Source organism: Enterococcus sp. HMSC078F03 (assembly GCF_001811595.1).
Taxonomy (GTDB): Bacteria; Bacillota; Bacilli; order Lactobacillales; family Enterococcaceae; genus Enterococcus; species Enterococcus faecalis.
This window is the reverse complement of record NZ_KV805536.1, coordinates 1-43,485: the sequence shown is the minus strand read 5'-3', so window position 1 is coordinate 43,485 and position 43,485 is coordinate 1. Positions and strand designations below refer to the sequence as shown.

Below are 43,485 nucleotides of genomic sequence, written 5' to 3'. Positions count from 1 at the left end.
GCATTTTATTCTAACTTAATTTGACAAATCATATTACGTGTATATATATTTGATTTATTATCATAGAATCCTCATGGCCAACTCAATCCATGATCGCTTTCAAAGGATAACCCTTTTCAGCAAGCCAAGAAATATGAGTGTGATGAAAAATATGAGAAGAAATATGAGAAGACAAACTTTGAAATTGTTTTCGTGTCATTAAAAAAGCAAATAACCACGGACAAAAAATTTGTCGAGTAATCGTATGTTCCATAACAAATGGAAAAATTCGAAAAATCCCCCCAAAAAAGCTAATCCCAAACCATATCGCAAATGTTTGTGTTACGGGACGAGGTAACGCGACCCTATCCCACAATTTATAAAACACTCGCTCTATATACCAAATCTTTGTCCAATTGCGTATATCGCTCATTTTATCGCCCCCATGACCGCATGCGATCCAAAATCCAATTGAATACGTCAGACGTATCTCCAACTAACCAAACAGCTACTGCCAGCACAAGAATCAATGGAATGGCTTTGCTTGCTTTCCGTTCAAAGGCAATATAGGCCGCACCATCAAGCATCGCCAACATAATCAAATACTTAAAATCCCCAACAAAATCGGTAAACACATTTTGAAAAAAATTCATTTGCTTTTTCCTCCCTGTTAATACACATTGAACTAATGACAATACACAACACCACAGAGCACAACTGATAAAAATTTCACTTGATATTCCTCATTATGCATTTGTTCTGTTCCTTGATTGCTGTTTTTTACGTAAGAATTATAAATAATTTCTCACACGGCGATACATTACTTTTACAGGAACATGCGTACAATAAATCCGGTGCTGCTTACTTTTCTTTGTTTTAGGATCAAGTTTCATAGAATAGAAATCATAAAAATATTTACCACTTTTTTTATCGTATGTTCCTTCAATCACCAGTGAAAAGCTAGGGTGGTAAATCCAACAAATACAATTGATACTTCCCTCTACTGGATAAAGGGACAAAACCAAGTACCTTTAAATGGTCCGATACAGTCATAAACACGATCTATCTCCTCCCAAATAAAACAAAAAAAGGCTGTAATCGCATTTTGATTACAGTCTTTTTTGTTCTCTTTTTGTAAATGTATTAATTAAAGGTTTACTTCCGGTCTTTTTATTTAATAAATCAATTTTCCCAAATTATTTTCTTTAGCTTTCTTAACGATTTCTGTCGCAACTACCACATCTAATACAGCCGAACCAACTGTTTTGAAGATCGTGATTTGTTCTCCACTTGTCCGACCGACCAATTCTTCATTGATCAGTTGGCCTAGTTCCCCATGATAGCTGTCTCTTTGAATATACCCATCTTGCAGCGGTGAAATGAAGTCCCCAGCTTCTTTTAGAACACCGTCCATGGTATCAAAAATAACAATATCTGCGGCTTTGATTATTTCTCGTGGAATTTCACACATTTCCGGTGTGTAAGCACCGACTCCATTGATGTGCGCACCTTTTTTGACCCACTCAGCAGAGAATGTCGCACGTTTTGAAGTGGTCACACTTGTGATGATGTCTGCTCCTTCAACGCATTCTTGATTGGTTTTTGTTGGGCGCATCGTTACAGAAAATTGTTGCATCATTTCTTCAGCAAATTGGCTGGCACGCTCAAAATCAATATCAAAAATCCGAACTTCTTCTAATTTACGAACGGTCAACATTGCTTCTAATTGTGACTGTGCTTGTCCGCCGGTTCCAATCAGCGCGCCGATTTTAGCATCTTCTTTTGCAAGAAGTTCTGTTGCTGCTCCTTGAACAGCGCCTGTTCTTAATTGTGTCAAATAAGTACCATCTAAACAAGCGGATACCATACCCGTTTCTGGATCCAATACGATCATCGTTGCTGGTACACTTGGTAAGTTTTTCTTGATGTTTTCAGGATACACGGAAACGATTTTGACACCTAGCGCGCCTTCGCCACCTTCTACATAAGCTGGCATATATAAGCTTTGTCCGTTGCTTTTTGGCACATCGATATTGGTGCGAAGAGGCACACTTGCCTTTCCTGCTGAATACAATGACAATGCTTTTTTGTCCGCATCGATGGCTTCTCTCATTGAAAAACTTTTGATAATATCTTCTTTTTTAAGAAATAACATTTGAATCGCTCCTTAATTAGTTGCTGTAGCTTTTTTTAATTGACTGCTCAACATCGTATATGCACTGTATAGTAAGACCAAAATCACGATCCATTTCAGAATATAGGTATCTAAAGATTTGACTAGGAATACAGCGACCAATACCCCTAATACACCGAAGGTTGAAGTGAAAAGTGTGATTTTTCTGCTGTATTCATCAAATTTAATGAATTGAACACTGCCGATCGGTACTGAGAATGTACAAGCCCCCATCATAATAGGAAAGGCTGCAACTGGATTCAAGCCTAGCAAGTAGACAGTTACCATTGTTAACGCATAAGAACCAATGCCGATATTGTTCAATGCGCCATAGACAAAGAGTAAAAATCCTGCCAAGATTAATTTTCCGCCATACAATTCACTGGCTGTTCCGTTTGAGGGAATCCAATTCATTTGTCCCATAAAAATTAAGAATGCAGCAATGACCAATCCTATGCCGACAAACAGTTTGATCGTTTTCTCTGGTAACTTCACGACAAATCTTGGTCCTAAATATGCACCGATAATTTGGCAGATAATACAAACAGCTAATGTCTTGATCCCTACGTTGATAGCAGTGATATAAGACAATGCCATGACGGCTACCGGTACTACACATTGGGTATTCAACGTTCCGGGTAGTTTTTTCATGCTGACCCATTTCAACTTTGGATAAAGGACGGTTCCGATAGCAAAGTCGGAAACGCCAAATGTTGAAAGAAAGAAGGTGATAAATGACGTGAAGGGCAACAGACGCATATCCCCTGGTTCTTCTTTGAAATTTTGTTTGTTTTTGAAAAGGTCTCTTAGAAAGTAAATAATAAAATATAGATTGATTGCGACAATTAGTGCCAGCAAAATATTCCGAATCATAAAAATTTCCTCCTACTAGTAAATCTTTCTGATTCCCTCAAAGTCCTCACCATATTTTGCTTTAAGTTCTTCAGAAGATTCTGCAATCACTTTTAGTGTATATGCATCATGTTTGACATATTCTTTTGCTAGATTGACCATGGCGTGGTTTTTTGTCCAAGTGACATCGGTTGATTGCAGTTCTTCATTAATGGTGCCAAACACGACTTCTTGCTCATCAGCGACGATGTTGATCCATCTTGCCCCAAAGTCAGCGAGTTTGTCTGTTTCAAAACCATGAATGTAATACTTTTCTAAGGGAAGATCATATTCATGGGTAGAACTGAATAAAATCAGTACAAATTTATCGACTCTTTTTTCGGCCTGCTGCAACGCCTTTAGCAGTGAATCCGTGAGATTCTCATGCCAAACTTGGATGAGCAAACTTTCTTTTGCGTTTTTCACCAAATGCTCTGCTTTATCCAGAACATACTCGATGCCATCAACTTTCCACAGCATGTCTTCTTCATCTTTTTCTTTTATCATCCCTAAATTCTTGGTAAGAAAAGAAAGATCATTTTTAACACTTTTTTCTAATTTCTCTAAAAACTCATTTGCCGAGATGGCATGATAAAGTTTAGGTTCTGATTTATTGACGACAATCAAATTCTTTTTTAATAGTTTTTCCAAAATGTTATATACTTTCGAGCGTGGCACACCTGAGATTTTACTTACTTCATATCCTGTAAGATTACCTTTTTCTAATAGGGTGGTATACACTCTTGTTTCCATCTCTGAAAAATCATATTTTTTCATGATTTGAATAATCGTTTCCATTGATTAATCCTCACTTTTATTTTTAGTAGCTACTACGGTAACAACTATAAATTCTTTTTGATTATCTGTCAAGAGTTAGTTCAATAAAACACATATAAGAATTAGCTTAAAAACAATCTTTTTATTAAAAAGAAATATTATAATATAAATATTTGTGAAAAAAATACTAAAACTTAGTTATTCTTTACAACGATTTATAGAAAAACAACCTCTTTAAATATAAAAGATACGGGATACAGATTACTTGAAAATCTTTACGTTCCAGTTTTATTCTTTCTAAAAAACGTACTCACTTTTTTCTTAGACTTCTTTTTTTGATTCTCCTCTTTTAGGTCTTGTCCTTTTTTGCCTTCAAAATATTTAAATAAACCCCTTTCAAAAGTATTTCTAGGTTTTGGACAATAAGGAATCCCTTTTTTCTTCATATAAACACCTCATTAAACTATTTTATATCATCACATTATCAAATTAACAAATGTATTAAAAGAAAGTTTTTTATTAAAACCATCTTGTCCTTTTGGGAGATTTCAGTGTGATTTCTTTTTATTCCAATACTTTTTTGTTGGTCACTTTCGTATACCCAATCTAAGCGATCATCGGCGACAATGTTTTTACAACGAATGGTAGGACAAAACAATGGGCGAAAAAACTTTTTTGCCCATTTCATAAAAAACTTTTTCTACAGCAATCCCTTGTTTTCACCTACCACACGTTGTGAACCCAAAGCACGCCGACGAACGCTTAGTTATACGAAAATGACCTACCAAAAACAAAAAAAGTGAGGTGAATAGAAACAAAAAGAAATTGAAATCTCCCAAAAGGTCGTCCACCTCGGAGACAACTTGCTGCCGAAAATAGTAGTTGGGGCTATGAACAAACCAACGTTACTTTTTGGCAAATTATTAAATTAACCGAAAAAACAGCATGGTTTCGCCCCATCAAAAAGCAAACTGTAAAAACATATACTTCTATGAGTGGAGAAACTATGCCAATACCAAATCAATTTATCGATTATCCACTTGCACGAATCAAAGACAGCATTGTTAGAAAACAAATTAATCCAGCCTTATATCCCAATAAATTATACGGTAATCGCAGTTGGGATACATTTTACCGCTATGATAATCAACTGGTTTATGAAAGCAGTTATTACTAAGAGGGAATTTCCCTCTTAGTTAGCGTTAAAAATAACAAAAATAAAAGGAACAAGAACAATGAAAACAATAACTCTATATGAAATCTTAGGTGAAGAAGGGTCTGACAAATACATTTCTGTATTCAAATCTTTAATTGTTTCCAATTTTACAGAGAATGAAGACATTTTATCAAGGTGTCAGCTATTTATACACAATAATGCCAGCGCTGAAGAAAATTTATAAAGATGAACCAGAAAAACTGAAAGAGACGGCAAGCGCAAACTTAGAATTTTATAACACGAATCCACAAATGTTGCCATTTATTACCAGCATGCAGTTGGCGATGTATGATAATGATCAAAGTGTCTCAGATACACGCAGCATTAAGATGGCACTTATGGGACCCCTATCAGGAATCGGAGACTCGATTGCTTAATTTGGGATTGCCCCCTTATTTTCAACAATATTTGCAGGATTAGCGATGGACGGTCTGGGATTTGCTCCGATGGGTTTTTGGTTATCGATGTTAATCTCAATGCTAGTCATCAAATTATTAATGGGATATTTAGGATTTAAACTTGGAACGAGTGTGATCGAAACCTTAAGTGATAAAATTGGTAAAATTTCTTCAGCAGCAAATATTGTCGGAGTGACTGTTATTGCGGCATTAGCTACTTCTTTTGTTAAGGCAAATATCGCCATTAAGTATTCACATAATGTAGAATCTGGTGAAAAACAAGTAATTGCTATTCAAGATATTTTAGATAAGATTACGCCCAAAATGCTTCCAGTCATTTTAACTATTTTAGTTTTTTATTTGATCAAGAAAAGAAAATGGAACACGTATCAATTATTAATTTTTTTTATTTGTGATTGGGATTCTAGCCTCTGTCTTAGGGATTTTAGCATAGTAAGTGAGCGTAGTAAGGGGCAGGGTTTTCGATTTCGAGTAAACCTTGTTTCCTTATTTATAAGTTTTCTGAGTGATGGGCATAATATTTTTTCAGTTAACGGAAATAAAATTTGAAAGCGAGAACACGATGAATCTTCAAAAAATCGAAAACTATCAACTAAAGTTTTATCAGCAAGATTGGCTTTCAGGATATTTGGAAAAACATTCAAAACTTTTGGAACCACTTTTTGAACGTACTTATTTTCTATTAAAAGATCAGATTATTTACAATGATGCGATGGATATGGAAGCCTGTTCTATTCCGTATTCTCTAAAAGAATATACATGGAATCGATATCCTGGAGATGACCCAGAATGGCTCTTTATGTTGAGTCGACAAAGTTTTCTTCTAGATTTATCACAGGCATACGCGTTAACAAAAGAAAAATGCTATTTACAAAAATGGCGCAGTCTGCTTCTTGATTTTATTCAAGAGGAAGGCGAACCAAATTCTACTAATAGGAATGTTTGGCGACCCCTTGATGTTGGAATTCGAGTGATGAACTGGCTGAAGAGTTTGACTTATATTTCTATTGCTGATTATAAACAATTGGGAATTGATAAAGTGTTGCGAAACGCTTTGCTGGTTCATCTCGAGTATTTGGAGAGGAGCTATATCGATAAGTACAGACTTAGTAATTGGGGAGTATTGGTAACTGGTGGAATGGCTGCTATGGATCTATTTCTTCCAGAACTAGTGAACAGAGTAAACTAATATGGGACCGGTTAACTGAGCAACTGACTTACAATTTTATTCAGATGGCATTCATTAGGAACAGAGCGCATTGTATCAATATGAAGTTTTGATGACGTATGTATATCTATTACAGATTTCTGAATATCTTGAAATATCATTGCCATTGGATCTTCGAACGAAATTGAAGATACCTATCTTATCTACCTACTATATAGCGGATAATCAAGATGTTCTGAATCCTATCAACGATAGCGATCATGTCAATTTTCGATATGTATATGATAGCTATCGTAATATGAAGAAAGAACTTGGAAAACACTGCAGCCAGAGAAACTTTTTTCGTGGTGAATCAAGTGGTTTAATGTTTTATAAAACAGAGGATATTTATTTTACGCTTTTTAATGGATTGTATGGAAGCTCACATGGTCATGTTTCTACAGGGAGTTTTACGCTACAATTACAGGGTGATGATTTGATATCTGATAGTGGTTGTTACAGTTATGTCAACAAAGCAGAGTGGCTTCAACCGAAGGAGTGTGATTCGCATAATACAATGTTTATTAAGGATTGATGATGCGGAATTCTGGTATTGAGCCGTTTGAACTTGCCAAATCAGTGGTAAAAGTTGGAAAAAGTAATATTGTGCTTTTTGAAAAAAATAATGAAGCTGAAGAACTATCAGAAGAGGGAATATAAAATAATAGTTGTATAGCGATTATCTAAAGTGACTGGTCAAACGTTTCTAATCGTATATCAGTCATTCAGTGAGTATAATTTAAACCATAACCTACCAATTGCCAAGGAAATATAGCGTATTTTACTCTTGTCAATTGACAGTTTATAGTTTAGAGATGGCTATGCCAAACAACTAATATATGAAAAAGGGAACTAAACATCATTCCTCTATTGGAGCAATTTCTTCTTTGATGGCTTATAAAATGTACTAATACTTCATTTGAGGCAGTAGAAAGTTGAGAAATAGTTGTTTCTTGTGCTGTTTTTGTCGTTATTAAGTTTGCCAAAAAGCAACTTTCAACCAACATTTTTGTTTCTTATCATATCAAGAACCTGTTTTTTATTTTTCTATAAAAAATGTCGACATTATTAAGTTATCGACATGATTTTGTTATATTTAAGATAAATTAGTCAAAATTTTTGCCAATATTTTTTCCAAATTTTTCTTTATTTTTTTCTTTCCTTACCTTTTTCAATTAATATCATTTGGTGTTAATATATCTCTGATAATACAAAAAAACATTGACCTATCATAAGATAAAGAGTGATAGTTTAATACTAAAAGAGGTATATTAATTTTATTTAAAAATTGACATTAATGACTCTTAATCAGAGGGTCTAGGGTTCGAATCCCTATGCCCCCATTGGGTGCCAAACCCACGAGAACGGTATTCTGTCGGCGTCTTAGGACGTTTCGAAGACGGAGTACGCGTTCTCTTTTTTTGCATAAAATGTCGTGTGTCGTGAGGGATACACTAGTTAAATCATTTAAAGAATGCTACGCTTAGAAGAGAGAAAAAGTATGTTATATAAAAAAAGTTAAAAATTTTTTAGGCTAAAAAAGCGAATTTAACAAAAAGCGCACTTTTTGGTTCCTATGAAACGAAAAAGTACGTACTATACAGCATGTACGGCACGGTATATGATGATATCAGAAAACGTTAAAGGAGCGAATCAAATGATTACATCACTAGCAGATACAGTAACATTAAACAACGGCACTAAAATTCCAGGAATGGGTCTCGGGGTATTCCAAATACCAGATGAAGAGACAGCAAAAGTGGTCGAAGAAGGGATTATCAATGATTATCGTTTAATCGATACAGCGCAAATCTATGGCAATGAATCTGGCACAGGAGCGGGAATTAAAGCAGGCTTAGCGGCAACTGGTTTGAACCGTGAGGACTTATTTGTTACTTCGAAAGTTTGGAACGCACATATTTCCTATGATGAAACAATTCAAGCTTTCAATGATAGTTTGGAACGTTTAGGTTTAGATTATTTAGATTTGTATTTAATTCATTGGCCAGGAAATAATTCTTACAAAGAATCATGGCAAGCTTTAGAAACTTTATACGCCGAAGGAAAAGTGAAAGCAATTGGTGTCAGCAACTTCCAAGTTCATCATTTAGAAGATTTACTTTCTTATGCAAAAGTTGTTCCGGTAATTAACCAAGTGGAACTACATCCAAAATTGGATCAAAAAGAAGTGCGTGATTTCTGTGAAAAACATGATATCAAAGTCCAAGCTTGGTCACCATTGATGCAAGGCCAATTATTATCTAATGAAACCATTTTGGCGATTGCTGAGAACCATAATAAATCAGCAGCCCAAGTGATTTTACGTTGGGATATTCAACAAGATATCTTATTAGCCGTGAAATCTGTCCACAAAGAACGGATGATTAGCAATGCAGCGGTCTTTGATTTTGAACTAAGTGCAGAAGAAATGGCACAAATCAACCAATTGAATGAATCGTTACGTGTGGGACCAGATCCAGACACGTTTGATTTCTAAAAATTAACTAGGAGGAGATACAATGAGTGAAGCAGTTAAAGGTTTTTCAGTAGTCAACCACGTGGGGATTACAGTCAGTAATTTGGATGAATCAGTGAAGTTTTATGAAGCATTAACAGGAACAAAAATCGCAAATCGTGATGAAATTGGTGGAAAACGGATGGCCCAAACACAAGGGTTAGATGATACATTAATCAAGTATGCCAATGTGCATCTAGAAAACATCAATATTGATTTATTAGAATATGTTAAACCAAAATCAGAAAAAGCTTCTTATTCCAACGAACAAATTAGTGCAATGCATATGTGTTTCGAAGTGGAAGATATTGATGCAGCTGTTGCACGTTTAAGAGCGATTGGCGTAGAACCTGATGGAGAGCCGATTACATTCCAAGAAGAAGATGGCTTGAAGAGCGGTTTTGGTACAGGGGTTGCTTACTTTACCGATCCAGATGGTACAAATTTAGAATTGATTGCTCCTAAAGGTCCATTTACACGAAATTAAGTTAAAAGACTTTCAAACAAACATCAAAAAGAACCCCTCATTCTAGTATCACTAACTAGGATGGGGGCTCTTTTTATTTTTTGAGACAGAAGCAGCTAAAGAAAAGATATTCCAAATCCGTAATTGATGGTATACTAAAACGTAACAAATAAAGGAGGAAGACAATTGATTCTTAGTGTCTTAACAGTTATTTATTTTATTAATGCAATTATTGCGGGAATTACCATTTTGTTAAAACCTCGAGATGTAGCAGCAATTTGGGCATGGCTACTCGTACTGATTGCTCTACCCGTTTTTGGTTTTTTCTTATATTTATTCTTTGGGCGCGGTTTAACCGACAAAAAGAAATTTTATTTGCAACAAAGTGATTTGCGGGAATTAGAGAATTTTCAGAATTTCCAAGAAGAAAGTTTTGAACTTTATAGTCAAAAGATGCCGACGGAGGAGCAACAACAGTTTACAGACTTTTTTTCCTCATTAAATAGGATGCCTCTGACTAAGAAAAATGATGTTGAAATTTTTACGGATGGTACGGAAAAATTCAATGCGTTGATGGCGGACATAAAAAAAGCTCAGCACTCCATTCATATTGAATATTATGCCTTTGTAACGGATCATATCGGCACCAAAATTTTGAACTTATTAGAAGAAAAGGCGGCTGAAGGGGTTGAAGTGCGGTTGCTTTACGATGCCTTTGGCTCAAAGGGCACCAAGGTTCATCATTTGAATGAATTGAAAAAAAACGGCGGTTTTGTCCAAACATTTATTACTTCTCAAAAAGCACTTTTGAAGTTTCGTTTGAATTATCATGATCACCGGAAAATTGTTGTTATTGACGGAAAAGTAGGCTACATTGGCGGCTTTAATGTTGCCGATCAATATGCCGGAACGACTAAAAAGTTTGGCTATTGGCGGGATACGCATTTACGGATTCAAGGGCCAGCAGCCTCATTACTGCAAATGCGTTTTTTAATGGATTGGAACGTCTCTTCCCCCGAGAAAAATCGTGTGGCGTATCAATTGGATTATTTCTTTAAACTTGAAGCATTGGTGCCAGAGGCAAATACATCCATTCAGATGATTGCCAGTGGTCCTAACAGTGACCGTGAACAAATTAAATTGGCCTTTATTAAATTGATTACTTCTGCCAAGAAAAGAGTCTGGATTCAAACGCCGTATTTAGTTCCTGATGATAGTGTCTTGGCTGCTTTAAAGGTTGCTGCGGCTTCAGGAGTAGATGTTAAAATTATGATTCCAGATAAGCCCGACCATCCGTTTATTTATCGAGCAACACAGTATTACGGCCGCTTATTGATGAAAGAAAATATTGAAATTTTAATTTATAACGGTGGTTTCTTACATGCGAAAACAATGATTATGGATGATGAAGTCTGCACAGTTGGTTCAGCCAATCAAGATATCCGAAGTTACAAATTAAACTTTGAAGCAAATGCTGTGTTATATGATAAAAAAATCATTGATCAATTAGAAGCAATTTTCTTAGAAGATCGAAAAAAATGTACAACAATGACTCCAGAAGTTGTTCGCGACATGTCAAAATGGTTGATTTTTAAACAACAAATTTCACGATTATTTTCACCAATTCTTTAAAACTGTTTTTCACAAAATGACGAACTTCTGATCCGAAGTTCGTCATTTTTCTTCGGGAATTTTATAAAAGTATAGAAAATCACAAAAAAAGTCAAAAAATTTTTAAAGAATATTTTTTAAATTTTTTCGTTATTTTTTTATCTGTAGTTGCTGTTAAAATAAATAAATCTTATTGTGAATTCGTTATTTTATTTTTGTGAAAAAGGGACATCTTTTATAAAAGTAAAAAAATTAAGCAAAGAGTGTTGACAAAAAAAACGAAAAGGAATATGCTACATGTACAAGTTAAATACAAAGCAATGACAGAAAAGCAGTAGAGAAATAACCACTGTTACAGAAAGCTAGTGGCGCTGGAAACTAGTACACGTTATTTATCGAATTACATTCTTGAGCTTCTGCCTACAGGGCACGGGTAACAGCGTTATTTGTTAAGAGGTATATAGTATTTTAAATAAACTAAACTATGTATAAATTTGGGTGGTACCACGAGAAATTCGTCCCTAAGTCGTTTTGACGGCTTAGGGATTTTTTGTATTCTTTTTTTGAATACGTGGCAGACCAAAGAAAATTTCGTGAACCCGTGTATACATAGAAATAAACACGGGATATCGTGTAAAAACAAGTGTGTTAATCGTTTATTTCGTTAAATGAACGATTTCCTATAAAGAGATAATTATAAATATGGAGGGTGATAACATGAATATCATTGACGAGCTAGCATGGCGTGATGCAATCAATCAACAAACAAACGAAGAAGGACTAAGAGAACTTACAGAAAATACGAGCATTTCGCTATATTGCGGTGTCGATCCAACTGGAGATAGCATGCATATTGGACATTTAATTCCTTTTATGATGATGAAACGATTCCAATTAGCAGGTCATCACCCATACATTTTAATTGGTGGCGGAACTGGAACAATTGGTGACCCAAGTGGACGAACAACTGAACGTGTTTTACAAACGATGGAAGCTGTGCAACATAATGTGGACAGTCTTTCAAACCAAATGAAAAAATTATTTGGTAAAGATGCTGAGGTAACAATGGTGAACAACTACGATTGGTTATCAGAACTATCTTTATTAGATTTTTTAAGAGATTACGGGAAAAACTTTAATGTCAACACGATGTTGGCAAAAGACATTGTCGCTAGTCGTTTAGAAAGTGGCATTTCCTTTACAGAATTCACATACCAAATTCTTCAATCAATTGACTTTTACACATTGCATAAAAAACATAATATTCAATTGCAAATTGGTGGCGCTGATCAATGGGGCAATATCACTGCAGGATTAGATTTGATTCGTAAAAAAGAAGGACCAGAAGCCAAAGTATTCGGGTTAACCATTCCTTTAATGCTAAAAGCAGATGGTACAAAATTTGGGAAAACAGCGGGTGGCGCTATCTGGTTAGATCCTAAGAAAACCTCACCATTTGAATTCTACCAATTCTGGTTAAACCAAGATGATCGTGATGTCATCAAATACTTGAAATTCTTTACTTTCTTAGATAAAGAAGAAATCGATGCGTTAGCTGAAAAAGTTGAAAAAGAACCAGGTAAACGTGAAGCACAAAGACGCTTAGCTGAAGAAGTGACACGATTTGTTCACGATGATGCAGCATTAGAAGAAGCGCAAAAAATTTCAGAAGCTCTTTTCTCAGGCAATATTAAAGACTTAACGATTGAGGAAATCGAGCAAGGGTTAGAACATGTGCCAACTGTTGAAATTACCAAAGATGCTAAAAACATCGTAGATTGGTTAGTTGACACAGAAATCGAACCATCAAAACGTCAAGCTCGCGAAGATGTGAGCGGAGGAGCTATAAGTATTAACGGTGACCGAGTTACCGATTTAGATTTTGCAGTCGATCCAACACAACATTTCGATGGGAAATTCGTTGTTGTACGGAAAGGGAAGAAAAATTACTTTTTAGCAAAAGTAATGGATTAGAAATTGATAATAATTTCACGAAGAGAAGACGTGTGATTATTTGATCAAAGTTAAAATTCTATTTCTCCTTACAGGTAGTGGTGAAACCGTTAATACACCTAATAAGAGTGGGATTGTACACACAATCCCACTCTTATTTTTTTATATAATGGTTCTGACAAGACACCTTGTGAAAAAATTATAAAATTAAAGAGCTATGATAACCATTGTTATTTTTCTTCTTTACACTTTAGCCGTTTGGGTGTAAGTTGTGAATGCAAAATCTAATTCATTAAAATTTGTAAGGAGGAATTTTCGTATGAAAAACGAAAAATTAGCAAAAGGCGAAATGAACCTTAATGCACTATTCATTGGGGACAAAGCCGAAAACGGACAATTATATAAAGACTTGTTGATCGACTTAGTAGATGAACATTTAGGATGGCGTCAAAACTACATGCCACAAGACATGCCAGTTATCTCTTCTCAAGAACGCACATCTGAAAGCTACGAAAAAACTGTCAACCATATGAAAGATGTATTGAATGAAATCTCTTCTCGCATGCGTACACATTCAGTTCCATGGCATACAGCAGGTAGATATTGGGGACATATGAACTCAGAAACATTAATGCCTTCTCTATTAGCTTACAACTTTGCAATGCTATGGAACGGGAACAACGTTGCCTATGAATCTTCTCCAGCAACTTCTCAAATGGAAGAAGAAGTAGGACATGAATTTGCTCACTTGATGAGCTACAAAAATGGTTGGGGACACATCGTTGCTGATGGTTCTTTAGCTAACTTAGAAGGCTTATGGTATGCCCGTAACATTAAATCATTACCATTTGCTATGAAAGAAGTAAAACCAGAATTAGTTGCTGGCAAATCAGATTGGGAACTATTGAACATGCCAACAAAAGAAATTATGGACTTATTAGAATCAGCTGAAGATGAAATTGATGAAATCAAAGCTCATTCAGCTCGTTCAGGTAAACATTTACAAGCAATCGGTAAATGGTTAGTTCCACAAACTAAACACTATTCTTGGTTAAAAGCTGCTGATATTATCGGTATCGGTTTAGATCAAGTTATCCCAGTACCAGTTGACCATAACTACCGTATGGATATCAACGAATTAGAAAAAATCGTTCGTGGCTTAGCAGAAGAACAAATTCCAGTGCTAGGTGTTGTCGGTGTAGTTGGTTCTACTGAAGAAGGTGCCGTTGACTCAATCGATAAAATTATTGCTTTACGCGATGAATTAATGAAAGACGGTATTTACTATTATGTACACGTGGATGCTGCTTATGGTGGTTATGGACGTGCCATCTTCTTAGACGAAGACAACAACTTCATCCCTTACGAAGATTTACAAGATGTTCACGAAGAATACGGTGTCTTCAAAGAGAAAAAAGAACACATTTCAAGAGAAGTGTATGATGCATATAAAGCAATCGAATTAGCAGAATCAGTAACAATTGACCCTCATAAAATGGGTTATATCCCTTATTCAGCTGGTGGTATCGTTATCCAAGATATCCGTATGCGCGACGTTATTTCTTACTTCGCAACTTACGTATTTGAAAAAGGTGCCGATATTCCTGCGTTACTAGGTGCTTATATCCTTGAAGGTTCAAAAGCTGGTGCAACAGCTGCTTCTGTATGGGCTGCACATCACGTTTTACCTTTAAACGTTGCAGGTTATGGTAAATTAATTGGTGCTTCAATTGAAGGCTCACATCATTTCTATAACTTCTTGAATGATTTAACATTCAAAGTTGGCGACAAAGAAATCGAAGTCCACACATTAACTCATCCAGACTTCAACATGGTTGACTATGTGTTTAAAGAAAAAGGCAACGATGATTTAGTAGCAATGAACAAATTAAACCATGATGTATATGACTATGCATCATACGTTAAAGGAAATATTTACAACAACGAATTCATTACTTCACATACTGACTTTGCTATTCCAGATTATGGCAACAGCCCATTAAAATTTGTAAACAGCTTAGGATTTAGTGACGAAGAATGGAACCGTGCAGGTAAAGTAACTGTGTTACGTGCTGCTGTAATGACTCCATACATGAACGATAAAGAAGAATTTGATGTTTACGCTCCTAAGATTCAAGCTGCTTTACAAGAAAAATTAGAACAAATTTACGACGTAAAATAATTGAATCTTAAACGGAAAAAAGAAATGGTAACCGAATGAGGGAACGTTCGTCTGATTGATTTATTTAAGAGATAAATCAACCAGACGGCTAACCTCTTAACCAATTCTTTGTCTGGGTAAGAGGCAGTCGAATGACTGTTTTACTCAGCGTATAACAGTCATTCATGCTCCTTATCCAAAATCTTATAAGGAGTGTACAAAATTGGATAAACAACAAGTTAAAAAAATTGAATTAGGTACTTTTATCGGTTTAACAATGGCATTGTGTGCAACTGTACGTAGTATCCCAACACTTGCTGCTGTTGGTTGGACATTAATTTCTTACACAATTTTCGCGGTCTTATTCTTTGCTGGTCCAATCGCATTGATATCTGGTGAATTATCTACGATGCTTCCTCAAGAAGGTGGCCCTCAACTTTGGGTTAAAACTGCCTTAGGTAGCAAATGGGGTTTTGTTGTCGCTTGGTTACTATGGGTGCAAATGTTCCCAGGAATGGTAATGGTTGCTTCTACATTAGGCCCTTTGCTAGGTAATACATTTGGTAATGTTCATTTAGGTGAAAATCATTGGTTCGTATTAGGTTGTATCTTAGTGATTTACTGGATTATTACAATCTTGAACTTGAAATTTGACATGGCGAAAGTTGGCGGAAATATTGGTGTTTGGCTAGGTGTTTACATCCCAGTATTAGTTATGTTTGTTTTAGGTCTTCTTTCAATGATTAAAGTAGGCTTAACACCTGGCGGCTATTTAGGTGCCTTCTCTTGGTCAAAAGTTTTACCAAACTTAGAAAATATGGACACATTTAAATATCTAGCAGGGATTGCATTTATCTTTGTTGGGATTGAAATGTCTTCTGTTTATATTCCTCGTTTGAAAGATGCAACAAAAAATTATACAAAAGGCGTTTTCATTTCATTAATTGGTTTAGTTTTATTAAACGTTATTAATGCAATGTTTGTTGCTAATATTGTTCCAAATGGCAAAATGGAATTGTCTAACATTACACAACCAATTTTGCTTTATTGTGACGTTTTAGGTTTACCAACAATTATTGGTAATATCTTTAGTTTCATGGTCTTCTTAGGTGTGTTATTACAATTATCTGCTTGGGTTACTGGACCATCAAAAACAATTATTCAAGTTGCTCGTGATGGCTTATTGCCACCAAAATTTGGTTTCCATCGCGAAAATAAATATGGCGTTTCTCGTAACGTTGTGTTAACACAATCTGTGGTTATCTCATTATTCGCTTTACTTTATGGGGTAATGGATGATGTCAACGCTGTATTCTTAACTTTAACAAATGCAACAACAATTATTTATAGTATTGTGTATGTATTGATTGCGATTTCCCTAATTAAATTACGTAAATCTCAACCAGATACACTACGTCCTTACCGAATTGGTAAAAAAGGTAATGGCTTAGCTTATTTAGTGGCAGCAATGTTAATTTTTAGTGTTATCATTGTTATTTTCGCCACATTAGGTACAACAACCGTGACTGATGCAGTCTTAGTTGCATTAATCACTATTGTTATGTTTGTGATTCCGTTAATCATTAATCGCTTTAAAAAAGCAAGTTGGGCAACGGAAGTAAAAGAAGATTTAGGTGAATAAAAAGGCCAGCAATTATTTTGCTGAGTGCCTCTTCATCTGATGACTATAGTAAATTGTCGTTTGGAAACTGAAGCAAGTTCGATTATTGCTTCAGTTTTCGCTTTCCATAAAAGGAGGTTTTCATATGAAATCAACGAAACCCACTGTTTCGTTCGCTGAAAGTTTAGGCATTTTGGTTGCCTTGTTAGCGATTCTCGGGTACTTAATTATTGGTCAAAAATTAACCCCTCACATACCGATTCTTTTTGTATTCATGTTGTTGTTGCTTTATGGCAAATGGAAAGGATTTTCTTGGGATGAGATCCACGAAGGCATTGTGGAAGGGATTAAACCAGGGATCATTCCGATTATTATTTTCTTGTTGATAGGTGTCTTAGTTGCTACTTGGATCTTGTCTGGGACGATTCCAACAATTATGGTCTATGGTTTTAAAATTATCTCAGTGAAGTTCTTCTTACCAACCGTTTTTGTGGTCTGTGCACTAGTTGGTGTGACGGTAGGGAGCTCCTTTACGACTGTTTCAACTATGGGGATTGCCTTTCTAGGTATTGGACATATTCTTGGATTCGACAATGCGATGACAGCTGGTGCAGTTGTTTCAGGTGCCTTTTTAGGGAACAACATTTCACCGTTATCTGATACAACAAACTTAGCTGCTGGAATTGGTGGCGTGAACCTTTTTGAACATATACTAAACATGATGTACACTGTTATTCCGGCGTTTATTATTTCGATTGTCGGCTATATCTTCTTGGGGCATCAATCTGGTTCAGCGGATTTACAATCGGTTGATGCAATGGTCCAAACGTTACATCAAGGATTCTGGATTTCACCGATTACATTGTTGCCAGTAGCGGTTTTATTCTTATTCGCCTGGAAAAAGGTACCGGCTATTCCAACGTTACTAGTCGGCTCTACAGTGGCGGTCATCTTAGCTTTTATAAATGATCATCACCTAAGTTTAGCGAAAGTTTCTACCATCTTAATGAGTGGTTATGTGGCAGATACAGGGGATCAAAGTATTGATACACTTTTATCTCGTGGTGGGATTGAAAGCATGTTAGGTTCTGCTGCGTTGATTATTTTGGCATTAGGTTTGGGCGGCTTGTTGATTAAGTTTAACATCGTGGCTACTTTAATTGATAAAATTAAAGGCTATGTGAATAATCCAGCCAAATTAATCGCTTTAACTGCCTTAAGTTCTGTGGGAATTAACTTACTAGTTGGCGAACAATATTTGTCAATTATTTTACCAGGGGAAACATTTAAATCCTCATTTACTCGTTTAGGTATTGATAAAAAATATTTAACTCGTACTTTGGCAGATGCTGGGGCGGCAGTCAACTCGTTAATTCCTTGGGGAGTTAGTGGTACCTTCATTATGGGAACGTTAAAAGTTGGTGCACTAGAATACTTACCATATGCCTTTTTCCCATTGCTTTGTCCCGTTATCACCGTCATTTTGGGGATATTCTTAAAAAAACAACAAGGGGAAAACAAAAAAGCACCAGGGACTAACGTTGAATTGTGAGTTTTTTCAGATAATTAAACAATTGGTTACGATTGAACCTCAGTGTATCTACTGATTGGTTCAATCGTTTTTTCGTCACAGATTTTTTACAATTCTTCATATAATCTTTGAAGCTCCTTAAAGGCAATTTAATTATTCTAAGTTATGATACAAAGGATCAATCAAATAGGTGGATGAACGTGGTGTTAAACTCATAGAGACTAACAGTAGTTTATTCTTGCTCAATGTTGAGGTGTAGGTTCGAATCCTACCGTCCACTTTCTGTTATTTAAACCAACTTAGAACGAAACACAAACAAGTGACGGATACACATGATTAAGGTACAATAAGGGCAGGGAAAACAAGGAGGAATTCTTATGAAAAAGATAGGGCTTATTTCTAGTGCTTTTCTTTTAACCCTTGCTTTAGCAGCATGCGGCGGCGGAAAAAGTACAGAAAATACGGATAGTCGTTCCAGTGCTGCGGAAAGTACCACAGTCGAGAGTACAAAAGCATCTGCTACAAAAGAATCAAGTAGCAAAGCAGCAACAAAATCTAGTGATGCGAAACCGTCAGGAACAACAACAGCTGATTCGAAAGCAACAGCTTCTTCTACGAAGGAAGCGGCAAATAATGGCTCAGCAGAGAAGCAATCACCAGCGAAAAATGCGAATCCAGATGACCAAGCCAACCAAGTGCTTAACCAGCTAGCAAACATGTTTCCTGGTCAAGGCTTACCGCAGGCAATTTTAACGAGTCAAACGAATAACTTTTTAACTGCAGCGACAACATCACAAGCGGATCAAAACAATTTCCGTGTTTTATATTATGCAGAAAAAGAAGCGATTCCAGTGAATGATGCACGTGTTAATCAGTTAACGCCAATTAGTTCTTTTGAGAAAAAAACATATGGCTCTGATGCCGAAGCAAAAAATGCAGTGAACCAAATCATTGACAATGGCGGTCAACCAGTAGATTTAGGTTACAATATTACTGGGTATAAACAAGGGGCGGCAGGTTCTAGTTACTTATCTTGGCAAGAAGGCAATTGGAGTTTAGTCGTACGGGCCTCAAATATCAATGGTGAATCGCCTGATGATTTAGCGAAAAATGTTGTCAACATTTTGGAACAAGAAACGTTGCCAGCACCGAATACCGTTGGTCAAATCACACTGAACGTGGCAGGAACAACTGACTATAATCGCAACTCAGTAGTTTGGCAAGCCGGTACAGTCGTTTACTCTGTCCATCATTTTGACCCAATTCAGGCAGTGAAGATGGCAACATCGATTTAAATAATCAAAAGAAAGCGTGCAACAATGCCCATTGTCGCACGCTTTCTTTTATTATTTTTGTTCTGTATAACCTTCTGACTCCACCAATTCTTGGCTTTTCTTCATGCTAATTCCCTTAGAAGAATCTCCATCAATCTGGATACCATCCACTTTTTTTGCTTTATCATAATCAAGTTTTTCATAATTAATCGTCAATTTTTCGATGGCTTGTTTGTCCTCATAGGTCAGTTTGTAATCAAGCCCTTTGATGTCCTCGTATTGTTTAGAAACGGGTTCCAACGCTGTTTTTGCCTCTTCTTTTGTAATCCCCAATTTGTCATAAGAAACAATGTTTTTAGCCGTTTGCGTTAAGACTTTATCTCCTTGGTACGTATAGGTTAAGGTGGAATCAATCCCATCTTGTGGCGAACCTACAAAGGTTTTTGTCTCTATTTTTGAACCGCAACTTGCAAGAAAGAATACCCCAATAAAAATTAAAAATACGCGTAAAAACTTTTTCATTTCTAGATAACCTCCTTTAGCTGTTTATTCTTGACTGTAACATAACACGGCAAATAATTACTGTTAAGTAGAAAGCTTGTGAGAAGTCCAGCAAATAAAAAACTTGCCTCTTCTCATAAAAATGAAGAGGCAAGTTTTTTATTTAGTAATATCACTTAAATATGGTTGTGAGTGGGCCAACCGACTGGCAGCCGCAGCCGCAATTGCGCCCACGATATCATCCAAGAATGTGTGGACATGTTCGCCATCATGCGCATTTAACTCTTTTAAAATGCCTGGTTTTACCTTGTCGATATACCCATAGTTCGTAAAACCGATAGATCCATAAACATTTACAATGGAGAGCGCCATAATTTCATCAATGCCATAAAGCCCTTCATCTTCCGTTAAAATTTCTTGTAACGGTGAAAGTAGCTTGTTTTCTTCCGCCAGAATATCCAGTTGGACACCTGTAATAATCGCGTTGTGTACTTCACGCTTTGTTAACACGGCATCAACACTTTCTAAACAAGTATCTAATGTTAAATTGTCAATATAATCTTTTTGTAAAAATAACACAAGTTCAGCTAAATCATTCATTGTTACGCCACGTTCTTGCAATAAACGACGTGCGCTATTTTCTAACGTATCTCCTTGGATTACCATTTTTTGTCCTCCTAATTTCTGCTTTAGTTGAAGTTCTTCTTTCATGGTACCAAAAAGAACGATAAAGGGGAATTAGAATCTATTTTGGTAGAGAATAATTTAGTTGAAGTGTTATTTTTAGTTAAAAATTACTAAGCGTTCGGTTGTAACGATGCCATCACTTGTTTTAATTGTGTCACTGATTTTTGGAAGAGTTCTTTTTCAGCGGCATTCAGATTCAATTCAATAATGTCAGTCACACCTTGATTGCCAACGACTGCAGGAATCCCTGTAAATACATCTTGTTGCCCATATTGCCCATCTAAGTAAGCTGAGACAGGTAAAATAGCTTGTTCATTATTTAAAATGGCTTTAACAATGCGTGCAGTACTCATACCAATCCCATAATAGGTCGCTTGTTTGCGATCGATAATTTCATAAGCTGTATTTTTCACTTTATCAGAAATGATTGGTAAATCGTCACTAGTTAAGCGCTCTGTCGTATCCACAATTTCTAAAATAGGTTTGGTACCAATCATGGTATGAGACCAGACAGCCACTTCAGAATCCCCGTGTTCGCCAATAATATAGCCGTGAACATTGCGTGGATCAATCGCTAAACGTTGAGACAGTTCTTTGCGGAAACGAGTTGTGTCCAAAGTTGTACCAGTTCCAATTACTCTTGAAACAGGTAAACCAGAAGCTTGCCAGGCCACATAAGTCAGTACATCGACAGGATTTGAGGCAATCACTAAAATTCCATCAAAACCAGATTTCATGATATTGTTAACAATTGTTTTCATAATTTCTGCATTGATTGAAACCAAATCTAGACGACTTTGCCCAGGTTTTTGATTAGCGCCAGCTGTAATCACGACGATATCGGCATCTTGGCAGTCTTGATAGTCGCCAGCCCAGACGTTTACATTTTCTTGACCCCAAGACACACCATCTAATAAGTCAATTACTTCGCCTTCAGATTTGGCTTTGTCAATATCAACTAAGATTAATTCATTCGCAATCCCTTGGTTGATCATGGAATAGGCAATACTTGTGCCAACAAAACCAGTACCAATAATTGCGACTTTTTTGTTAAATACTTTCATCGTTCATCTCTTCTTTCTGTAATATTTCTTTCTTAGTGAATTATATCACGAATTTTTTAGGTGTGGTTATACTAATCTGTAATAGTCTTTATTAACAATTTAAATAAGGGAAGCGTGCTTTTTTTGTTATGATAAGAGTAGGAAAATAGAGGAGATAAGGAGGCAAAATGACAACGACAACAGTGTATTATGCAAGCAATAATGAAAAACAGCCGAACTGTTTTCAACTAGTTATCGGTAGCTGTAGCTATGAACTTCCAAAAATAGAAATCTACGAAATCCTGGAATGTGTCGCTTCAGCATATGGCTATCAAAAAGAACCATGCATTGAAGAACAAACAGAATGTTTTGTTAAAGGCAACCGTTGTATACATGTTTCCCAACAAGCGATGACGTTGACTTTTGTTGTGAATGATCTGCGTTTAGTAATGGAAAAACAATGCCGAAATCACGAAGAAGTCTTTCAAGAAGTCAATCATATTTTATTGAATATTTTTGAGGAGACCCCTTGTGTTTTTCTCGAAAAGTAGGAAAGAAGGATTAAGATGAAACAGGTGAAAATAACAACTACCTCAGACTTGATTAATGGCGGCTGCAATGCCTGTCCGAATGTGAAGTGTACGAATTATCTTGTTCATGTAGAAGATGAAACAATTGCGTTAGAAACGCTAACCGTTGCAGATTTAGTAACCTTATTAGCACTCAAAGAAGGGTTTCGTCAAAAATTAGTTATGGAAATGTTCGAAGAATATACGATGTTTGAAAGGGAAACTCATCAAGTTGTATTTAAGGAAGAGGAAACGAGAATTCTTTTTCAATCAAAAAAACAGACCATTCAAAGCACTCTTTTGTCTAAAGAACCACAACAAGTGTTCCAAGAAACCCAGCAAATTTTACACCAACTATTTGAGTTAGAACCTTTTGAATTTGAATTGGTAGAGGAAACTGATAAATAAAAAACAGGAAAACGATTTAGCGAAAGCTAAGTCGTTCTCCTGTTTTTTAGGTTTGTCGTTCACGAATTTTTTCAACGATTCGGTTATAAACTTCAGAGAAGGAAGTATTGGCATGGTGATCGGTCTGGACAATGAAAATTTTTCGAGAAGCAAAGGACTGATCAATTGGTTGCCAAGGGATCTCATCGGAAATAGATAATCGAGAAACAATTGATTGCCCAATGTTATTTTTTAGCAATTGTAACAGGACTTCGTTGTTGTTTAATTCGATAATTGGTAAGTTGATACTGTGTTCATTGAGATAAAGCTCATTGAAAAAACGTAAGCCAGAGTTCTTTTCTCTTAAGAGCCAAAATTTTGAAGCGGCATCTCCTGCTAGAACTAGTTGATCTTCATAAACAATTTCTTTGTGTAAATTTTTGGTTTCAATGGGTTTTTCAATTAGTCCAATGTGGGCATGATTATTTTGAACCATATCCACGACTTCGTTTGAATTCATCAGTTGAATCGAAAAGTTGATGAGTGGAAAAGCGGTAACCAAACTCTCCATAATATCTGGCAGTAAATAAATAGCAACTGTATTTGAAGAGGCTATAATGCAGTCTTCTTTAAAATTCTCTTTTTCTGCAGCTTGCGCAAAAGAAGTAGTTAAGCTTTCAATAATCGAGAGCATTTTTGGATATAAAAAATCAGCTTCTTTGGTAGGAATAACCGATTGTTTTCCATTACGATAGAACAGCTTGATCGAAAAGTGTTGCTCTAATTTCTTGATTTGCAAAGAAACAGTTGGCTGAGAAATATACAATTGTTTGGCCGCCGCACTAAAATTTTTGGTTTCATACACAGCAATAAATGTTTTGATCCATTCGAACATAAAATCGCCTCTTTCTATTTACTATCTTAATAGTTGTTATTGCAAATATTTATTTTACAAATATAAATATTTCATTTAGTATAATAACATACTTTTGATTAATATCAATAATAATAAATAAAGACGGAGTGTGACTACATAATGGTAGAAAGTGCGAAAAAATTCTTGCGGAAAGTCCCGATTCCCATTTGCGGACTAATTTTAGGGATAGTTTCTTTGGGGAATTTACTTTATTCCTTGGGATATGCAACAATTGGGACCATTTATTGTGTACTTGGCAGTCTCTTAATGATTTTAGTTATTTTAAAAATTATTTTTACAATGAAACATGCATTAAGCACCTTAGATGATCCAATTATTGCTTCGGTATCACCAACATTTACAATGGCTTTAATGGTTATCTGTGTTTTCTTAGATCGGATATTTACCAATGCTGCTTGGATTAACGTGTTGTGGATTGGCGTAGTGATTTTACATTTTATTTTAATGATTTATTTTGTAGCGGTGCATATTTTTCCAACAAAAATCGAACTGGAACATATTTATCCAAGCTGGTTTATTACGTTTGTCGGCATTGGCGTTATTCCTAATACTTCTCAATTGTTTATCAATGAGTTGGGAAAAATTGTTTTTTGGGTAGCGTTGTTCTTTTATTTACTCTTGTTACCAATTTTAATCAAGAGAATTACGAAGTCGAAAGAAATGCCTGAATCGACCATTCCTTTATTGACGATTATGACAGCGCCAGGTTCGTTATGTTTAGCTGGCTATATTTCAATGGGTGGTCATTTGTATATGCCATTAGTTGTTTTCTTGCTAATTTTATCTCAATGTATTTATGGGATTGTAGTAGTGAATCTATATAAAATTATGCAAGTGACATTCTATCCAAGTTATGCTGCCTTTACATTCCCATTAGTGATTTCTGCGACAGCATTAGTCAAAGTTAAACCTTTATTTGCAGAAAAGGTAGGCCTAACGAGTCTGTTAAATATTTTGTCTACTTTTGAACTCTTATTAGCTGTGGCTATTGTAAGTTATGTGTTCATTCGATATTGCATTTTTTTATTCCAAAGAGAAAATAACACGAAAAAAGTGGAATTAAATTAAAAAAGAGAGGAAGCAAAGAGGTGAAGAAACTATTAATTACTGGAGGAGCTGGCTTTATTGGTTCTAATTTGGCTAATTTTTATAGTCAACAGTATCAAGTTTTTGTGATTGATGATTTGTCCATGGGGCGAGTGTCAAATTTGCAACAAACTGAGCAGTTGGTTTTTATTAAAGGAAGTGTGACGGATCAGCAATTATTGGACGAAGTACTTTCAAAGCATTCGTTTGAGTATATCTTTCATCTTGCGGCCGTGGCAAGCGTGGCAAGTTCTGTGGCACAGCCTCTAGAGACACATGAGGTCAATTTTTTAAGTGTATTGAAAATATTGGAATCAATAAAAAAATATCAAAAAGAGCTCAAACGTTTTGTTTTTGCTTCGTCGGCAGCCGTTTACGGTGCAGAGCCAACGTTGCCTAAAAGAGAAACTTCGGTGATTTGCCCTTTGAGTCCCTATGCTATTGATAAGTTTGCTGCTGAACGTTATGTTCTCAATGAATACCATTTACATGGGGTACCTACAAGCGCAGTTCGCTTCTTTAACGTCTATGGTCCCAATCAAAATCCTGCTTCCCCCTATTCTGGTGTCCTGTCCATTTTGATGGATCGTTATATCCAATTAGAGCAAGGGCAAGCGAGCCAATTTCAAATATTTGGAGATGGTCAGCAAACACGTGACTTTATCTACATTGAGGATGTCCTAACTGCATTAGATTTAGTAGCAACCAAAAGTGAAGCGTTGGGACATGTTTATAATGTGGGTACCGAAGTTGCCATTTCCCTTAATCAATTAATTGAAGAAATGAACCAATTAGTGGGACTTTCTTTGCCAGTTTCTTATCAAAAGGAACGAGATGGCGATATAAAATATTCTCTTTCAGATAGTTCTGCTTTGAAAGGCTTAGGTTTTTCACCCGTTTATTCAATTCAAGAAGGACTTCAAAAATATCTTAAGTTTACCCATAATACCCAAAATAGATAAAAAAAGACGAGACTTATTTGTTAAGTCTCGCCTTTTTTTGTGCAAATGTTTCGCCCCAATGGCAAAGTGAAGAGAGGGCATCGTAAAGAGCATATCCTTCCGGAGTGAGCGTATATTCCACACGAGGGGGCAGTTCGTTAAAGGATTCTCGATGGACTAGGCCATCTTTTTCCATTTCTCTCAAGCGATCTGTCAGGACGCGCTGAGTGATTCCGTCGAGCGCACGCATCAATTCACCGTTGCGCTTGGTCCCTTGGAATAATTCATCCATTAATGATAATTTCCATTTGCCGTTAATGGTGGAAAGGGCTAAGTTGATACTGGTTTGTTTATCAGTTGTCATAGTTTCTCCTTGTGACACGTAATGGTTACTTTTTTCTTCCTAGGTGAATAAAAAGTGCGTACTTTTTTTCTCCATCATAGTGAGTAATAATAACTATGTCAAGTAAGGCAAGAGGAAGGAAGAAGAAATATGATGTATCAAGATGTTGTTCGCAGCCGCCGCTCAGTTCGGGATTTTATGCCAGATGTTGAGATTCCTAAAGAGGAATTAATGGCCATAATTGAGGAAGCGATGTTCGCGCCAAATAGTACCAATTTAAATTCATGGCGTTTTTTAATTGTCACAGAAAAAGAACAAAAAGAGGCCCTTTACGAAGTTTCGATGCAACAACCAGCAGTTAAAGGGGCAGCGGCGGTGATTATTTTATTAGGTGATTTGACTGCTTATACAGTGGCCAATGCAGATGAAATCAGTGCTAAAGCTGTCGCACAAGGAACGATGACGGAAGAAATTCGTCAAGGAATTAATGAAAATGTTTCTTGGTACTATGATGTTAGCGAAGAACAAAAAAGAGAGTGGCTAATGTTAGACCAAGGCTTAGTTGCGATGCAGCTGATGCTTTCTGCAAAAGATCGAGGCTATGATACTGTGGCGATGTCTGGTTTTAAAACAGAAGCGGTTCGCAAGTTATTTAATATTGAGGATCATTTAGTGAACGGACTGATTATTCCGATTGGCAAAGCTCAAACACCCGGCTTTGAAACAGTCCGACGAGATGTTTCAGAAGTAGTAACTTGGTTAGATTAAAAAGCTAAACAGTTCTGCAATTGCTGTTTATTAGATTTTGAGCGTGGAACAAACATCCAAAGTGATTGTTGTCCCACGTTCTTTTTTTGTTGATCATCCGCTTTTGAGAATGGCCAGAGAAGACGTTTAGTGAACCAATTTTGAAAGAAAGTGATACACTAGAAGAAAAAGAAGTGGGGCGACCTTATGCGTTATGTCATAATGCAGTCACGAGATATTCGTGAAAATTTAGCAACGGAAGATTATCTATTAAACACTCTCTCTTTTGAAGAGCCCTTAGTGTTGTTCTATATTCAGGAACCCTGTGTTATTTTAGGCCGAAATCAAAATGCTTATGAAGAAATTGACTTAGCTTATGCTAGAGAGAAGGGAATCGTTATTACTCGCCGTTTATCGGGCGGTGGTGCTGTTTATGATGATCTCGGGAATGTCAGCTTTAGTTTTGTTGTTCAGGAAGGACATCAAGCTTTTGGGGATTTTAAAGCGTTCACTAAACCAATTATTGAAGCATTACATAAAATGGGCGCAACGGGGGCCGAGATTAGCGGTCGCAATGATTTATTAATTGATGGGAAAAAATTTTCTGGCAATGCCATGTATACAAAAAAGGGGAAGATGTATACTCATGGTACCTTGATGTATGATGTTGATTTGGCAGAAGTTCAACGTGTTTTAACTGTTTCTAAGAAAAAAATTGAATCAAAAGGGACAAAATCTGTTCGGGGACGCGTAACCAATTTACGGCCGTACTTAGACGAAAAATATCAAAAATTAACCATTGAGGAATTTCGCAATCGTTTACTGATGGAGCTCTTTGATGTCGAATCTCTAACTGAAATTGCGGAGAAAGAATATGTCCTAACTAAAACAGATCAACAGGAAATTAGGAAATTGGTCGCTGAAGTGTATGGCAATGAAGCTTGGATTTTTGGTGAAGCGCCTAAATTTACAATCAAAAAAGAAGAAAAGTTTAAAGGCGGCATTGTGGATGCACGTTTGACTGTTGAAAAAGGTAAAATAATTGAGTTAACGATTTATGGTGATTACTTTGCCAAAAAAGAAACAGCGGAAATCGTTGCGGCTTTATTAGGTGTGGACTATCAGTATTCATCAATTTGGCAAGCATTAGCAGCGTTTAACTTTGAAGACTACTTTGTAAATATCACCAAAGAAGAATTTGTTCATTTATTGGTGGATTAATAAACGTGCTGGGACAAAAGTTAAAGAATCTTTTGTCCCAGCACGTTTATTTAATGATGGTTGGCTCTTGCTAGAAAAATTTTCCATGAACGTCCCAATTGCCAGTATCTTTGGCTTTTTTCAATGTTTGCATTCGACGGAAGCCAACAGGATGATCGGATAAGAAGTTACTCAATTTAAGCCAGATGGTATCATCATGTAAATCAATACTGTGAAAGTATTCTTCTAAATCCACACGACTGCCCATATATTTTCCTGAAAATAAATAAATCATGCTTAAAGCACCTTCTTCTGCGTAGTATAAACCTGCGCGATCAGCGGTATATTCTTGCGTTCTTGTAAAACTTTTATCTAACGCAACTGGTTTCAAAATAATGGATAACATTAGCCGCCATAAATTAGTGTGCCCACATTTATGGTGTCCTAGCTCGTGTGCCAAAATAAAGCGAATCAGCGAAAAATCGCCTGTATTGTACGCGATGTCCAACAAATCACTGTGAATGACAACATAGCGTCTGTGTAAAGAGCATTTTGCCGCAAAAGCGTTTAAGACACCATTCCCGTTGATTAAATAAAGACGTGGCATCCTTAATTTTTTAGTGCCAAAGCCCATTTCTTTTGCCAAATCAATATATAAAGAATAAATTTCTGGTAACTGATTTTCTGTAATTTCCACTCCGTTAGAAGCAGTATCCATGTACATATAACGAATGGTAAAAAAAGCAATGACTGGCGCAATTGGTGCAATTAAGACAATTAATAACCAGTCAGGAATCGGCAAATCACTCAATATCAATAAAGCAACTAACCCCAATGCTAAAAACAATAAAACAAAACCAATGATAATCATTGGTAATTCAAAACGATAACGTAACTTAGCAACAGAAATTTCTTTCTTTTTTTCCTGCGGTTGACACATAAACATTCCTCCCCAAACATTTCCCAAACACTTTTTCAAATAAAATGACTTATCTGTTACTTCTAATATACCATTGGTTAATCGATAATGACAATGGTGGGAACTTGAATAAAGGTAATTATATCAAGTGATTAATGAAAGGGACTCGTTGTACGCGGGGAATTGGTCTATCTTGATTAAATAAAATTTTAATAATCTAACTGTTTTAGACGTAATAAAGTAGTTTCTGGAGTTAATTTTTTAATAACATACAAACGCAAAATCGCATGTTCAATTTTTTGTTCTTCTGGCGATAGCTCCGAATTTATATAGGATAACTTCTCGATTAAATAGGTTAAAAATGAGCCAGCACCTTGGCTGCCCACTAAAAAGCCCATTTCTTCCGTTTCGGTTAATTGTTGTTTTTTTAAGTGGTGAATTTCTTGTGCAAGTGCCCCCGAGATAATGATTTCATCTGTTTGCTTGTTCAAATTTGTTAGTAAGTCGCTTTTTGTTGCTACTGTAACCGTTTCCATTGCACTCATCCTTTGCTTTTATATGATACATCTAGTATAACATGGCCTCACTTTTTTTATTTTTCCTCTTGCTCTGGTACGCGTTTCATAAGGTAAGCTAGGTGTATCAAAATATTGGAGGGCATGAAAATGAATGTTATAGTGGAGATAAGCGATAGACTTGGTATGGATTACTATTTTGTCTCGGTGACTACGACGGCCAAAAGTCTGCAGTTAAATAGTCCCAAAAAATACTATAAGATTTGGCATCAAGAAATTCCGTACCATCAGATAACGGAGTGGCACTTGACACAGCAGGAGGATATTCAGGAAATTTCTTTTGCTTGGCAGGAGACCTTTTATCGTTTTATTGATTACGGGACAGGGATTGTGCCTTATTTAACTCAATTTTGTAAAGTAATGGGGTGAAAGTATGACAACAATTCGAGAAATTGCGCGCCTTTCAGGATCTTCAGTCACGACTGTTTCGCGTGTGATTAATCATCATCCGTATGTTTCTGAAGAAAAACGACTGAAAATCCAAGCAATTATCGATGAGTTGGGCTATAAGCCCAATATATTAGCGAGAAATCTTAGCTTTGGGAAAAGTAATACATTAGGTGTCATGGTTCCTTATACGAATCAACCTTATTTTGATGCTATTTTAAGTGGGATTATCCACCAAGCATTTCAGCAAGGGATGATGGTCAGTTTATTACCAACGGATTATGATAAAGAAGTTGAAAAAAGTTACTTGGAAAAAATGGCCACGGGTGCGTTTGATGGCATGATTGTTTTGTCAAAGGCAAATCCTTTAAGTGTGTTTGCTCCATATAAAGAGCAAGTTGTTTTTTGTGAAAAAATAGAAGACCCTAGTTATGCTAGTATCTATATCGATCGTTTAACCGTTTATCGGCGGGTCTTCCAAGCATTGAAACAACAAGGATGTAGTGAAGTGGCAATTACGATTAACCGTGCACCAGAAAAAAGTACAAGCGCACGCTATTTAGTTGACGCATATCAGGAAATTTATGGAGCGATTCCTGAAAATCGGTTATTTAAGGACTGTTTAACCTATGAAGATGGGTGTGAAGTAGGACGTCACTGTGGGCAAGATCCAACGCTCCAAGCGGTTGTGACCAACGGTGATGAAATTGCCGCAGGGATTCAAGCCGTTATTGAAAGACCACTCTTTTTAGTGGGACAGGAACAAACTTTATTAAGTGAAATTTTAAATTTTTCAACAATCTGTCATCCATTAATGGAATTAGGGGAAAAAGCCACACACTTATTTCAAGAAAAACGGCCGAAAACGATTCAATTGACTTCTACATTTATTAATCGACAACCAGATTTTTCTTTTTCTTAGAAAAAAGCTGGTTGTTTTTTCTTTGGTAGAATAAGGTTTTTCACTAAAAAATAAAAAAACTTACAAAAAGTAAGACAAAAAGCTTTACTTACTTTTAGTAAGGTAGTATAGTAAGCATGTAAACAAAATTAAATGAATTTACTGAGGAAATTCGAAAGGATGAACATATTATGTCAAAATTTACTGAAATGATGAAAAACCGTCGTTCAATCTATGCTTTAGGAGAAAACTTACCAATTTCAAAAGAAGAAGTAACTGCTTTAGTAAAAGAAGTTGTTAGAGAAAGTCCAACAGCTTTTAACTCTCAAACACAACGTGTTGTGTTCTTATTCGGCGATGCTCACAAAAAATTATGGGCAATGACTGAAGACGCCTTAAAACCATTAACTCCAGCAGAAGCATTTCCAAACACACAAGCTAAATTACAAGGTTTTGCAGCTGGTGCGGGCACAATTTTATTCTTTGAAGATACAGATATCGTGAAAAACTTACAAGATAGCTTCCCATTATATGCGGATAACTTTCCTGTTTGGTCTGAACAAGCAACTGGTTTAACACAAGCGAACGTTTGGACTGCCTTAGCGCAAGAAAATATCGGCGCAAACTTACAACACTACAACCCAGTCATTGACGAAGCGGTTGCTGCAGAATGGTCAATTCCTGCAAACTGGAATTTACGTGCACAAATGGTCATTGGTTCCATTGAAGCGCCAGCTGGCGAAAAAGAATACATGGAAGATAGTGCTCGTTTTAAAGAATTCAACTAAATCATTGCTTTAGTAAAACGAAGAGGAAAGGAGTGAAAGCAAATGGTTCAAGCATTACCAAGTAATATTGGGATTCAACAAGTCACTTTGAAAGTGGCTGATTTAGATAAAATGGTAAACTTTTATACGAAAACAATTGGCTTAAAACTTTTAAAACAAGGAGAGGGACGTGCTTGGCTAGCGCCACAAGGCACCAACGATGCAATTCTTGTCTTAAAAGAACTAACAGCTGGGGAAGAAAATCAGGGGACCACTGGCTTGTACCATATTGCTTTCCTGCTACCAACCCGCAAAGATTTAGGCAATATGTTGCTGTGGCTTTTGCAGGAAAATGTGCAAATTGGCGCAGCAGATCATGGCTATAGTGAAGCCCTTTACTTAAGTGATCCAGAAAATAATGGCATCGAAATTTATTGGGATAAACCAGAAGAAGTCTGGGATATTCGTCCAAATGGTGAAATTATCGGTGTGACAGAAGAATTAGACGGTGATAGTTTAGCTGCAGAAGCTGACGGTCACTGGCTAGGAATTTCCGAAGGTTCTAAAATTGGGCACATTCATTTGAAAGTGGCCGATTTAGATGCCACTGAAACGTTCTATAAAAACTTAGGGTTTGGCTTAAAGTCTAACTTTGGTCAACAAGCGAAGTTTTTTGCAGCGGGTCAGTACCATCATCATATTGGGACAAATACATGGAGCGGCAAACAGCTGCCAACGATTCAAGAAAATCAATTTGGCTTAGAAAATTACACCTTCCGTTTACCAACTGCGGCAGATTTAGAGATCGTCCAAGCCAATGCGGAAGAAGCAAAGTTACATTTTATTGCCAAAGATCATTTACTTGCGTTAGAAGATCCTAGCGGCATGATTATTCAATTTACCTATTAAAACCACTCTCAAACTAGCCCTTCGTTAGAAAATGAAGGACTAGTTTTTTTGTCTTGTTTGCATTATTTTGCATTTGTTTGCAAAATAATGCAAAAGATGCTATCTTTACTTAGAAGAGGTGAGGAAATATGTTGATTGAAGAACGTTTAGCCAAGATTCAAAAAATAGTGAATGAACAAAAAAGTATTTCCATGGAAGCTTTAGCGGAGCAAGTCTCCGTTTCAAAAGATACTATTCGACGAGATTTAATTCGTTTAGAAAAGGAAGGACATTTAAAGAGAACGCACGGTGGCGCTATCTCAGTGCAGTCTGAAGCAACTATTTATGATTATGCTCAACGAATAATGAAGCATCCAGAGAAAAAACAAGCCATTGCCCAAAAAGTTTGGGCAAATATTCCCAAACAAGCGTCCATTTTTTTTGATTCATCAACCACGGTGGAAGCAGCTATTCGAGCGATGGAAAATAGTCCGATTCACGCGATAACGAACTCTCTCAGTCATGCGCTACTTCTAGCGCAAATGGATCAGACAAAAATTACAGTATTACCTGGGCAACTGCATAAACAACAACTCTTTTTGTTTGGGGCAGAAACAGTCGCTAAGGTTGGGGAATTTGCCCCCGACTATACATTATTAGGTGTGTTTGCGTTATCTGAACAAGGATTATTTATTCACACAGAAGAAGAAGGTCAAGTCAAACGGCGAATGATTCAACAAGGCAAACAAGTCATTGCCTTAGCAGACCAAACGAAATTAAACAAAACGGGTTTATTTAAAATTTGCGAATTAACAGAAATTGATTGTTTAGTGACAGATACACGACCTGATGAAAAATTCTGTGAACAGTTAGCGCAAGCAGGCGTAACGTTGATTGTCGCAGATGAATAATGGAGGATAATAATGAAGCGAAAAATTAATTATACACATATTGCTGAACCTACTGTTTTTGAGAATGTTTTTCCAACGTATTTGACGAATGAAACGATGATGGCGCGCAAGCAGAAAGTATTACAACGAATGGAAACAGAAAAATTCGATCAATTAGTTTTCTATGCAGACAAAGAGCATGGCAGTAATTTTGAATACTTAACTGGCTTTATTCCGAGGTTTGAAGAAGGACTCCTTGTGTTAAATAAGGATGGTATGGCGACACTTATTTTAGGTAATGAAAATTTAAAACTGTGCCAACATGCACGCATCTCAGCCGATTTAATTCATTATCCAGCTTTTTCGCTACCTAATCAACCAATGGATGGAGAACAAAAGTTGTCGCAGATTTTTGAAACGCTTCTCGATGAAACTGCTCAAAAAATAGGTATCGTTGGTTGGAAAATGTTTACGACACAACAGCAAGAACCCGCTACTATGTTTGATGTGCCACATTTTATTGTCGAAGCACTGAAAAAAGCGCTGCCGAAAGAAGCTCGTTTACTAAATGGGACCCACTTATTGATTGGAGCAAAGGGGGCCCGCACAACAAATAATGCTAATGAATTGGCGCACTATGAATATGGGGCGAATTTGGCTTCTCGCAGTATGTTAAAGGCCTTAAATGCAATTGAAGTAGGACAGCGTGAAACGGACATTGGGGCTTTGTTAAATGATGAAGGTCAAATGCCGACGGTAGTAACCATTGCGGCAACTGGTCAACGTTTTGAATATGCAAACATGTATCCGACTGCCAAAGAAATTCAGTTAGGTGATGCCTTATCATTAACTACAGGCTACAAAGGTGGCTTGTCTAGCCGAACAGGTTTTGTTATTGAAAACGAGCAGCAATTGCCAGAAGCGCAACGTGATTATTTAGAGCGCGTAGCAAAACCCTATTTTCAAGCTGTCGTTCACTGGCTTGAAACCATTCGAATCGGATTGTTAGGGCGAGAAATGTACCAAGCGATTGAAGAACAGTTACCAAAAGAAATCTATCACTGGCATTTGAATCCTGGGCATTTAGTTTCGGATGATGAATGGATGTCGTCGCCTATTTATCCAGATTCAGCCATTCGCTTGGAAAGTGGCATGCTCTTTCAAGTGGATATTATTCCTTCTGTACCTGGTTATACAGGGGTGAGTGCAGAAGAATGTGTGGCTTTGGCTAATGAAACATTGCAAAAAGAGATTCAGCAAACTTATTCAGACATGTGGCAACGGATTGCGACACGCAAAGCCTATTTAAAGGAGACATTAAAGATCGATTTACCATCGGAGGTTTTACCAATGTCTAATTTAGTTGGTTACTTACGGCCTTTTTATCTAGCTAAAGACAAAGCTTTGTGTGTAGAAAAACCAGCTCCTAAATGAGTAGGCTCCTTTTTTGAGTTTCTTTTGGGCCTTATTTATAATCAATATAGCAAAGGAAGAACACCAGAAGAGAGGCGTGATGGTAAATGCACTATCCTGAACATCTGAAACAAGCAGTTTTAGCTAAAGCGAAAGACTTACCATTAGAAGGTTTTGTAGAAGGACAAGGCCCGCAACAGCCAAAAGTGATGCTGATTGGGGAAGCCCCTGGAAAAGAAGAAATTAAAGAAAACGTACCATTTATAGGGCGTTCAGGTCAATTGTTGATGGAACAATTACAACAAGTTGGCTTAAGTCGTGAAACGGTGTATATCACCAGTGCGGTTAGGAGTCGACCTTTTTCTGTAAAAACGAAGCAGATTGCAAAAACGGGAGAAAGAGTAACCAAATTTCCTAATCGAACGCCAACCAAAGAAGAAATCAAAATTTTTGCGCCTTTGCTTGATTGGGAAATCGCTGTTTGCCAACCTGAACTAATTTTGACACTGGGGAATATTGGGTTGCAACGACTTTTAGGACCAAAGCCAACAATCACTGCAGTGCACGGAACGGTCATTCAGTCGCCCATTCAAACATTTGATGAGCAATCACAAAACTATCATTGGACGCAGAAAACCTATCAAATCATTCCACTCTTCCATCCAGCGGCTGTCTTTTATAATTATCGTTTAAAAGAAGTCGTGAAAGAAGATTGGCAAGTGGTTCAAAAACAACTGCAACTGCTTAAGAAAGTTTAAAATGAGAAAAATAAAAGGATGGTTGTTTTTTCGAAGAGAGAATGCTACCCTAGAAGTATCAATAAATAGACAGATTATTTAATCGCTGGGTTGAATAATTGAAGGATTCTGATTTTTGCGTAAGCCTTGAAGCAAAAAGAATGAGTCCTTTTTTTGTTAGAAGGAGATTTGGGTATGGAGCAAACACAGCAAAACCATTTTACTGCGTTGTTTTATAAAAATGTTCTGTTAGGAATTTTAAGTATGGCGGCGCAATCAATTTTTATTTTGGCGGACACATTTTTCATTGCAAATGGGATCGGCACCGAGGCATTGGCGGGGCTTAACATTGTCTTACCACTCGTTAATATTATTAATGGATTAGGTTGGATGTTTGGCGTTGGCGGCGCTACGTTGTTTTCGACCACGGTTGCGCAAAAAGAAATCAAAAAAGCCAATCAGTATTTTAGTTTAACGATTGGGTTAGTTTTCGTTATAGGGAGTCTCTTTACTTTAGCGAGCTTGATTTTTTCCGATCAAATTATTCGGGGACTTCAGGGGACCGGTGTCTTGTTTGGTTTGGCAAAGGAATATTATATGATTTACCTTAGCTGTTCATTATTATTTATTTTAAACAATTGCCTGATTACTTTTTTAAGAAATGACCATAATCCTCGTTTGGCAACGATTGCTTTTGTCAGTGGGGGAATTGTCAACATTATTTTGGATTATGTCTTTATTTATCAATTTGGGTGGGGTATGGCAGGTGCGGCCATTGCAACGGTGATGTCACCGTTAACAAGCTTAATCCTGATTACGTTGCATAAGTGGTCGCCGCAACGAGTTTTACGTTTTGAAAAGTTTAAAGTGAAATTTCAGGATGTTCGAGAAATTATGTCGATTGGTTTTTCCTCCTTTTTAAATGAATTTTCTTCGGCCTTTGTCATGTTTTTATTTAATATTGTTTTGTTAAACTTAGTTGGTCATGTGGCGATTTCAGCTTATGCGATTGTTGCCAACCTCAATATTATTGTGATTGCCATTTTTACAGGGATTGGGCAAGGGGCGCAACCATTACTCAGCCGATACTATGGTTTAGGGGAAACGAAGGTGTTGCGTAAATTTGTTAAACTTAGCTTTATTACGTACTTGGTCGCCGGCTTCCTGTTCTTTTTAATCAGTCAAGTATTTACGGGACAAATCATTGTGGGCTGTGGTAGCGAAGGGAACGACCAGTTGGCGCAAATTGCTAGGACAGCCATCCGCTTATATGCGATTTCCTTCTTGTTTACAGGATTGAATTTTATGGGGATTTATTACTTTTCGGCAGTTCGTAAACCGAAAATGGCGCTAATGATTTCCTCTTTGCGTGGGTTCTTTTTAATTGTGCCAGTTTTATTTATTTTGGTGAAATTACTAGGATTAACCGGTGTTTGGTTAGCCATGCCAGTAGTTGAATTTGTTACGTTTGGACTAATGCTTGTGGGCTACCTTGCATATCGAAACTATTTGAAAAAAAGAGAAGCAGTAACCTGATGTTGGTTACTGCTTCTTTTTTGCTTAGTTTACATAGTTTTCAGTTAAAGTCATGAATTGTTCCACATCTTTTAGGACTTGATCAATGCCGGCTTGCCAGAAATCAGGTTTTGTTAAGTCAACATTTAAATGTTTTTTCGCTAATTCTTCGCTTGTCATCGAAGCAGTGTCTCTTAATAACGCAATGTATTGGTCTTCAAAAGAGCTGCCTTGTTGATTGGCATACGCATAGATACCCATGCTGAATAGATAGCCAAAAGTATATGGGAAATTATAGAAAGGCACATCATCAATAAAGAAGTGCAATTTGCTCGCCCAGAAATGAGGATGATAACTGCCAAGACTATCTTTGTAGCTTTCTTTTTGCGCCGCTAACATTAATTCAGTAATATCTTCTTCCGCTACTAAACCTTTTTGGCGCGCTAGATAAAAATTATTTTCAAAGATAAAACGCGCATGAATGTTCATAAACATAGCAATGGCATTTTGCATTTTTGTGTCTAAAAGGTTAATCTTTTCAACGTCTGATTTGGCCTCTTTTAAGGTGGCGTCAGCAACAATCAATTCTGCAAAGGTACTAGCCGTTTCTGCTACGTTCATGGCATACTCTCGATTCAATGAAGGTAAATCCCACATCACGCTACTATGGAAAGCGTGACCTAATTCATGGGCTAAAGTAGCTACTTCGTTGATTGAATTGCCAAAGGTCATGAAAATACGCGACTCTTGTGTTTCAGGTAATTCTGTACAATAACCCCCAGGACGTTTGCCTGGACGATCTTCAGCTTCAATCCAACTTTTTTCAAAAGCCATTTGGGCAAAATCGGCCATTTTCGGACTGAATTTACGGAAATTTTCTAAAATAAAGGCAGCGGCTTGATCAAAGGAATACGTTTTTTCTTCTAAATCACCTAAAATAATTGGTGCATCTTGGTCTTGCCAATCCATTTTTTCTTTACCGAATAATTGCGCTTTGCGCGTTAGAAAGTCGACGAATGGTTGTTTATTTTTTTGGATGGTTTCCCACATAACCGTTAATGTTTCTTGACTCATTCGATTATAGTTTAAGGGATTTTCTAAATAATCTGTAGTGCCATGCAATTTGTAATCAGATAAACGGAACCCATCCAAGTGATTTAGGGTGTCTGCTAAAATTGAAGCTTTGCCACTCCAAGCTTTCTCCCAGGCTGTAAACAAACGTTGACGAACCTCTTTGTCAGGATCTCCCATCATGCGGTTAAAGGCTTGGCCTGCAGATAGTTCTGTCACAGAGCCATCTTTTTCTTCAAAAGGAATCACAATGGAAGCAACAATCGTATCGTAATGTGTACTCCAAGCATTTAACCCATCTAGAGAAAGCGTATTGATGATATTTTCTTCTTGTTCGGAAAGCAGTTTTTTTCCATCACGTCGTAATTCATTTAAGCGAAAAGCCATTGTTTTAAACGGTTCTTCGGCTAACAGGTCTTGCCAATGTTCTGCTGAAATCTCGGTGATTTTTTTAGTAAAAATGGTTTCAGCTAATTGAATCGCTGGCAACAGATTGTATAAATCGCCTGATAAAATTTTGGCCTTGGTATCATTAGTATTAGCAGAAATTAAAGCAGTTAAAAAACTATTACATTGTGAAAAGCCATTTGAGATTTTCCCTTGTAACGTTAAAATTTCAGCAAATTGTTCTTTGCCTTGGGCACTTTCTGGTGTCCATTCTGTGATTAATTGATGGTACTCTTTTGTCTGTTCGGTTAATTGAGTCATTCGTTGGCTAAGTTCTTTGGACTCGCTCCCATTGGGGAAAATACTGTCTAAATCCCATGTAATAGAATAGGTCATATCCAATCCTTCTTTCATTTTTTTCTTTTCAGTATATCATAAGACCTAAGAGAAGTTGTTTCTTTTTCCCTCGAAACCGACTATAATAAAAAAGAATTTTCCGTGGCAGGCACGGGGCAACTTGAAACCAAGAAAAGAGGATTATATGAAAAATTATTTGAAAGATAGTAATTTATATTTAGTCATTGCGTTTGTTATTATGGCCATTTTATTTTTCAGTTCATCACAGACGTATGAACAGCAATCACAAGTTGGTCTTTTAGATAAACTTCTGAGCAGTCATCCTTTTGAAGAACAATTAAAAAATATTTCTTTTCAATATGCTGGCAGTGAAGTGAGCATTCAAGCTAGTGGTTATAGTAAATTTGTTGAATTTTTTATTCGTAAGGGAGCCCATTTTGGTACGTATTTTCTATTAGGTGGTAGTTGGTTTATTGGATTAGTGCCAAGAATCAAAGGTCTGTTTTTAACAGCTGTTGTTTCCTGGCTAGCTGCTACTGGCTATGCAGGTTTAGATGAATTTCATCAAATGATCACAGGCGGAAGGACCCCTCTTTTTCAAGATGTTATGTTGGATGCCATGGGTGCTTTGACAGCCATCGTCATTTGTTTGGTGGTTCATGGTTTGAAGAAAAATAAAAAAAGAAGACGCTAATTTAGAAGAGCTTCGTTTATTCGTCAGAAAGGTGGGTAAGCGAGGGTCTTTTTTTGGTAGCGCTTGTTCCTAACTGAAAAGAAGAGTAGAATAAAGGAGAATAGTAACGAAAAGTCAGGAGGAATCAAGGATGTCAGGACACAGCAAATGGAGCAACATTCAAGGGCGTAAAAATGCGCAAGATGCCAAACGTGGGAAAATTTTCCAAAAAGTTTCAAGGGAAATCTATATGGCGGCAAAAGCAGGTGGCCCTGACCCCGCAATGAATCCTGCTTTACGTTTAGCAGTCGATAAAGCTAAGTCAGCCAATATGCCCAATGATAATATTGCTCGCGCCATAAAAAAAGCCAGTAGTGCTGGTGAAGGGGAACATTATGACGAGGTAACTTATGAAGGATACGGGCCAGGTGGCGTGGCAGTTTTAGTTCATGCACTAACAGATAACCGCAACCGAACGGCCACCAATGTTCGCGTCGCGTTTACTCGAAATGGTGGCTCTTTAGGTGAAACGGGTTCGGTGAATTATATGTTTGATCGTAAAGGCTATATTGTCATTAAGCGAGAAGACCATGCAATTGAGGAAGACGACATGCTAGAAGTCGTTTTGGAAGCAGGCGGCGAGGATTTAGAAACATCACCAGAAGTATTTGAAATTTACACAGCACCAGAAGATTTTACAGCGGTTCGCGATGCTTTAGAACAAGCAGGTTATTCATTAGCACAAGCTGAATTAACAATGGTTCCGCAAACCTTACTAACCTTGAACGATGAACAAAAAGCGCAATTAGAGCGCTTGGTTGACAAGTTAGAAGACGATGATGATGTGTCAGAAGTATTTACCTCTGCAGAAAATCTATAAAATAAAGGGATGCTTGGCGTCCTTTTATTCATAAAATGAAAGCGGATACAGAATGGAGGGCATTTTGAAAAAGAGAATTTGTTTACAAGCAATCAGGGAAGAAGCGGAAGCCTATTATCGTAACGGTGATTTTTATTGCTCGGAAGCGATTGTGGCGACCATTCGGCAACACTTTGATGCGGAGATTCCCATTGAAGCTGTGGCCATGGCTTCTGGGTTTCCTGTAGGTGTTGGAGGAGCGAAGTGTATTTGTGGTGCTCTTTCAGGCGGGGTTATGTGTCTGGGCTACTTTTTTGGTCGGACAGAAGCCAAAGGAGAACAAGTAAATAAAACGATGGGTTCACCTGAACATATGGAACAATGCATTGGCTTTACTGGGGAAATCGCTGAAACAACCGCAAAAATTATTGCACGAGAACTTGCTTACGAATTAGTCTAGTAAAAAATGAGAGAGGAGCAACCAGATTCAGGTGAATGAATCTGGTTGCTCCTCTCTCATTTAATGCGTAATCAATTAACCAAGTACTTTTTCATAAGCTTCCACTTGAGATAAGACACGTTGGAGCTGTAATTCATTTTCAATATAGTTGATTGAATTACCTAAATCTTCTTGGCGGTTTGTTTCTAAACGATCGACTTCTTTTTTTGCTTCGTTCAATAAGTGTAGAACTTCTTCCTTAGATAACATGTACTCACCTCCTTGCGCAGTTCATCTACTATTAGTGTACTCCTTTTTTTCAAAAAAGGGCAATAATAGGATATTAAAAAACAAAAATAGCGGTCCTAACCGCTATTTTTGTTTACTCATGGCGTTGTTGTGCTAAAATCGCTTCGATTCGTTCTCTTTGATCTGCCAAAAAGTGAGGCAAATAAAGGGGGATTTCATCAAAGTTTGAACTTTGATTTTCATAGGCTTCGGCATCTAGCAGGCCTTTTTGTGTGGCTATTTCAAATAATAAGTGGTTCGGTTCTCTAAAATACAATGATTTGAAAAATTCACGGTCTTTAATCCCTGAGTTTGTAAAATTCTTTTCATCCAACAGGCTGTCAACTTGCGTTAATTCTTGCGTATCTTCCACCCCAAAGGCGACGTGATGAACGCCACCAATCCCTTCAATGGCAAGCGGATTGGTACGGTCATCAATGATATGCACCTCTTGATAAAACTGTGGATGATGATTTTCCAGAACAGTTACTTCATGCGCAGTTTCAAAAAAAGGTACTGTTTCTTTTTCATGCCAATGTAAATAATCCACTAAAGGTTGTTTGGTAGCTGCGGCATATTGGACGCGTAATTGAATTGCATCAATGCCTAAAATTGCATGTTCTACTGGAATTTCAGAATGCTCAGCTGGAAAATAATCTTCCGCATTTTCAAATTCACGTAACGGAACAAGCGCCATTTGCGTATTATCGGGCGCTTCAAAACGCAAGATTGGGTGTTGGTTAAATGTTTCCACACCATAGTGGCAGATACCCGCTTGCTCAAGACGTTCTGCCCAAAAATCCAAAGAGGCGCGCGTTGGTACTTTTAAAATAGTTCGTTCAATTGTATTTGTCCCAAATGATTGATCTTGGCCATCATTCAATTCAAAAAAAGTTAATTCGGTACCTGTTCGTTGCTCATTATCTGAGAAAAATAAGTGATACATGGTGTGGTCATCTTGGTTGATCGTTTTCATTAGTAATTTTAATCCCAGTGTATTATGATAGAAGTCAAATGTAGGCTTTATCAATCGATTTAAAATAGAGATGTGATGAATTTGTGCATACATAGTAAAATTCCTTTCTTGGAGGTTTATTAAATGAAACAATTTTTTCAAAAAGGGTCGAAACCTAATCAATTAGTTGTCGCTTTCCATGGTACTGGTGGCAATGAATATCAATTATTAACCACCATCGCAACCCTTTATCCAGAAGCGAGTGTTCTAAGTTACTTAGGGACAGAAGGTGTAGGCGAACAGCGACGCTTTTTTGCGCCATTAGTCAATGGAGCATTACCTCGTGCTAACTTTGATGAGCGAGTGACTGCGTTTCTAGAAGAAGTTTGGCAACCGCAAAAGTTATACGATGAAGTTATTTTTATAGGGTACTCTAACGGTGCCAATTTTATTTTAGGCCTGTTAGAAAAGAACCCGACTATTGCTAACACTGTTATTTTACTGCATCCAAGCAATTTAGGCTATCAATATGTATCTGGTGAGTTTGCGACAAAAGTGATTGTCACAACAGGGGCTCAGGATGAGTTGAGTATTCCGGGACAAGTTCTTTCTTTAGCTAACCAATTAAAGAAACATTTTCCAGTTGACTTTTTACTAGTGGATGGCGGTCATGGGTTATCGGAAGAAGAAGTAACGAAAATAAAAGAAGTTCTTTAAAAAACAAGCTGCAACCTTTGCTGATAAGTGGTTGCAGCTTGTTTTTTTCATGTGTGTAACTAAAAATGAATGCCAGTAATTGATAATAGAGAGGACTACAAAATTAACATCTTATTATCTTGAAATAGCTAATTTTATTCTTTAGTCATTAGTATAACGTGACCAACCCCACCACTTAGGCATTAACTCTTTTAACCGAACTATTTCTCGTTTTTGATAATCAACTAAGATTTCTGTATCAGCATTTTTAGGAGAAAGCTGGAGCAATAATTCTCTACAAGCACCACAAGGCATACCAGAAATTCCATTAGGAACATCGTCCCGAAAAGTAATAATTCGTTTAATCACTGTCTGTTCACTATCGGCATACATATTCAAAGCGGCAACTCGTTCTGCACATAAATCTAGAACACCACAACAGCTTTCAAAACAAAAGCCGGTAAATAATTGTCCATCTTCTGCCTCTAGGGCACAGACGGGGAGCGTCAATAATTTTGTGTAAATAAATTGTC

At 36.9% G+C, this 43,485-nt stretch carries 47 protein-coding genes, 1 pseudogene and 1 other annotated feature; of the genes and pseudogenes, 31 read left to right on the top strand and 17 right to left on the bottom strand.

The features are described 5' to 3' along the window. Positions 1–82: 82 nt before the first annotated feature. From HMPREF2810_RS16200 to HMPREF2810_RS15860, 6 genes are all read right to left on the bottom strand, one after another. On the bottom strand, positions 83–412 hold the full coding sequence (locus HMPREF2810_RS16200; RefSeq protein WP_002363104.1) for a TcpE family conjugal transfer membrane protein: 330 nt from the start codon (positions 410–412) through the stop codon (positions 83–85). Between the two features lies 1 nt (position 413). Further along, positions 414–632 (bottom strand): hypothetical protein, encoded by a 219-nt coding sequence (locus HMPREF2810_RS15865; RefSeq protein ID WP_002363105.1) that lies wholly within the window; start codon positions 630–632, stop codon positions 414–416. 521 nt (positions 633–1,153) lie between these two features. Next, on the bottom strand, positions 1,154–2,134 hold the full coding sequence (locus tag HMPREF2810_RS02795) for an ornithine cyclodeaminase family protein (protein ID WP_002363108.1): 981 nt from the start codon (positions 2,132–2,134) through the stop codon (positions 1,154–1,156). A 12-nt stretch (positions 2,135–2,146) separates the two neighbouring features. Then, complete coding sequence (locus tag HMPREF2810_RS02790; RefSeq protein WP_002381227.1) at positions 2,147–3,025, bottom strand: sulfite exporter TauE/SafE family protein; 879 nt, start codon at positions 3,023–3,025, stop codon at positions 2,147–2,149. A 15-nt stretch (positions 3,026–3,040) separates the two neighbouring features. Beyond that, positions 3,041–3,841, bottom strand: coding sequence for a TrmB family transcriptional regulator (locus tag HMPREF2810_RS02785; RefSeq protein ID WP_002363110.1), 801 nt, complete (start codon positions 3,839–3,841; stop codon positions 3,041–3,043). Positions 3,842–4,095: 254 nt separating this feature from the next. Then, on the bottom strand, positions 4,096–4,266 hold the full coding sequence (locus HMPREF2810_RS15860; protein ID WP_002392643.1) for a hypothetical protein: 171 nt from the start codon (positions 4,264–4,266) through the stop codon (positions 4,096–4,098). A gap of 560 nt (positions 4,267–4,826) precedes the next feature. On the opposite strand from HMPREF2810_RS15860, the gene HMPREF2810_RS02775 reads away from it, so the two are divergent. From HMPREF2810_RS02775 to HMPREF2810_RS02705, 13 genes and pseudogenes are all read left to right on the top strand, one after another. Further along, complete coding sequence (locus HMPREF2810_RS02775; protein ID WP_002384869.1) at positions 4,827–4,997, top strand: hypothetical protein; 171 nt, start codon at positions 4,827–4,829, stop codon at positions 4,995–4,997. Positions 4,998–5,152: 155 nt separating this feature from the next. Continuing rightward, positions 5,153–6,004: pseudogene (locus HMPREF2810_RS15170) on the top strand (PTS system mannose/fructose/sorbose family transporter subunit IID). A 13-nt stretch (positions 6,005–6,017) separates the two neighbouring features. Continuing rightward, positions 6,018–6,644: a heparinase II/III family protein gene (locus tag HMPREF2810_RS02755; protein ID WP_002363114.1), complete on the top strand. Its 627-nt coding sequence runs from the start codon at positions 6,018–6,020 to the stop codon at positions 6,642–6,644. Positions 6,645–6,714: 70 nt separating this feature from the next. Continuing rightward, positions 6,715–7,197: a heparinase II/III domain-containing protein gene (locus HMPREF2810_RS02750; protein ID WP_010717298.1), complete on the top strand. Its 483-nt coding sequence runs from the start codon at positions 6,715–6,717 to the stop codon at positions 7,195–7,197. Between the two features lie 2 nt (positions 7,198–7,199). Continuing rightward, positions 7,200–7,322, top strand: a complete 123-nt coding sequence (locus HMPREF2810_RS02745) for a hypothetical protein (protein ID WP_002414819.1) — start codon at positions 7,200–7,202, stop codon at positions 7,320–7,322. Positions 7,323–8,283: 961 nt separating this feature from the next. Next, the gene (locus HMPREF2810_RS02740) at positions 8,284–9,159 is read left to right on the top strand and encodes an aldo/keto reductase (protein ID WP_002404091.1); all 876 of its coding nucleotides are present in this window, start codon (positions 8,284–8,286) and stop codon (positions 9,157–9,159) included. Positions 9,160–9,181: 22 nt separating this feature from the next. Further along, the gene (locus HMPREF2810_RS02735; protein WP_002355441.1) at positions 9,182–9,664 is read left to right on the top strand and encodes a VOC family protein; all 483 of its coding nucleotides are present in this window, start codon (positions 9,182–9,184) and stop codon (positions 9,662–9,664) included. Between the two features lie 165 nt (positions 9,665–9,829). Continuing rightward, the gene (gene cls / locus HMPREF2810_RS02730; protein ID WP_002361214.1) at positions 9,830–11,275 is read left to right on the top strand and encodes a cardiolipin synthase; all 1,446 of its coding nucleotides are present in this window, start codon (positions 9,830–9,832) and stop codon (positions 11,273–11,275) included. 290 nt (positions 11,276–11,565) lie between these two features. Further along, positions 11,566–11,780 (top strand) — a binding site (T-box leader). 191 nt (positions 11,781–11,971) lie between these two features. Continuing rightward, positions 11,972–13,228 (top strand): tyrosine--tRNA ligase, encoded by a 1,257-nt coding sequence (gene tyrS / locus HMPREF2810_RS02725; protein WP_002355444.1) that lies wholly within the window; start codon positions 11,972–11,974, stop codon positions 13,226–13,228. A 298-nt stretch (positions 13,229–13,526) separates the two neighbouring features. Beyond that, on the top strand, positions 13,527–15,389 hold the full coding sequence (tdc, locus tag HMPREF2810_RS02720; RefSeq protein ID WP_002355450.1) for a tyrosine decarboxylase: 1,863 nt from the start codon (positions 13,527–13,529) through the stop codon (positions 15,387–15,389). A gap of 202 nt (positions 15,390–15,591) precedes the next feature. Then, positions 15,592–17,010, top strand: coding sequence for a tyrosine-tyramine antiporter (gene tyrP / locus HMPREF2810_RS02715; RefSeq protein ID WP_002355453.1), 1,419 nt, complete (start codon positions 15,592–15,594; stop codon positions 17,008–17,010). Between the two features lie 124 nt (positions 17,011–17,134). Next, on the top strand, positions 17,135–18,541 hold the full coding sequence (nhaC, locus tag HMPREF2810_RS02710; RefSeq protein ID WP_002364855.1) for a Na+/H+ antiporter NhaC: 1,407 nt from the start codon (positions 17,135–17,137) through the stop codon (positions 18,539–18,541). A 356-nt stretch (positions 18,542–18,897) separates the two neighbouring features. After that, the gene (locus tag HMPREF2810_RS02705; protein ID WP_002380063.1) at positions 18,898–19,815 is read left to right on the top strand and encodes a hypothetical protein; all 918 of its coding nucleotides are present in this window, start codon (positions 18,898–18,900) and stop codon (positions 19,813–19,815) included. 51 nt (positions 19,816–19,866) lie between these two features. On the opposite strand, the gene HMPREF2810_RS02700 is transcribed toward HMPREF2810_RS02705, so the two are convergent. The 3 genes from HMPREF2810_RS02700 to HMPREF2810_RS02685 all read right to left on the bottom strand — a co-directional run bounded on the left by HMPREF2810_RS02700 (position 19,867) and on the right by HMPREF2810_RS02685 (position 22,046). After that, positions 19,867–20,316, bottom strand: a complete 450-nt coding sequence (locus HMPREF2810_RS02700; protein ID WP_002364853.1) for a YehR family lipoprotein — start codon at positions 20,314–20,316, stop codon at positions 19,867–19,869. 138 nt (positions 20,317–20,454) lie between these two features. Beyond that, entirely contained in the window at positions 20,455–20,961 is a 507-nt protein-coding gene (locus HMPREF2810_RS02695) for a phosphatidylglycerophosphatase A family protein (RefSeq protein ID WP_070635586.1), read from the bottom strand. A gap of 131 nt (positions 20,962–21,092) precedes the next feature. Then, entirely contained in the window at positions 21,093–22,046 is a 954-nt protein-coding gene (locus HMPREF2810_RS02685; RefSeq protein ID WP_070635585.1) for an L-lactate dehydrogenase, read from the bottom strand. 167 nt (positions 22,047–22,213) lie between these two features. On the opposite strand from HMPREF2810_RS02685, the gene HMPREF2810_RS02680 reads away from it, so the two are divergent. Together HMPREF2810_RS02680 and HMPREF2810_RS02675 are read left to right on the top strand one after the other, a co-directional pair. Continuing rightward, positions 22,214–22,576, top strand: coding sequence for a DUF4809 family protein (locus tag HMPREF2810_RS02680; protein WP_002380064.1), 363 nt, complete (start codon positions 22,214–22,216; stop codon positions 22,574–22,576). Between the two features lie 15 nt (positions 22,577–22,591). Beyond that, positions 22,592–23,002 carry a DUF4809 family protein gene (locus HMPREF2810_RS02675; RefSeq protein ID WP_002361221.1) on the top strand — a complete coding sequence of 137 codons (411 nt, stop codon included), beginning with the start codon at positions 22,592–22,594 and terminating at the stop codon, positions 23,000–23,002. Between the two features lie 46 nt (positions 23,003–23,048). Here the strand turns inward: HMPREF2810_RS02675 and HMPREF2810_RS02670 are convergent, their stop codons facing one another. Continuing rightward, entirely contained in the window at positions 23,049–23,876 is an 828-nt protein-coding gene (locus HMPREF2810_RS02670) for a LysR family transcriptional regulator (RefSeq protein ID WP_002358639.1), read from the bottom strand. 141 nt (positions 23,877–24,017) lie between these two features. On the opposite strand from HMPREF2810_RS02670, the gene HMPREF2810_RS02665 reads away from it, so the two are divergent. Both HMPREF2810_RS02665 and HMPREF2810_RS02660 read left to right on the top strand, forming a co-directional pair. Continuing rightward, entirely contained in the window at positions 24,018–24,986 is a 969-nt protein-coding gene (locus tag HMPREF2810_RS02665; RefSeq protein ID WP_002414815.1) for a TDT family transporter, read from the top strand. Positions 24,987–25,006: 20 nt separating this feature from the next. Then, positions 25,007–25,966 (top strand): GDP-mannose 4,6-dehydratase, encoded by a 960-nt coding sequence (locus HMPREF2810_RS02660; protein ID WP_002380066.1) that lies wholly within the window; start codon positions 25,007–25,009, stop codon positions 25,964–25,966. A gap of 13 nt (positions 25,967–25,979) precedes the next feature. On the opposite strand, the gene HMPREF2810_RS02655 is transcribed toward HMPREF2810_RS02660, so the two are convergent. Next, positions 25,980–26,327 carry a winged helix-turn-helix transcriptional regulator gene (locus HMPREF2810_RS02655; RefSeq protein WP_002355464.1) on the bottom strand — a complete coding sequence of 116 codons (348 nt, stop codon included), beginning with the start codon at positions 26,325–26,327 and terminating at the stop codon, positions 25,980–25,982. Between the two features lie 111 nt (positions 26,328–26,438). Here HMPREF2810_RS02655 and HMPREF2810_RS02650 point away from each other — a divergent pair, with 111 nt between their 5' ends. Beyond that, the gene (locus HMPREF2810_RS02650) at positions 26,439–27,056 is read left to right on the top strand and encodes a nitroreductase family protein (protein WP_002380067.1); all 618 of its coding nucleotides are present in this window, start codon (positions 26,439–26,441) and stop codon (positions 27,054–27,056) included. 186 nt (positions 27,057–27,242) lie between these two features. Continuing rightward, positions 27,243–28,256, top strand: coding sequence for a lipoate--protein ligase (locus HMPREF2810_RS02645; RefSeq protein ID WP_002381234.1), 1,014 nt, complete (start codon positions 27,243–27,245; stop codon positions 28,254–28,256). Between the two features lie 70 nt (positions 28,257–28,326). On the opposite strand, the gene HMPREF2810_RS02640 is transcribed toward HMPREF2810_RS02645, so the two are convergent. Together HMPREF2810_RS02640 and HMPREF2810_RS02635 are read right to left on the bottom strand one after the other, a co-directional pair. Continuing rightward, positions 28,327–29,181 carry a M48 family metallopeptidase gene (locus HMPREF2810_RS02640; RefSeq protein WP_002384882.1) on the bottom strand — a complete coding sequence of 285 codons (855 nt, stop codon included), beginning with the start codon at positions 29,179–29,181 and terminating at the stop codon, positions 28,327–28,329. 182 nt (positions 29,182–29,363) lie between these two features. After that, a complete protein-coding gene (locus tag HMPREF2810_RS02635) occupies positions 29,364–29,699 on the bottom strand; it encodes a hypothetical protein (RefSeq protein ID WP_025193061.1) in 336 nt (111 codons plus the stop codon). 114 nt (positions 29,700–29,813) lie between these two features. Here HMPREF2810_RS02635 and HMPREF2810_RS02630 point away from each other — a divergent pair, with 114 nt between their 5' ends. From HMPREF2810_RS02630 to HMPREF2810_RS02595, 8 genes are all read left to right on the top strand, one after another. Beyond that, entirely contained in the window at positions 29,814–30,098 is a 285-nt protein-coding gene (locus HMPREF2810_RS02630) for a hypothetical protein (protein ID WP_002380069.1), read from the top strand. Between the two features lie 4 nt (positions 30,099–30,102). Then, positions 30,103–31,038, top strand: coding sequence for a LacI family DNA-binding transcriptional regulator (locus HMPREF2810_RS02625; protein ID WP_002361227.1), 936 nt, complete (start codon positions 30,103–30,105; stop codon positions 31,036–31,038). Positions 31,039–31,208: 170 nt separating this feature from the next. Next, positions 31,209–31,805, top strand: coding sequence for a nitroreductase family protein (locus HMPREF2810_RS02620; RefSeq protein ID WP_002355475.1), 597 nt, complete (start codon positions 31,209–31,211; stop codon positions 31,803–31,805). A 42-nt stretch (positions 31,806–31,847) separates the two neighbouring features. After that, positions 31,848–32,693 carry a VOC family protein gene (locus HMPREF2810_RS02615; RefSeq protein WP_002358647.1) on the top strand — a complete coding sequence of 282 codons (846 nt, stop codon included), beginning with the start codon at positions 31,848–31,850 and terminating at the stop codon, positions 32,691–32,693. A gap of 128 nt (positions 32,694–32,821) precedes the next feature. Further along, the gene (locus HMPREF2810_RS02610; RefSeq protein ID WP_002375902.1) at positions 32,822–33,583 is read left to right on the top strand and encodes a DeoR/GlpR family DNA-binding transcription regulator; all 762 of its coding nucleotides are present in this window, start codon (positions 32,822–32,824) and stop codon (positions 33,581–33,583) included. Positions 33,584–33,595: 12 nt separating this feature from the next. Then, positions 33,596–34,996, top strand: coding sequence for a M24 family metallopeptidase (locus HMPREF2810_RS02605; protein WP_070635584.1), 1,401 nt, complete (start codon positions 33,596–33,598; stop codon positions 34,994–34,996). A gap of 86 nt (positions 34,997–35,082) precedes the next feature. Continuing rightward, positions 35,083–35,733 (top strand): uracil-DNA glycosylase, encoded by a 651-nt coding sequence (locus tag HMPREF2810_RS02600; RefSeq protein WP_002361229.1) that lies wholly within the window; start codon positions 35,083–35,085, stop codon positions 35,731–35,733. A 174-nt stretch (positions 35,734–35,907) separates the two neighbouring features. Then, positions 35,908–37,248 carry an MATE family efflux transporter gene (locus HMPREF2810_RS02595; RefSeq protein ID WP_002404086.1) on the top strand — a complete coding sequence of 447 codons (1,341 nt, stop codon included), beginning with the start codon at positions 35,908–35,910 and terminating at the stop codon, positions 37,246–37,248. Positions 37,249–37,272: 24 nt separating this feature from the next. On the opposite strand, the gene HMPREF2810_RS02590 is transcribed toward HMPREF2810_RS02595, so the two are convergent. Next, a complete protein-coding gene (locus HMPREF2810_RS02590) occupies positions 37,273–39,099 on the bottom strand; it encodes a M3 family oligoendopeptidase (RefSeq protein WP_002384889.1) in 1,827 nt (608 codons plus the stop codon). A gap of 127 nt (positions 39,100–39,226) precedes the next feature. On the opposite strand from HMPREF2810_RS02590, the gene HMPREF2810_RS02585 reads away from it, so the two are divergent. The 3 genes from HMPREF2810_RS02585 to HMPREF2810_RS02575 all read left to right on the top strand — a co-directional run bounded on the left by HMPREF2810_RS02585 (position 39,227) and on the right by HMPREF2810_RS02575 (position 41,034). Then, positions 39,227–39,736 carry a VanZ family protein gene (locus HMPREF2810_RS02585; protein ID WP_002366143.1) on the top strand — a complete coding sequence of 170 codons (510 nt, stop codon included), beginning with the start codon at positions 39,227–39,229 and terminating at the stop codon, positions 39,734–39,736. Between the two features lie 130 nt (positions 39,737–39,866). Then, positions 39,867–40,595: a YebC/PmpR family DNA-binding transcriptional regulator gene (locus tag HMPREF2810_RS02580; protein ID WP_002361233.1), complete on the top strand. Its 729-nt coding sequence runs from the start codon at positions 39,867–39,869 to the stop codon at positions 40,593–40,595. 52 nt (positions 40,596–40,647) lie between these two features. Further along, positions 40,648–41,034: a C-GCAxxG-C-C family (seleno)protein gene (locus HMPREF2810_RS02575; RefSeq protein ID WP_002404085.1), complete on the top strand. Its 387-nt coding sequence runs from the start codon at positions 40,648–40,650 to the stop codon at positions 41,032–41,034. 75 nt (positions 41,035–41,109) lie between these two features. Here HMPREF2810_RS02575 and HMPREF2810_RS02570 read toward each other — a convergent pair whose 3' ends face one another. Together HMPREF2810_RS02570 and HMPREF2810_RS02565 are read right to left on the bottom strand one after the other, a co-directional pair. Then, positions 41,110–41,283 (bottom strand): hypothetical protein, encoded by a 174-nt coding sequence (locus HMPREF2810_RS02570; RefSeq protein ID WP_002355495.1) that lies wholly within the window; start codon positions 41,281–41,283, stop codon positions 41,110–41,112. Positions 41,284–41,395: 112 nt separating this feature from the next. Then, positions 41,396–42,370: a ring-cleaving dioxygenase gene (locus HMPREF2810_RS02565; protein WP_002363135.1), complete on the bottom strand. Its 975-nt coding sequence runs from the start codon at positions 42,368–42,370 to the stop codon at positions 41,396–41,398. Positions 42,371–42,400: 30 nt separating this feature from the next. Between HMPREF2810_RS02565 and HMPREF2810_RS02560 the strand changes: the two genes are divergently transcribed. Next, on the top strand, positions 42,401–42,973 hold the full coding sequence (locus HMPREF2810_RS02560) for an alpha/beta hydrolase (RefSeq protein ID WP_002358653.1): 573 nt from the start codon (positions 42,401–42,403) through the stop codon (positions 42,971–42,973). A gap of 141 nt (positions 42,974–43,114) precedes the next feature. Here HMPREF2810_RS02560 and HMPREF2810_RS02555 read toward each other — a convergent pair whose 3' ends face one another. Beyond that, positions 43,115–43,477 (bottom strand): cytidine deaminase family protein, encoded by a 363-nt coding sequence (locus HMPREF2810_RS02555; RefSeq protein WP_048942408.1) that lies wholly within the window; start codon positions 43,475–43,477, stop codon positions 43,115–43,117. Positions 43,478–43,485 lie beyond the last annotated feature (8 nt).

Coding starts and splice junctions, on each gene's coding strand:
- HMPREF2810_RS16200 (WP_002363104.1), bottom strand. CDS start 412: ATGAGCGATATACGCAATTGGACAAAGATTTGGTATATAGAGCGAGTG.
- HMPREF2810_RS15865 (WP_002363105.1), bottom strand. CDS start 632: ATGAATTTTTTTCAAAATGTGTTTACCGATTTTGTTGGGGATTTTAAG.
- HMPREF2810_RS02795 (WP_002363108.1), bottom strand. CDS start 2,134: ATGTTATTTCTTAAAAAAGAAGATATTATCAAAAGTTTTTCAATGAGA.
- HMPREF2810_RS02790 (WP_002381227.1), bottom strand. CDS start 3,025: ATGATTCGGAATATTTTGCTGGCACTAATTGTCGCAATCAATCTATAT.
- HMPREF2810_RS02785 (WP_002363110.1), bottom strand. CDS start 3,841: ATGGAAACGATTATTCAAATCATGAAAAAATATGATTTTTCAGAGATG.
- HMPREF2810_RS15860 (WP_002392643.1), bottom strand. CDS start 4,266: ATGAAGAAAAAAGGGATTCCTTATTGTCCAAAACCTAGAAATACTTTT.
- HMPREF2810_RS02775 (WP_002384869.1), top strand. CDS start 4,827: ATGCCAATACCAAATCAATTTATCGATTATCCACTTGCACGAATCAAA.
- HMPREF2810_RS02755 (WP_002363114.1), top strand. CDS start 6,018: ATGAATCTTCAAAAAATCGAAAACTATCAACTAAAGTTTTATCAGCAA.
- HMPREF2810_RS02745 (WP_002414819.1), top strand. CDS start 7,200: ATGCGGAATTCTGGTATTGAGCCGTTTGAACTTGCCAAATCAGTGGTA.
- HMPREF2810_RS02740 (WP_002404091.1), top strand. CDS start 8,284: ATGATGATATCAGAAAACGTTAAAGGAGCGAATCAAATGATTACATCA.
- HMPREF2810_RS02735 (WP_002355441.1), top strand. CDS start 9,182: ATGAGTGAAGCAGTTAAAGGTTTTTCAGTAGTCAACCACGTGGGGATT.
- tyrS (WP_002355444.1), top strand. CDS start 11,972: ATGAATATCATTGACGAGCTAGCATGGCGTGATGCAATCAATCAACAA.
- tdc (WP_002355450.1), top strand. CDS start 13,527: ATGAAAAACGAAAAATTAGCAAAAGGCGAAATGAACCTTAATGCACTA.
- nhaC (WP_002364855.1), top strand. CDS start 17,135: ATGAAATCAACGAAACCCACTGTTTCGTTCGCTGAAAGTTTAGGCATT.
- HMPREF2810_RS02705 (WP_002380063.1), top strand. CDS start 18,898: ATGAAAAAGATAGGGCTTATTTCTAGTGCTTTTCTTTTAACCCTTGCT.
- HMPREF2810_RS02700 (WP_002364853.1), bottom strand. CDS start 20,316: ATGAAAAAGTTTTTACGCGTATTTTTAATTTTTATTGGGGTATTCTTT.
- HMPREF2810_RS02695 (WP_070635586.1), bottom strand. CDS start 20,961: ATGGTAATCCAAGGAGATACGTTAGAAAATAGCGCACGTCGTTTATTG.
- HMPREF2810_RS02685 (WP_070635585.1), bottom strand. CDS start 22,046: ATGAAAGTATTTAACAAAAAAGTCGCAATTATTGGTACTGGTTTTGTT.
- HMPREF2810_RS02680 (WP_002380064.1), top strand. CDS start 22,214: ATGACAACGACAACAGTGTATTATGCAAGCAATAATGAAAAACAGCCG.
- HMPREF2810_RS02675 (WP_002361221.1), top strand. CDS start 22,592: ATGAAACAGGTGAAAATAACAACTACCTCAGACTTGATTAATGGCGGC.
- HMPREF2810_RS02670 (WP_002358639.1), bottom strand. CDS start 23,876: ATGTTCGAATGGATCAAAACATTTATTGCTGTGTATGAAACCAAAAAT.
- HMPREF2810_RS02665 (WP_002414815.1), top strand. CDS start 24,018: ATGGTAGAAAGTGCGAAAAAATTCTTGCGGAAAGTCCCGATTCCCATT.
- HMPREF2810_RS02650 (WP_002380067.1), top strand. CDS start 26,439: ATGATGTATCAAGATGTTGTTCGCAGCCGCCGCTCAGTTCGGGATTTT.
- HMPREF2810_RS02645 (WP_002381234.1), top strand. CDS start 27,243: ATGCGTTATGTCATAATGCAGTCACGAGATATTCGTGAAAATTTAGCA.
- HMPREF2810_RS02640 (WP_002384882.1), bottom strand. CDS start 29,181: ATGTTTATGTGTCAACCGCAGGAAAAAAAGAAAGAAATTTCTGTTGCT.
- HMPREF2810_RS02635 (WP_025193061.1), bottom strand. CDS start 29,699: ATGAGTGCAATGGAAACGGTTACAGTAGCAACAAAAAGCGACTTACTA.
- HMPREF2810_RS02630 (WP_002380069.1), top strand. CDS start 29,814: ATGAAAATGAATGTTATAGTGGAGATAAGCGATAGACTTGGTATGGAT.
- HMPREF2810_RS02625 (WP_002361227.1), top strand. CDS start 30,103: ATGACAACAATTCGAGAAATTGCGCGCCTTTCAGGATCTTCAGTCACG.
- HMPREF2810_RS02620 (WP_002355475.1), top strand. CDS start 31,209: ATGTCAAAATTTACTGAAATGATGAAAAACCGTCGTTCAATCTATGCT.
- HMPREF2810_RS02615 (WP_002358647.1), top strand. CDS start 31,848: ATGGTTCAAGCATTACCAAGTAATATTGGGATTCAACAAGTCACTTTG.
- HMPREF2810_RS02610 (WP_002375902.1), top strand. CDS start 32,822: ATGTTGATTGAAGAACGTTTAGCCAAGATTCAAAAAATAGTGAATGAA.
- HMPREF2810_RS02605 (WP_070635584.1), top strand. CDS start 33,596: ATGAAGCGAAAAATTAATTATACACATATTGCTGAACCTACTGTTTTT.
- HMPREF2810_RS02600 (WP_002361229.1), top strand. CDS start 35,083: ATGCACTATCCTGAACATCTGAAACAAGCAGTTTTAGCTAAAGCGAAA.
- HMPREF2810_RS02595 (WP_002404086.1), top strand. CDS start 35,908: ATGGAGCAAACACAGCAAAACCATTTTACTGCGTTGTTTTATAAAAAT.
- HMPREF2810_RS02590 (WP_002384889.1), bottom strand. CDS start 39,099: ATGAAAGAAGGATTGGATATGACCTATTCTATTACATGGGATTTAGAC.
- HMPREF2810_RS02585 (WP_002366143.1), top strand. CDS start 39,227: ATGAAAAATTATTTGAAAGATAGTAATTTATATTTAGTCATTGCGTTT.
- HMPREF2810_RS02580 (WP_002361233.1), top strand. CDS start 39,867: ATGTCAGGACACAGCAAATGGAGCAACATTCAAGGGCGTAAAAATGCG.
- HMPREF2810_RS02575 (WP_002404085.1), top strand. CDS start 40,648: ATGGAGGGCATTTTGAAAAAGAGAATTTGTTTACAAGCAATCAGGGAA.
- HMPREF2810_RS02570 (WP_002355495.1), bottom strand. CDS start 41,283: ATGTTATCTAAGGAAGAAGTTCTACACTTATTGAACGAAGCAAAAAAA.
- HMPREF2810_RS02565 (WP_002363135.1), bottom strand. CDS start 42,370: ATGTATGCACAAATTCATCACATCTCTATTTTAAATCGATTGATAAAG.
- HMPREF2810_RS02560 (WP_002358653.1), top strand. CDS start 42,401: ATGAAACAATTTTTTCAAAAAGGGTCGAAACCTAATCAATTAGTTGTC.